The organism is Streptomyces lycii (assembly GCF_009735685.1).
Classification (GTDB): domain Bacteria; phylum Actinomycetota; class Actinomycetes; order Streptomycetales; family Streptomycetaceae; genus Streptomyces; species Streptomyces lycii.
This window is the reverse complement of the sequence record NZ_WHPN01000035.1, coordinates 1-57,671: the sequence shown is the minus strand read 5'-3', so window position 1 is coordinate 57,671 and position 57,671 is coordinate 1. Positions and strand designations below refer to the sequence as shown.

General features: G+C 72.9%; 47 protein-coding genes and 1 pseudogene (1 of these 48 running past the window's edge). 25 read left to right on the top strand and 23 right to left on the bottom strand.

Going from position 1 to position 57,671, the window contains the following annotated elements; all coding sequences use genetic code 11:
* Window positions 1-479, top strand: the 3' portion of a protein-coding gene (locus tag GCU69_RS01805) for a DUF4429 domain-containing protein (protein WP_098751718.1). The gene continues 409 nt to the left of window position 1, outside the view; the window shows 479 of its 888 coding nt (coding positions 410-888); its start codon lies off the left edge, out of view; the stop codon is at window positions 477-479.
* Between the two features lie 243 nt (window positions 480-722).
* On the opposite strand, the gene GCU69_RS01800 is transcribed toward GCU69_RS01805, so the two are convergent.
* The gene (locus GCU69_RS01800) at window positions 723-1,754 is read right to left on the bottom strand and encodes an aldo/keto reductase (protein ID WP_235978140.1); all 1,032 of its coding nucleotides are present in this window, start codon (window positions 1,752-1,754) and stop codon (window positions 723-725) included.
* A gap of 80 nt (window positions 1,755-1,834) precedes the next feature.
* Window positions 1,835-2,278, bottom strand: a pseudogene (locus GCU69_RS01795) (MerR family transcriptional regulator); the annotation flags it as partial.
* A 367-nt stretch (window positions 2,279-2,645) separates the two neighbouring features.
* Between GCU69_RS01795 and GCU69_RS01790 the strand changes: the two are divergent.
* The 4 genes from GCU69_RS01790 to GCU69_RS01775 all read left to right on the top strand — a co-directional run bounded on the left by GCU69_RS01790 (window position 2,646) and on the right by GCU69_RS01775 (window position 10,155).
* Window positions 2,646-8,066 carry a hypothetical protein gene (locus GCU69_RS01790; protein WP_156204937.1) on the top strand — a complete coding sequence of 1,807 codons (5,421 nt, stop codon included), beginning with the start codon at window positions 2,646-2,648 and terminating at the stop codon, window positions 8,064-8,066.
* Between the two features lie 61 nt (window positions 8,067-8,127).
* Window positions 8,128-8,946 (top strand): serine hydrolase domain-containing protein, encoded by an 819-nt coding sequence (locus GCU69_RS01785; RefSeq protein WP_098751724.1) that lies wholly within the window; start codon window positions 8,128-8,130, stop codon window positions 8,944-8,946.
* 206 nt (window positions 8,947-9,152) lie between these two features.
* Window positions 9,153-10,001, top strand: coding sequence for a helix-turn-helix domain-containing protein (locus tag GCU69_RS01780; protein ID WP_156204936.1), 849 nt, complete (start codon window positions 9,153-9,155; stop codon window positions 9,999-10,001).
* Window positions 9,961-10,155: a DUF397 domain-containing protein gene (locus tag GCU69_RS01775; protein WP_098751726.1), complete on the top strand. Its 195-nt coding sequence runs from the start codon at window positions 9,961-9,963 to the stop codon at window positions 10,153-10,155. The genes GCU69_RS01780 and GCU69_RS01775 overlap by 41 nt, the downstream gene beginning before the upstream one ends.
* A 118-nt stretch (window positions 10,156-10,273) precedes the next feature.
* Here GCU69_RS01775 and GCU69_RS01770 read toward each other — a convergent pair whose 3' ends face one another.
* A complete protein-coding gene (locus GCU69_RS01770) occupies window positions 10,274-10,978 on the bottom strand; it encodes a pirin family protein (RefSeq protein ID WP_098751736.1) in 705 nt (234 codons plus the stop codon).
* An 86-nt stretch (window positions 10,979-11,064) separates the two neighbouring features.
* Between GCU69_RS01770 and GCU69_RS01765 the strand changes: the two genes are divergently transcribed.
* The 5 genes from GCU69_RS01765 (at window position 11,065) to GCU69_RS01745 (ending at window position 16,030) form a co-directional block, all read left to right on the top strand.
* The gene (locus GCU69_RS01765; protein ID WP_098751727.1) at window positions 11,065-12,270 is read left to right on the top strand and encodes a PucR family transcriptional regulator; all 1,206 of its coding nucleotides are present in this window, start codon (window positions 11,065-11,067) and stop codon (window positions 12,268-12,270) included.
* Between the two features lie 89 nt (window positions 12,271-12,359).
* Window positions 12,360-13,322 carry an ACP S-malonyltransferase gene (locus GCU69_RS01760; protein ID WP_098751728.1) on the top strand — a complete coding sequence of 321 codons (963 nt, stop codon included), beginning with the start codon at window positions 12,360-12,362 and terminating at the stop codon, window positions 13,320-13,322.
* Window positions 13,319-14,353, top strand: coding sequence for a ketoacyl-ACP synthase III (locus GCU69_RS01755; RefSeq protein WP_098751729.1), 1,035 nt, complete (start codon window positions 13,319-13,321; stop codon window positions 14,351-14,353). The genes GCU69_RS01760 and GCU69_RS01755 overlap by 4 nt, the downstream gene beginning before the upstream one ends.
* A gap of 84 nt (window positions 14,354-14,437) precedes the next feature.
* The gene (locus GCU69_RS01750) at window positions 14,438-14,686 is read left to right on the top strand and encodes an acyl carrier protein (protein WP_098751730.1); all 249 of its coding nucleotides are present in this window, start codon (window positions 14,438-14,440) and stop codon (window positions 14,684-14,686) included.
* 69 nt (window positions 14,687-14,755) lie between these two features.
* On the top strand, window positions 14,756-16,030 hold the full coding sequence (locus GCU69_RS01745) for a beta-ketoacyl-[acyl-carrier-protein] synthase family protein (RefSeq protein WP_098751731.1): 1,275 nt from the start codon (window positions 14,756-14,758) through the stop codon (window positions 16,028-16,030).
* Between the two features lie 412 nt (window positions 16,031-16,442).
* Here the strand turns inward: GCU69_RS01745 and GCU69_RS01740 are convergent, their stop codons facing one another.
* Window positions 16,443-16,937 carry a DUF3145 domain-containing protein gene (locus GCU69_RS01740; RefSeq protein WP_098751732.1) on the bottom strand — a complete coding sequence of 165 codons (495 nt, stop codon included), beginning with the start codon at window positions 16,935-16,937 and terminating at the stop codon, window positions 16,443-16,445.
* Window positions 16,938-17,443: 506 nt separating this feature from the next.
* On the opposite strand from GCU69_RS01740, the gene GCU69_RS01735 reads away from it, so the two are divergent.
* The 9 genes from GCU69_RS01735 (at window position 17,444) to GCU69_RS01695 (ending at window position 29,351) form a co-directional block, all read left to right on the top strand.
* A complete protein-coding gene (locus GCU69_RS01735; RefSeq protein ID WP_098751733.1) occupies window positions 17,444-18,388 on the top strand; it encodes a GDSL-type esterase/lipase family protein in 945 nt (314 codons plus the stop codon).
* 438 nt (window positions 18,389-18,826) lie between these two features.
* Window positions 18,827-19,987 carry a mandelate racemase/muconate lactonizing enzyme family protein gene (locus tag GCU69_RS01730; RefSeq protein WP_098751734.1) on the top strand — a complete coding sequence of 387 codons (1,161 nt, stop codon included), beginning with the start codon at window positions 18,827-18,829 and terminating at the stop codon, window positions 19,985-19,987.
* A 28-nt stretch (window positions 19,988-20,015) separates the two neighbouring features.
* On the top strand, window positions 20,016-21,035 hold the full coding sequence (locus GCU69_RS01725) for a zinc-dependent alcohol dehydrogenase (RefSeq protein WP_156204935.1): 1,020 nt from the start codon (window positions 20,016-20,018) through the stop codon (window positions 21,033-21,035).
* 337 nt (window positions 21,036-21,372) lie between these two features.
* On the top strand, window positions 21,373-22,326 hold the full coding sequence (locus GCU69_RS01720) for a hypothetical protein (RefSeq protein ID WP_098751753.1): 954 nt from the start codon (window positions 21,373-21,375) through the stop codon (window positions 22,324-22,326).
* Between the two features lie 89 nt (window positions 22,327-22,415).
* Entirely contained in the window at window positions 22,416-23,540 is a 1,125-nt protein-coding gene (gene chvE / locus GCU69_RS01715; RefSeq protein WP_098751737.1) for a multiple monosaccharide ABC transporter substrate-binding protein, read from the top strand.
* 12 nt (window positions 23,541-23,552) lie between these two features.
* Window positions 23,553-25,181 (top strand): multiple monosaccharide ABC transporter ATP-binding protein, encoded by a 1,629-nt coding sequence (gene mmsA / locus GCU69_RS01710; RefSeq protein ID WP_156204934.1) that lies wholly within the window; start codon window positions 23,553-23,555, stop codon window positions 25,179-25,181.
* Complete coding sequence (gene mmsB / locus GCU69_RS01705) at window positions 25,178-26,416, top strand: multiple monosaccharide ABC transporter permease (protein ID WP_176604500.1); 1,239 nt, start codon at window positions 25,178-25,180, stop codon at window positions 26,414-26,416. Before mmsA ends, mmsB begins: the two co-directional genes overlap by 4 nt.
* A gap of 128 nt (window positions 26,417-26,544) precedes the next feature.
* Entirely contained in the window at window positions 26,545-27,711 is a 1,167-nt protein-coding gene (locus GCU69_RS01700) for an aldose epimerase family protein (RefSeq protein WP_098751739.1), read from the top strand.
* A 227-nt stretch (window positions 27,712-27,938) separates the two neighbouring features.
* Entirely contained in the window at window positions 27,939-29,351 is a 1,413-nt protein-coding gene (locus GCU69_RS01695; protein WP_235978139.1) for a C15 family peptidase, read from the top strand.
* A 170-nt stretch (window positions 29,352-29,521) separates the two neighbouring features.
* Here GCU69_RS01695 and GCU69_RS01690 read toward each other — a convergent pair whose 3' ends face one another.
* The 9 genes from GCU69_RS01690 to rfbB form a co-directional block, all read right to left on the bottom strand.
* On the bottom strand, window positions 29,522-31,036 hold the full coding sequence (locus GCU69_RS01690; RefSeq protein WP_156204933.1) for a condensation domain-containing protein: 1,515 nt from the start codon (window positions 31,034-31,036) through the stop codon (window positions 29,522-29,524).
* Window positions 31,033-32,310, bottom strand: a complete 1,278-nt coding sequence (locus GCU69_RS01685) for a hypothetical protein (protein WP_176604499.1) — start codon at window positions 32,308-32,310, stop codon at window positions 31,033-31,035. The genes GCU69_RS01690 and GCU69_RS01685 overlap by 4 nt, the downstream gene beginning before the upstream one ends.
* Complete coding sequence (locus GCU69_RS01680) at window positions 32,307-33,506, bottom strand: phosphotransferase family protein (protein WP_156204932.1); 1,200 nt, start codon at window positions 33,504-33,506, stop codon at window positions 32,307-32,309. The genes GCU69_RS01685 and GCU69_RS01680 overlap by 4 nt, the downstream gene beginning before the upstream one ends.
* Window positions 33,507-34,538 (bottom strand): Gfo/Idh/MocA family protein, encoded by a 1,032-nt coding sequence (locus tag GCU69_RS01675; protein ID WP_156204931.1) that lies wholly within the window; start codon window positions 34,536-34,538, stop codon window positions 33,507-33,509.
* Window positions 34,535-35,887: a hypothetical protein gene (locus tag GCU69_RS01670; protein ID WP_098751742.1), complete on the bottom strand. Its 1,353-nt coding sequence runs from the start codon at window positions 35,885-35,887 to the stop codon at window positions 34,535-34,537. The genes GCU69_RS01675 and GCU69_RS01670 overlap by 4 nt, the downstream gene beginning before the upstream one ends.
* Window positions 35,884-36,141, bottom strand: a complete 258-nt coding sequence (locus tag GCU69_RS01665) for an acyl carrier protein (RefSeq protein WP_098751743.1) — start codon at window positions 36,139-36,141, stop codon at window positions 35,884-35,886. The genes GCU69_RS01670 and GCU69_RS01665 overlap by 4 nt, the downstream gene beginning before the upstream one ends.
* Before the next feature lie 3 nt (window positions 36,142-36,144).
* Window positions 36,145-37,323, bottom strand: coding sequence for a radical SAM protein (locus GCU69_RS01660; RefSeq protein WP_098751744.1), 1,179 nt, complete (start codon window positions 37,321-37,323; stop codon window positions 36,145-36,147).
* A gap of 7 nt (window positions 37,324-37,330) precedes the next feature.
* Window positions 37,331-38,590 (bottom strand): MFS transporter, encoded by a 1,260-nt coding sequence (locus GCU69_RS01655; RefSeq protein WP_170315756.1) that lies wholly within the window; start codon window positions 38,588-38,590, stop codon window positions 37,331-37,333.
* Between the two features lie 834 nt (window positions 38,591-39,424).
* Window positions 39,425-40,501: a dTDP-glucose 4,6-dehydratase gene (gene rfbB, locus GCU69_RS01650; RefSeq protein ID WP_156204929.1), complete on the bottom strand. Its 1,077-nt coding sequence runs from the start codon at window positions 40,499-40,501 to the stop codon at window positions 39,425-39,427.
* Window positions 40,502-40,700: 199 nt separating this feature from the next.
* Between rfbB and rfbA the strand changes: the two genes are divergently transcribed.
* Complete coding sequence (gene rfbA, locus GCU69_RS01645; RefSeq protein ID WP_456243368.1) at window positions 40,701-41,816, top strand: glucose-1-phosphate thymidylyltransferase RfbA; 1,116 nt, start codon at window positions 40,701-40,703, stop codon at window positions 41,814-41,816.
* Window positions 41,817-42,154: 338 nt separating this feature from the next.
* Entirely contained in the window at window positions 42,155-43,006 is an 852-nt protein-coding gene (locus GCU69_RS01640; RefSeq protein WP_098751747.1) for a MerR family transcriptional regulator, read from the top strand.
* On the opposite strand, the gene GCU69_RS01635 is transcribed toward GCU69_RS01640, so the two are convergent.
* Entirely contained in the window at window positions 42,952-44,835 is a 1,884-nt protein-coding gene (locus GCU69_RS01635) for a phospholipid carrier-dependent glycosyltransferase (RefSeq protein WP_098751748.1), read from the bottom strand. The two genes, GCU69_RS01640 and GCU69_RS01635, sit on opposite strands and share 55 nt — an antisense overlap.
* Before the next feature lie 324 nt (window positions 44,836-45,159).
* Between GCU69_RS01635 and GCU69_RS01630 the strand changes: the two genes are divergently transcribed.
* Entirely contained in the window at window positions 45,160-46,113 is a 954-nt protein-coding gene (locus GCU69_RS01630; RefSeq protein ID WP_156204941.1) for an acyltransferase domain-containing protein, read from the top strand.
* 427 nt (window positions 46,114-46,540) lie between these two features.
* Here GCU69_RS01630 and GCU69_RS01625 read toward each other — a convergent pair whose 3' ends face one another.
* Window positions 46,541-46,963, bottom strand: coding sequence for an ATP-binding protein (locus GCU69_RS01625; RefSeq protein ID WP_098751749.1), 423 nt, complete (start codon window positions 46,961-46,963; stop codon window positions 46,541-46,543).
* Window positions 46,964-47,066: 103 nt separating this feature from the next.
* Between GCU69_RS01625 and GCU69_RS01620 the strand changes: the two genes are divergently transcribed.
* From GCU69_RS01620 to GCU69_RS01610, 3 genes are read left to right on the top strand one after another with little or no spacing between them, the layout of a single operon-like run.
* The gene (locus tag GCU69_RS01620; protein WP_328629976.1) at window positions 47,067-47,996 is read left to right on the top strand and encodes a helix-turn-helix domain-containing protein; all 930 of its coding nucleotides are present in this window, start codon (window positions 47,067-47,069) and stop codon (window positions 47,994-47,996) included.
* Window positions 47,997-48,004: 8 nt separating this feature from the next.
* On the top strand, window positions 48,005-48,211 hold the full coding sequence (locus GCU69_RS01615) for a DUF397 domain-containing protein (RefSeq protein WP_156204939.1): 207 nt from the start codon (window positions 48,005-48,007) through the stop codon (window positions 48,209-48,211).
* Window positions 48,208-48,591 carry a nuclear transport factor 2 family protein gene (locus tag GCU69_RS01610; RefSeq protein ID WP_156204928.1) on the top strand — a complete coding sequence of 128 codons (384 nt, stop codon included), beginning with the start codon at window positions 48,208-48,210 and terminating at the stop codon, window positions 48,589-48,591. Before GCU69_RS01615 ends, GCU69_RS01610 begins: the two co-directional genes overlap by 4 nt.
* 5 nt (window positions 48,592-48,596) lie before the next feature.
* On the opposite strand, the gene GCU69_RS01605 is transcribed toward GCU69_RS01610, so the two are convergent.
* From GCU69_RS01605 to GCU69_RS01570, 8 genes are all read right to left on the bottom strand, one after another.
* Window positions 48,597-49,199, bottom strand: a complete 603-nt coding sequence (locus tag GCU69_RS01605) for a LamG domain-containing protein (protein ID WP_235978138.1) — start codon at window positions 49,197-49,199, stop codon at window positions 48,597-48,599.
* Window positions 49,200-49,660: 461 nt separating this feature from the next.
* Window positions 49,661-51,166, bottom strand: a complete 1,506-nt coding sequence (gene arfA, locus GCU69_RS01600) for an arabinosylfuranosidase ArfA (protein ID WP_156204927.1) — start codon at window positions 51,164-51,166, stop codon at window positions 49,661-49,663.
* Window positions 51,167-51,554: 388 nt separating this feature from the next.
* Entirely contained in the window at window positions 51,555-52,571 is a 1,017-nt protein-coding gene (locus GCU69_RS01595) for an arabinan endo-1,5-alpha-L-arabinosidase (RefSeq protein ID WP_156204926.1), read from the bottom strand.
* A 46-nt stretch (window positions 52,572-52,617) separates the two neighbouring features.
* Window positions 52,618-53,526: a carbohydrate ABC transporter permease gene (locus GCU69_RS01590; protein WP_408055747.1), complete on the bottom strand. Its 909-nt coding sequence runs from the start codon at window positions 53,524-53,526 to the stop codon at window positions 52,618-52,620.
* A complete protein-coding gene (locus GCU69_RS01585) occupies window positions 53,523-54,497 on the bottom strand; it encodes a carbohydrate ABC transporter permease (protein ID WP_098751765.1) in 975 nt (324 codons plus the stop codon). Before GCU69_RS01585 ends, GCU69_RS01590 begins: the two co-directional genes overlap by 4 nt.
* A complete protein-coding gene (locus tag GCU69_RS01580; protein WP_098751766.1) occupies window positions 54,494-55,828 on the bottom strand; it encodes an extracellular solute-binding protein in 1,335 nt (444 codons plus the stop codon). Before GCU69_RS01580 ends, GCU69_RS01585 begins: the two co-directional genes overlap by 4 nt.
* 282 nt (window positions 55,829-56,110) lie before the next feature.
* Entirely contained in the window at window positions 56,111-57,109 is a 999-nt protein-coding gene (locus tag GCU69_RS01575; protein WP_156204925.1) for an EI24 domain-containing protein, read from the bottom strand.
* A gap of 66 nt (window positions 57,110-57,175) precedes the next feature.
* Window positions 57,176-57,604: an organic hydroperoxide resistance protein gene (locus tag GCU69_RS01570; RefSeq protein WP_098751768.1), complete on the bottom strand. Its 429-nt coding sequence runs from the start codon at window positions 57,602-57,604 to the stop codon at window positions 57,176-57,178.
* Window positions 57,605-57,671: the final 67 nt, after the last annotated feature.

Genomic DNA, 57,671 nt, shown 5'->3' with positions numbered 1-57,671 from the left:
GCAAGGCGGGCTTCGACGGTGAGACCGTCAGTTTCCGCTGGTTCTGGACGGGCGCCTCGTCCGCGAAGTGGAAAGCGGGCGACCAGCACTTCGCGGTCGGCGAACTGGCGGGCATCGAGTGGCGTTCCCCGGAGGTCTTCAACGGCCATCTGCGGCTGCTGCGCCGGGGCCCGGACGGCGGCGACCCGCCCGGGCCCGCCGACCAGGACCCGGCCTCGGTCGTCTTCGGCCTCGGCTACGGGCTGGTGCACGAGTCGCTGCCCTTCGCCGCCGCGGTCCTCCAGGCGGTCCAGGCCGCGGACCCGGCGCCGGGTCCCGCCGCGGCGGGCTGTCCGGCGCCGGTCCTCGCGGCCGACGTGCGCCCGGCCCCGGCCGACATCGCGGACCGGATCCGGCACCTGGGCGCGCTGCACGACGCGGGGCTGCTGACCGACGCCGAGTTCAGCCACAAGAAGGCCGAACTGCTCGCGGAGCTGTAGCCGTACCGGCTCCGGCCTCGCCGCGGCGGCTCCGCCCGCCCGGGCCACCGCGGCTCCGCCCGCCCGGTCTGCTCCCGCCGGGCCGCTCGCGCACGGTCTGCTCCCGCCGGGCCGCTCGCGCACGGACTGCTCGCGCACGGTCTGCTCCCGCCGGACTGCTCCTGCCGGGCCGCTCCCGGACGGACTGTTCCCGCCCGGACTGCTCCCGCCCGGACTGCCGCGGCTCCGCCCCGCCCTTCCGGGCTACTCCCGTCCGGCCGAGGTGAAGGACATGCTGGGGTAGCGGGTGCCCGCCACCCGGTCCGCGATCGGGTCGAGGCGCGCCAGTTCCTCGGCGGTGAGCGCGATCCGGCTCGCGGCGGTGTTCTCCTCCACCCGGCTCCGCTTCCGGGTGCCGGGGATCGGCACCACGCTCAGCCCGTGCCGCTCCGCCCGGGCGTGCACCCAGGCCAGCGCGATCTGGCCGGGGGTGGCGCCCCGGGCCTCGGCGACGGCCCGTACCGGCTCCAGCAGGGCCGCGTTGGCCGCGGCGTTCTCCCCGGAGAAGCGGGGCATCGTACGCCGGAAGTCGTCGCTGCTCAGCTCCTGGATCGCGTCGGTGAACGCGCCGGTCAGGAAGCCGCGGCCGAGCGGTGAGTACGGCACGAAGGCGACGCCCAGGCCGGCGGCGGCGGGCACCGCGGTGCGCTCGACGTCCCGGCTGAAGAGCGACCATTCCGACTGCACCGCGGCGATCGGGTGGACCGCGTGCGCGGCGCGCAGCTCGTCACCGGTGACCTCGCTCAGCCCGAGCCGGCGGACCTTGCCCTCGGTGACCAGTTCGGCCATGGCCCCGGCGGTCTCCTCGATCGGCACGTCCGGGTCGCGGCGGTGCATGTAGTAGAGGTCGATCGTCTCGACCCCGAGGCGGCGCAGGCTGCCCTCGACGCAGGAGCGGAGGTACCCGCGGTCGTTGCGGATGGTCCGACGGGCCGGGTCGTCCGGATCCAGCTGGATGCCGAACTTCGTCGCGAGCACGATCTCGTCGCGGTGCGCCCGCACGAAGGGGGCGATGAACTTCTCGTTCTCCCCGAACCCGTACATGTCCGCGGTGTCGTAGAGCGTCACGCCGAGTTCCAGGGCGCGTTCCAGGGTGGCGCGGGCCTCGGTCTCGTCCGTCGGCCCGTAGGCGAAGCTCATGCCCATGCAGCCGAGCCCCTGGACCCCGACCTCGGGGCCGCCGGTGCCGAGCGTGGTGCGTGTGATCTCCGTGCCGGTCATGCGCTGGTCTGGCATGTGCTGGTCTGGCATGTGCTGGTCTGACATGTGCTGTGGGACCTCTCCGGCGCGGTGTCCGCCGCGCCCGGGTGCACGGCCGCGGGGCGCGCGGCCTCCGAATAGAAATCGATCTTGAAGTCCAGTACGGACAGGGTCTCCTGGAGGTCGGAGATCTTTCTCCGTACGTCCTCCCGGTGCGCGGCGAGCAGTTCGCGGCGCTCGGCGAACGTCTCGTCGCCCGCGCGGATCATCTCGGCATAGCGGACCATGTCCGCGACCGGCATCCCGGTCAGCCGCAGCCTGCCGACGAAGCCGAGCCAGTCCAGGTCGCGGTTGTTGTAGCGGCGCTGGCCGGTGTGCGAGCGGTCGACGTCGGGCATCAGCCCGATCCGTTCGTACCAGCGCAGGGTGTGCGCCGAGAGGCCGGTCCAGGCGACGACCTCGCTGATGGTGTACCGGTCCTGTCCGGCGGGGCGTGGATGCGGGGCGGGCCCCGAGGCGCACAGATCCCGTCGTGCGGGCACGCTCTCCACCACGGTCATGTCGAAGAATCCCTTCCTGGATCCGAACCTCGCGGGGGTCAACGCTAGAGACTTCGAGTGCACTCCAAGCAAGCACAATTCCCCCATGTTTTCCGGTCATTCGTCCGGCATGTGCCAATCGATGGCCGGTTCGACTGCGCAAAGCGGCCGACGGGGGGCGCTCCCATGGCCTCCGGGTGAGCACCGGATGCCAAGACCGCCAACATCCATCTTGTCCGGAAAAGCCCCCCGCCGGCTGTCCTACGCTGCCCACGCGGAGCGGCCTCTCCCCACCTCACCGGCGTCCGTCCGCGCTGATGGGACTGGTTCGGCGACGGCGGCCGGCGCGGGACCGCGGTCACCGCCCCGCCCAGAGGGATGGCTCCACATGCACACGCCACAGCAGGAATCCGGACGCCCGGCCACCGCCACCACGCCGGGCGACCGGCGCGCGCCGGCGGCCCGGGACACCGGCGGCTCCGGCCTCTCCGACGCGGGCGCGTCCCTCGCCGGGCCCTCGCCCGCGGGCCCGGACGCGCGGCAGCTGCTCGCCCTCCAGCAGTCGGCCGGCAACGCCGCCGTGACGCGCCTGATGCTCCAGCGCGGTTCGCTCCCTCCCATCGCCGAGGAGCCGGCCCCGTCCGCCGCCCGCCGCCGGCCGTCCCGTCTGCCGGGCCCCTCGCTGGCGCCGGTCGCCGAGGAGGCCGAGACCCCGCGCCGCCTCTCCTCCTCCCGCCCGGCCCGCCCCGGCGGGCGCGCCCCCGGCCGGGAGACCCCGGCGAACGCGCCCGCGGCGCCGCCCCGGATCCTGCTGCTCCCCCCGTATCTGCGCGATCTCCGGGCCCCGGGGCTGGCCTCCGTCAGCGGCCTCGACGGATACGAGTCCGTGCTCGGCGATCTGCGGAAGGCCGTCAAGGGCTCCGAGGAGTCCGTCGCCGGGATACGCGACGAGCTGACCGGGCGCCCGGAGTCGTTCTTCGGCCGGGGCCGCTCCTTCCACATCCGCGGCCGGGGCGCCCCGAGCGCCTGGTACGACGTGACGCTCGCGGTCACCGCGGACCCCGCCGAGACGCCCCCGCGCTTCGTCGAGCCGCCCGCGGACGCCCCACGGCCCGGCCCCGGCACCGGTCCCGGCCCCGCACCGGCCCCCGGGCAGCCGCGGGAGCTGTCGGACCCCGACGACGCCGCCACCAAGCTGGACCTGCACCGCAACTCCGGCGGATCGGCGAGCCGCGGCCACGGCCGGTCCTCCCGCTACGGCGGCTCCGCCGCGGGCATGGGCCTGGTCCCCACGCCGGTGCCGGGCCTCACGGCGGGCGTCGCCTTCAACGTCGGCGCCCACCCCTTCCACACCGCCGACGAGTCCCGCACCCAGCGCACCGTCAACGAGCACCGGGTGCTGCGTTCCGACGAGGGAACCGTACGGGTGCCGCGCCGGGTGCGGTTCACCCTGCGGACCGAGCACTCCGCGCTGCACACCGTGCAGCGGTTCGACGGCACCGGTTCGCTCGACCTGCTCGTCCCGCGCGAGCACCTGGTGCCCGCCCTGCGGAGCGCGCTCGGGCCCATGGCGGAGCTGGACGGCCCGCAGGCACGCTCGGTGCGGCTCGCCGACTCCCTCGCCGCGGTCGCGGTCACCGAGCCCCCGGGGGAGCACGACCCGCACGACGGCGGGGACGGCCTGTTCGACACCGTGAAGTCCGTGCTGCACCCGTCGCTGACCGGCCCCGGCGCCCCGGGCCGCGCCCGCCTCTACGCCGCCACCTCCGCCGCGACCGTCGCCGAGGACCTGCCCCGGCTGCTGGGCGGCTGGGTCACCGGCGAGGACCTGGTCGCCAAGGACGGTTCCACCGAGGGCTCGTACCGGATGCGCGCCACGCTCAGCGGGCTCGCGCCGGGCTGGTCCGCCGGCAGGACCCAGCTGCGCACCCATCAGCAGGTCCAGCACAGCGAGGCGAACAGCCACGGACAGGGGCGCGGCGGCCAGGTGGGCGTGGGCCCGGCGGTGGGCGCGGGCGTCCTGGACGCCGGGCCGCGGGCACGTGCCGGGGTGCTGCCGCTCGCCGAGGCCCGGAAGATGCGGTTCGCCTCGGCCGACCAGTCCATCGGCATCCGGCAGGGCGCGGAGATCCGCGGTGACAAGGTGCTCTACCGCGGCCGGGTGGTGATCGCCGTGGAGGGGAGCGGACCGCTGTCCCCCGCGATGAAGGCCGGCCGGCAGTCGCGCTCGGCGGAACACACCATGGACGTCTGGGTGACGCTGCGCGCCGAGGAGGCCCGGCACCTCGGCCTGCCGCTGCCCCCCGGCACCGCCGAGAAGGACCTGTTCGTCAGGGAGCGCGACGAGAACGGCGCGGAGGCGGGCCGCCATCTGCCGTTCGGCGCGATGGGCGGCAGCGTGTCGCTCAGCGGGCTGGACACCGGGCCGCTGATCTCCGGCATCGAGCAGCTGTTCGCCACGCACCCGAAGCTGGCCGGCTGTCTCCCGGCCCACGGTGACGCCCCCGCCCCCACGCCGGAGCCGCCCCGCACGCCGGGCAAGCTCCGGAAGAAGCAGCCGGAGAAGAAGTTCAGCCGGGAGGAGCAGACCGCGCAGCGGGAGAACTACCGGCAGTTGCTCACCGTCCTGTCCGAGACCAATCTGCGGGCGAACAAGGAACAGCTGCTCTCCTCCGGCGTGCCGGTCCGGCTGCGCCGCAAGACCACCTGGACCTCGCACGACGCACTGGTCCGGGTGTCCGGCGAGATGGGCGAACTGACCTGGCTCGGCGACACCGGGGACTGGCTGACGCGGAGCACCGCCGGGGTCACCACCGGCCTCCAGAGCGGTCGTGCCGGCGCCCGCGGGGGCGGCGTGCGCGCCGTCGGGCAGGTGCGCCTGATCCCGGGCGCGCTCTCCGGCCAGGTCACGGGGGACGCCCTGTGGCAGGGCACCCGGCGCGCCCAGGGCGGGCCCACGACCCGTACCGACTCGCTCAGCAACGGCGACACCCGGTCGAGCGCCTTCGGCGGCCCGCTCCGGCTGTCCGTGCAGGTGACGCTGGTGGAGCGGGAGCGCACCGCCAAGCGGGCCCTCACCCCGGGCGCCCCCGGCCGGGACACGCCGGAGGTGGAGCGGATCGCGTCCTCCGCCGACGACGCCGCGGACAATCCGCTGCGGCTCGGCACACAGGACGTACGGCTGACCACCCCCAGCGCCTTCACCCTGGACGACGAGAACCACCAGCTGCTGGAGGCCCGTGCCGGCCGCCGCCGCGCCACCCCCCTCACCCCGGTCGCGGAGTCCGGCATCGGCGAGCTGACCTCCGGCTCCTGGCAGCCGCGCGGCCGCACGGTGCGGGACTGGCAGTTCGTGGAGACCGCCGGCAGCGGCGAGCCGGTCCGTGCCATGGCGTACGAACTGCTGGCCAAGGCGGCGGCGCGCAACGACGCCGTACGCCGCGACCGCGCGTTCGAGACGGACGGGCTGGCGCCCCGGCTCGCGATCGAGGAGCGGCTCTCCGCGCGCGCCGTGTCCGCCGCCCTGCGCCAGGGCGTCTCCTCCGGCTGGGTGGTGAAGAACCTGCGCCACCCCAGGCGGCTGGCCGCGCTGAGCGGTGCGGTCGGCACCCGGTTCGCGCTCACCCGGCCGCGGGTGGTGCACCGGGACAGCGGCGCGGGCACCGAGAACTACGTCCTCGGCGGCCACCAGGCGTCCGGCCAGCGCGGCAGGGGCCGCAGCGGCGGCTTCCGCGCCCAGGGCCTGAGCATGCAGGACAACCAGGTGCTGCACCCCGGCGACGACCCGAAGTGGCGGATCGGCGAGGCCGTGGGCGCGAGCTGGACACTGGCGGGCACCAGCAACGCGTCCGAGTCGCTGGCCGGCAGCATCGAGCGCAACGCGCACAGCCCGCGCGGCCGGGACCTGTACCTGGTGCAGTGCGACCTGGCGATGCGGATGTCCGCCGAGGTCACCGTCGGCGGCAGGCCGTACGTCGCCTCCGCCGAGCGGACCGTTCCGGCGGAGGTCTCCGTATGGCTCACGAAGGAGCAGTGCGAAGCCGCGGGCATCCCCCTGCGAACGCCCGCGGAACGGGCGGCGGAGCGGCGGGCGGCCCGGGAACAGGGCGAGGCCGACCGCGCGGCCGGCCGGACGCCGGCCAGTCTGCTGCCGCCCGGGGAACGGCCGCGCGAGGGGGCCGCGGACGGACCCGCGCCCGCCGCGCCCGCCGTCACCCCGGCGCAGGCGGGCGTGCCGGCGCAGCTGCGGCAGGGCACTCCCCCGGGCTTCGGGATGATCGAGCAGCTGCCCGACTTCAGACCGCTGATCCGGCAGCTGCGCACCGAGGGCGGCGCGAAGGCGCGCGCCCTGGCCCGGGAGCTGCTGCCGGAGCGGCAGTCGGACGACCCGTACGACAACGTCCAGCGGCTGCTGCGGGTGCTGGACCGGGACGGCGCGACCGGGCTGCTGGCCGGTGCCATGGACGGCGGGGTGACGGTCGAGCTGTTCCGCGGCCGGAGGACGCCGTACTGGGCGGAGTTCGCCGTGGAGGCCACCGGCCCCGGCTCGGTCGGCGACCGGGCCTCGGACGGCCGGGACATGGAGTACATCACCTCCGCCGTCAGCGGCCGCAGCGACAGCGAGGAGGAGTCCGGCATCCGTGGTGTCGACGCGATGGTCACGGGTGCCGGCAAGCCGGAACTCGGACAGCACCCGGTCAAGAGCACCGGTGCGGCCGCCGGGCTCGGCGCAGGCTCGAGCTCCTCGCGCAAGCGCGGCTCCTCGGGGCGCGGCCAGACCGGGGTCAAGACCGTCGCCGACGCCAAGGCGGAGTCCCGCGGGGTGACCGTCCCGGTCCGGGGCGCGCTGACGCTGCGCTCCTCCGAGGGCGTGATCGCCCGGACCGCCCTGGAGGGTGATCTGGTCCACCGGATCCTCGAACACGATCTGCGGGCCCTGGACCGGGTGACCCCGGTGCGGGACGGGGCGTTGGCCGGGAGGAACCTGAAGCGCACGGGCGGGGACGACCCGTCGCGTCTGGCGCGGTGGCGCTCGCTAGGAGTCACCCTCCCCGACGAGGCGCAGGTCAACGGCTTCCGCGGGGCGCCGGGCATCCGGGGCGCGGTCCGCGAGGCGGTGCGGGCCGCACACGGCGGTTCCCGGTTCCACGACACGGGGCAGGCCGCCGCGTACGCGCAGCAGGAGGCCGTGTCCACCGAGTGGCTCGCGTCGGCGCTGCCGCTGCTGGCGTCCGCCGGGGTGAAGCTGCCGCCCGCCCACGCCACCGGCGTCGCGGGCCAGGACCTGGAGACGTCCCTGCACGCGCAGCTGACCCACGGCAGGGTGCTGGACGCCGGTGACACCATGACGTTCGAGGCGATCGCGCCGAGTTCCCCGGACGGGGACCGGCCGACGGGGCAGGACCACCAGCACGGGCGGGAGCACGGCAAGAACGTGCGCGGAGCGGCGGGAGCGGGGCTGCTGAACGCGCAGGAGTTCCGGCTGAACGAGGCGCTGCTCCGCTCCGACAACGGCGGCGCCGTCACCGACAACGCCGCGGCCGGCTCCGGCTCCATGCCGGTGCGCAAGCCCAGGACGCAGTCGGTCCTGGTCCAGTTCGACCTGCGGGTACGGGTCGTCGCGCGGGTGCGCAACCGGGCGACGCGGCGGGTCGAGTCGGCCGTCCGCGACCATCTGGTGCCCACCCCGGTGATCGTGCGGATGCCCGCGCCCGCGGTCCGGCGGATGCTCGCGTCCGCCCGGGACGGGGCCAAGGTGGCGGACCCGCACGGCCGCCTCGGGGCACCGGCCGGCGGTGTCCAGAGGTGACCGGCGGACCTCGGCGGAGGCCGCGGGCGTCCACCGGACGACTGCGTTTAGGCTCGGTCGCATGCAGAGCCTGCGCACGATCGAGAACTGGCCGGTGCCCACCGCGGCGGCCGTCGTCGTCCGAGCCGACGGCGGTGTCGCCGGGTCGCACGGGCCGGACGGTCACCGTTTCCCCCTCGCCTCCGTCACCAAGCCGCTCGCCGCCTACGCCGCGCTCGTGGCGTACGAGGAGGGCGCCGTCGATCTGGACGAACCGGCCGGGCCGGAGGGCTCGACCGTCCGCCATCTGCTGGCCCACACCTCCGGGCTCGCGTTCGACGACGACCGGCCGCTGGCGCCGCCCGGCGACCGGCGGCTGTACTCCAACGCCGGTTTCGAGGCGCTGGGCGACCATCTGGCGAAGGTCACCGAGATCCCGTTCCCCGAGTATCTGCGCCAGGCGGTGCTGGAACCGCTCGGCATGACCGCCACCGACCTGCCCGGCTCCCCCGCCAAGGACGGCGTCTCCACGACCGCCGACCTGGCGCGGTTCGCCGCCGAGTTGCAGGCGCCGCGCCTGCTGGACCCGAGGACCGTGGCCGAGGCGACCCGGGTCGTCCACCCCGGCCTGTCCGGCGTGCTCCCGGGCTACGGCCACCAGAAGCCCAACGACTGGGGCCTCGGCTTCGAAATCCGCAACGGCAAGTCCCCGCACTGGACCGGCGGTTCGTCCTCGCCCGGGACGTTCGGCCACTTCGGGCAGTCGGGCACGTTCCTGTGGGTCGACCCGGAGGCGGGGGCGGCCTGTGTCGTGCTCACCGACCGGGACTTCGGGCCGTGGGCGGCCGAGGCCTGGCCGGCGTTCACCGACGCGGTGCTGGCCGAACTCCGGGAGGGCTGACGGCGCCGCCACCCTTCCCGCGTCCCGGGAGCCCGCGTCGGCGCACACCAAGAACCCGGCGCGGGCCCGGTCCGCGGCCCGGGGCCGGGGGCCTGCGCCTGCGGACCGCTTACGGGATTCCCACCACCGGAGTGCGACGTGGCGATTACGCTCGGCTACGTACCGATACGAACGCCGTGAGGCGTCGCAGGCCGGAGGTGTCCGCCGTGGCCCATGTCCAGTCGCTCGATCCCACCGCTTCCCCCTTGGCGTACTACGGCTGGGAGCTGCGCCGCCAGAGAGAGGCCAACGGCCTCAGTCAGGCCCAGCTCGGCGACATCATCTTCTGCACCGGTTCGCTCATCGGCCAGATCGAGACCACGAAGAAAATCCCGACGCGCGACTTCTCGGAGCGGGTGGACGCGGCGCTCGGCACGGACGGCGTCTTCTCCCGCCTGGTCGGCCTGGTCCTGCGCAGCCGGCTCCCGAACTGGTTCCAGCCGTACGCGGACATGGAGGCGCGCGCCGCGTACATCTCGACGTATCAGGCGCAGTTGGTGTACGGCCTGCTGCAGACCGAGGAGTACGCGCGGGCCGTGCTGGCCACCGGCATGCCGGACGACCTGGAGGGCTTGGTCGCGGCCCGGATGGAGCGCCAGCGCATCCTGGACCGGGAGCGGCCGCCGCTGGCCTGGGTGATCCTGGACGAGGCGGCGCTGCACCGGCCGATCGGCGGCCGGGAGACGATGCGGGGGCAGCTCGAACGGTTGCTGGAGTTCGCCGGTCACCGCTGGATGCGCGTTCAGGTGCTGCCGTTCATGGCTGGTGAACACGCAAGCCTGGCCGGCTCGTTCACCACCATGCGCTTCGACGACGACCCGGACGTCGTCTACACGGAGGACCTCATCTCCGGGCACATGACCGCCAACCCCGACACCATCAGGGAAGCCTCACGCCGCTACGCTCACCTCCAAGCCGCAGCCCTCTCCGTCGAGGACTCGGCGGCGCTGATCGCCCGCGTGATGGAGGAGCGTTATGGAGACCGGTCCCAGCCTGAAGAACGCGCGGTGGCGTAAGTCCAGCTACAGCGGCAACACCGGCGGCGAGTGCGTCGAGGTGGCCGACGACCGCCGTGACGCCGTCCTGGTCCGTGACAGCAAGAATCCGACCGGCCCCGTCCTGACCCTCGCCCCGGGCGCCTGGCGGGCGTTCGTCGACGACCTGCGCTGATCTCCCCGCACACCGGCCGGGCAGGAGCCACGGCTTCCCGACCCCGAACCCCGTGCCGCGCGGCGGCACGGGGACGGTCGGGAAGGCCGACCTCTCCGGCTTCAGTCCGAGGGGCGGGTCAAGGCAGCTCCCAGACCAGGAGTTCCGTCGGTCCCGCGTCGTCCGCGACCATCCCGCGGCCCGCGCACGGCGCGATCCGCGCCGCGTCCCCCGGTCCCAGCCACTCGCCGTCCGTCCGCTCCCCGTCCGTCCGTTCCCCGTCCAGCCGCACGGAGTCCAGCCGCACGGCGCCCCGCACCACGTGCACGTACACCCGCGGCGCGTCCGGCAGCGCGACCGGCGCTCCCGGGGCCGGGCGGCGCGGGTACAGCACGGCGCCCGCCCGTTCCACGGCGAGCGGCGTGCGGTCCGCGATGCCGCGCACCACCTCGTACTCCGGCTGCCCGCCGGGCCGCTCCGGCGACAGCCAGGTCTGTACGAAGACCAGCGGCGCTTCGCCGTCGTTGCGCTCCTCGTGCCGCACGCCGGAGCCCGCGCCGAGGCGCTGGACGTCACCGGGGCGCACGACCGTCTCGTTCCCCGCCGAGTCCCGGTGGGTCAGCTCTCCCTCGACGACCCAGGTCACGATCTCCGTGTCGCGGTGCGGGTGCTCCGCGAAGCCCGCCCCCGGCGCCAGCCGCTCCTCGTTGCAGGCGACGAGCGCGCCGAAGCGGAGATTGTCCGGGTCGTAGAACCTGCCGAAGGAGAACGCGTGCCGGGTGTCGATCCCGGCCTCCGCGTCGCCGCCCGGGAACCGTGCGTCCGCCCGCCAGACCTCGCTCATGCCCTCACCGTAGACGGCGGCACGCGGGCGGGCACGGGCGGCCTCGCGGGCACGGCACCGGCCCCGCGCCCCCGGACCGGCCACGGATGAGGCAGGCTTGTCCCGTGCCTCAATCCGATGCGTCTGATCACTCCCATGCCCACGCCGGCACCCTGCGCCGGCTGGAGAAGTCGTCCGGCAGCCTCGCGGCGAGCGCCATCGCCCGCATGGACGAGACGCTGCCGTGGTACCGGGCGATGCCCCCGGAGAACCGGTCCTGGATCGGACTGGTCGCCCAGGCCGGCATCGCGGCCTTCACCGAGTGGTTCCGGCACCCGGAGACCCCGCAGGCGATCAGCACGGACGTCTTCGGCACCGCGCCGCGCGAGCTGACCCGGGCGATCACGCTGCGGCAGACCGTCGAGATGGTCCGTACGACCATCGAGGTCATGGAGTCGGCGATCGACGAGGTCGCAGCCCCCGGTGACGAGTCGGCGCTGCGCGAGGCGCTGCTCGTCTACGCCCGTGAGATCGCCTTCGCCACCGCCCAGGTGTACGCGCAGGCCGCCGAGGCCCGGGGCGCCTGGGACGCCCGGCTGGAGTCGCTGGTCGTCAACGCGGTGCTGTCCGGGGAGGCCGACGAGGGCGCGCTGTCCCGGGCCGCCGCGCTGGGCTGGAGCTCGCCCGAGCATGTCGCGGTCGTACTCGGCACCGCGCCCGACGGCGACAGCGAACTGACCGTCGAGGCCATCCGCCGCGCCGCGCGGCACGCCAAGCTCCAGGTGCTCACCGGGGTGCTCGGCACCCGGCTGGTGGTGATCGCGGGCGGCAGCGACGACCCGCTGCGCTGCGCGAAGGACCTGATCGGCCCGTTCGCCGCGGGCCCGGTCGTGGCCGGCCCCGTCGTCGGCGACCTGCTGTCCGCGACCCGTTCCGCCGCCGCCGCGGCCGCCGGGCTGAGGGCGTGCGCGGCCTGGCCCGACGCGCCCCGTCCGGTGCTCGCGGACGATCTGCTGCCGGAGCGCGCGATGGCCGGCGACACCGCCGCCCGCGAGCAGCTGGTGGAGGAGATCTACAGACCGCTGGAGGAGGCCGGCTCGGCGCTCCTGGAAACCCTGAGCGTCTATCTGGAGCAGGCGAGCAGCCTCGAAGGCGCCGCCCGGATGCTTTTCGTTCACCCCAACACCGTGCGCTACCGGCTCCGACGTGTGACAGACGTCACCGGCTGGTCGCCCTCCGACGTGCGGTCGGCGTTCACGCTGCGCGTCGCGCTGATCCTGGGGCGACTTCGGGACGCGGATTCCCAGCCGTAGCTTTTTGTCGGACACCCACAATTACCCTGTCCGTTCTTGGTCCCTGTCCCCACCGGCGGCGGGGGCCGCCGACAAGAGAGAGTGTGAGAGTGCTCGTACTCGTCGCTCCCGGCCAAGGCGCTCAGACGCCCGGCTTCCTGACTCCCTGGCTCGACCTCCCCGGTGTCTCCGCACGCCTGGCGGAGTGGTCGGCCGTCTCCGGCCTGGACCTGGTCCACTACGGCACGGAGGCCGACGCCGACGCGATCCGCGACACCGCCGTGGCCCAGCCGCTGCTGGTGGCCGCGGGCCTGGTCTCCGCCCGCGCCCTCTTCGACGACCCGGCGGCCGACATCCCGCGGCTGGTCGGCGCCGCCGCCGGACACAGCGTCGGCGAGCTGACCGCCGCCGCGCTCACCGGTGTGCTGAGCGAGACGGACGCCATCGCGCTGGTGCGCAAGCGGGGCCTGGCGATGGCCGAGGCCGCGGCCGTCACCGAGACCGGCATGTCCGCCGTGCTCGGCGGCGACCACGAACAGGTCGTCGCGCATCTGACCAAGCTCGGCCTGGCCCCGGCGAACGTCAACGGCGCCGGCCAGATCGTCGCCGCGGGCACCGCGGAGCAGCTGGCGGCGCTCGCCGAGGACCGGCCCGAGAAGGCGCGCGTCATGCCGCTGAAGGTGGCCGGGGCGTTCCACACCCACCACATGGCTCCGGCGGTCGCCGCGATGGAGGACGCCGTCGGCGCCCTCACCGTCCACGACCCGCACACGCCGTACGTCTCGAACCGGGACGGGCAGACCGTCAAGTCCGGCCGGGACGTCGTCCGGCGGCTGGCCGGACAGGTCTCCAACCCGGTCCGCTGGGACCTGTGCATGGAGACCTTCAAGGCCCTGGGCGTCACCGCGCTGATCGAGGTCTCCCCCGCCGGCACCCTCACGGGCCTGGCCAAGCGGGCGCTGCCGGGGGTCAAGACGCTGGCGCTGAAGACACCGGACCACATCGAGGCCGCCCGCGAGCTCATCGCCGAGCACGCCGGCCCGTCCGCGGAACAGGAGCGCTCCTCACGATGACGTCGAAGATCAAGCCCGGCAAGGGCGCACCGTACGCGCGGATCACCGGCGTCGGCGGCTACCGCCCCACCCGGGTGGTGCCGAACGAGGAGATCCTCAAGCACATCGACTCGTCCGACGAGTGGATCCGCTCGCGCTCCGGCATCGCCACCCGGCACTGGGCGGGCCCGGAGGAGACCGTCGCGGTGATGGCGGTCGAGGCGGCGGGCAAGGCCATCGCCGACGCGGGGCTCGATCCGGAGCAGATCGGCGGCGTCATCGTCGCCACCGTCTCGCACTTCAAGCAGACCCCCGCCATCGCCACCGAGATCGCGCACAAGCTGGGCGCCGGCAAGCCCGCGGCGTTCGACATCAACGCGGGCTGCGCGGCCTTCGGCTACGGGCTCACCCTGGCCAAGGGCATGGTCACCGAGGGCAGCGCCGAGCACGTCCTCGTCATCGGCGTCGAGCGGCTGTCGGACCTGACCGACGTCACGGACCGCTCGACGGCGTTCCTGTTCGGCGACGGCGCGGGAGCGGTCGTCGTCGGCCCGTCCCAGGAGCCGGCGATGGGCCCGAGCGTCTGGGGCTCGGAGGGCGACAAGTCCGACGTCATCTCGCAGACCGTCCCGTGGGACGGCTACCGCGTCGGCGACGTGGGTCAGCTGCCGGTCGGCGCCGACGGGGAGCTGAAGTTCCCCGCGATCCGCCAGGAGGGCCAGGCGGTCTTCCGGTGGGCGGTGTTCGAGATGGCCAAGGTCGCCCAGCAGGCGCTGGACGCGGCCGGGGTCAGCCCGGCCGACCTGGACGTCTTCATCCCGCACCAGGCCAACATGCGGATCATCGACTCGATGGTGAAGACCCTCAAGCTGCCCGAGCACGTCACGGTCGCCCGGGACGTCGAGACCACCGGCAACACCTCGGCGGCCTCGATTCCGCTCGCGATGGAGCGGCTGCTCGCGACGGGGCAGGCGAAGAGCGGTGACACCGCGCTGGTCATCGGCTTCGGGGCGGGTCTCGCCTACGCAGCCACGGTCGTTACCCTCCCGTAGGCACATCACCGCGGTCCGGGCTTCCGGGCACGGAACAGCTTCATCCTGAAGATCAGTAACGAAACACACCGAAGGAGCGCCGTCATGGCCGCCACGCAGGAAGAGATCGTCGCCGGTCTCGCCGAGATCGTCAACGAGATCGCCGGTATCCCCGCCGAGGACGTCCAGCTGGACAAGTCCTTCACCGACGACCTGGACGTCGACTCGCTGTCCATGGTCGAGGTGGTCGTCGCCGCCGAGGAGCGCTTCGACGTGAAGATTCCGGACGACGACGTCAAGAACCTCAAGACCGTCGGCGACGCCGCGGACTACATCCTCAAGCACCAGGCCTGAGCGAAGCGTTCGTCGCCACCCCGGCGGTGGCGGTTGAGACACCCCTCTACTCGTGGAGACAGAATTCCGATGAACTCGACCAATGGCACCGTGGTCGTCACCGGTATCGGCGCAACCACACCGCTGGGTGGCGACAGCGCTTCGACCTGGGAAGGCCTGCTCGCCGGGCGCTCCGGGGCCAAGGCACTCGACGGCGAACTCTTCGCCGACCTCCCGGTCCGGATCGCGGCCCCCGCGGCTGTCGAGCCGGGCGACGTCCTGCCCCGGCCGCTGGCCCGCAAGCTGGACCGCTCGGCGCAGTTCGCGCTGATCGCGGCCCGGGAGGCGTGGGCCGACGCGGGCTTCGACGGCCCGGCCGGCGCGGACCCCGGTGACGGCGCGGCCGTGGCGCCCGAGCGGCTGGGCGCGGTCATCGCCTCCGGCATCGGCGGCGTCACCACCCTGCTCGGCCAGTACGACGTGCTCAAGGAGAAGGGCGCACGCCGCGTCTCCCCGCACACCGTGCCGATGCTCATGCCCAACAGCCCGTCGGCCAACGTCGGCCTGGAGGTGGGTGCCCGAGCCGGTGTCCACACCCCGGTCAGCGCCTGCGCCTCCGGCGCCGAGGCCATCGGGTACGCCGTCGAGATGATCCGCACCGGCCGCGCCGACGTGGTCGTCGCGGGCGGCACCGAGGCGGCCATCCACCCGCTGCCGGTGGCGGCGTTCGCCAACATGATGGCGATGTCCAAGAACAACGACGAGCCGGAGAAGGCGTCGCGGCCGTACGACACGGCGCGGGACGGCTTCGTCCTCGGCGAGGGCGCGGGCGTCGTCGTCCTGGAGTCCGCCGAGCACGCCGCCGCGCGCGGCGCCCAGGTGTACTGCGAGGTGCTCGGCCAGGGCCTGTCGGCCGACAGCCACCACATCGCGCAGCCGGAGCCGGCCGGCCTCGGCATCGCCGCGGCCCTGCGCGGGCTGCTGGAGACGACGGACCTCAAGGCGGGCGAGGTCGCGCACCTCAACGCGCACGCGACCTCCACTCCGCTCGGTGACGTCGCCGAGGTCAAGGCGCTGCGCTCGGTGCTCGGCGACGACCTCGACCATGTGGCGATCTCGGCCACCAAGTCGATGACCGGCCATCTGCTGGGCGGCGCGGGCGGTGTCGAGACCGTCGCCACCGTGCTGGCGCTGAAGAACCGGATCGCCCCGCCGACCATCAACATCGACGACCTGGACACCGAGGTGGACGCGGACGTGGTGCGGGGCGAGGCCCGTGCGCTGCCCGAGGGCACGATCGCGGCGCTGAACAACTCCTTCGGGTTCGGCGGCCACAACGTCGTCCTGGCGTTCCGGACGGCCTGAGCCGCGGCGCACCGCCACAGCGCACCGCGCCGGAGCCACGAACGAAGGGGCCCGGCGGCCGACCGGCCGCCGGGCCCCTTTCGCCGTTCGCCCGGCTCTCCGTTCGCCCGGCTCTTCCGCAGGCGTCTTCCGTACGCGTCGTCCCTACGCGTCGTCACAGGCGTCGTCCGTACGGGACTGACGGATCCCTGTGCCGGGACGCCGCGAGTTCGCCCGTACGGATGGCCCTTGCGGATCGCCGTGCGTGACGCACCGTCCGTGCGGACCGCCGTTGCGGACGCCGTGTGAACCGCCGTGTGAACCGCCGTGTGAACCGCCGTGCGGATCGTCCGACGTCGCTCCCGGGCGGTGCGCCGGGGCCCGGCCGCCCCGCCGCAGTCGCGGTCGGCGGTCGGCGGTCGGCGGTCGGCGGTCAGACGACCTGGTGCAGCCAGCGGACCGGGGCTCCCTCGCCGGCGTACCGGAAGGGTTCCAGCTCGTCGTCCCAGGGCTTGCCGAGCAGCTTGGCGATCTCGCTCTCGAGCACCGTCTCACCGCGGCCGGAGCGGGCGAGAGCGGCGCGCAGCCGGTCCTCGGGGATCAGGATGTCCCCGTGGATCCCGGTGACGGCGTGGAAGATGCCCAGGTCAGGAGTGGAGCTGTAGCGCTCGCCCTCGGCGGTGGGGCAGGGCTCCGCGGTCACCTCGAAGCGGAGCAGATGCCAGCCGCGCAGCGCCGACGCCAGCTTGGAGGCCGTCCCCGTCTCGCCCTGCCAGGAGAACTCCGCGCGCCAGGTCCCCGGTTCCGCGGGCTGTCTGATCCAGTCGAGGCTCACGCGCACGCCGAGGACCCCCGCGACGGCCCATTCGACGTGCGGGCACAGGGCACGGGGGGCGGAGTGCACGTACAGGACTCCACGTGTCGTCACCGGGACCTCCAGTGTGGGACGAGGTACGCCTTCCCCAGCGGCCTCGTGCCCGTACCGATCTCGTCCGGAACAGCACTTGACATTCTGCCCCAGAGATCACTTCCGCACCAGGCCTGGAGATCACCAGCAGTAAACACCATGGGGAGCATTTTCTATAAAAGGGACAGGATGTGACGCGCCATAACGTTCGGGAAGCGGAGGGGGTGCCCACCCCTGCCGCGCGGGGCGGCCGTGCGGCCCGCGCCCGGCCGGGTTCCGGCACCGACGGCCGTGGGGAAAAGCTACCGCGCGACGGGCGCACGGGGGTGACGTACCGTCGCTCCGGGACGGTTATCACGGAAGCTTCACTCTCGCAGGGGCCCTCCGGCGCCCTGTCAGGGGAACGCACCGGCGGGCACACACGTTCTTTCCGCGGGTTTGCGGTGAAATTCGGCGAACCCGGACCGGGACCGGCCCGGACGGCGGACCGGAATCCGGCCGCCCGGTGAAGGAGAGGTGGAGGACGCATGCGGGTCAGCCCCCGGCGCACCCCCGGTGAGATCGCCGCGCGCGCCGGCCGGGCCCGGCGGCGTCCCCGCACCCGCGGCGCCGTGGCCGTGCTGGCCGCGGCTGCCGCCCTGCTCACGGCGGTGACGGGGTGCGAGGACGGCGCGGGCTCCGACGACGCCGCGCGGGACCCCTCCCGCAGCCCCTCCCCCTCCCCGCTCTGGGACACGAGCCCGGACTCGCTCGCCGCCGTCGGGGACTCCATCACCCGCGGCTTCGACGCCTGCTCGGTGCTCGCCGACTGCCCGGAGGTCTCCTGGGCGACCGGCACCGGCGACGGGATGCGCAGCCTGGCCCGGCGGCTGCTGGACGACCCTGCGGGCAGCAGCTGGAACCACGCCCGCTCGGGCGCCACGATGGCGGACCTGCCCGCCCAGATGGCGCGGGCGGTCCGGCACCGGCCGGAACTGGTCACGGTGATGGTGGGCGGCAACGACGCCTGCCGGGACACGGTCGCGCTGATGACCCCGGCCGAGGAGTTCCGCGCCGGTTTCCGGACCGCGCTGAAGACGCTGCGCGAGGCGCTGCCGAAGACCCAGGTGTACGTGGCGAGCGTGCCGGATCTGCACCGGCTGTGGTCGGAGGGCCGGAAGAACCCCGTCGGCAAGCAGATCTGGAAGCTCGGCATCTGCCAGTCGATGCTGGGCGACCCGGACTCGTTCGACGCGGCGGACGTCGAGCGGCGGGAGGAGGTGCGGGAGCGGGTGATCGCGTACAACGACGCCCTGGCGGACGTCTGCGGCGCGGACCCGCTGTGCCGGTACGACGGCGGCGCGGTCTTCGACTACCACTTCACCGGCAAGCAGCTGAGCGCCTGGGACTGGTTCCATCCCAGCCGGAACGGCCAGCAGCGGCTGGCGGAGATCGCGCACCGGCAGATCACGGCGGCCGCCCCGCCGTCCTGAGACTCCGCCCGCCGCGGCACCCCGCGGACGGCGGCTGACAGCGGCTCAGCGGCTGACGGCGGCTGACAGCGGCCGCGTCACGGCCGGCAGCGGCCGACCGCCGCCGAACCGCCCACCGCTGCCGCACCGCCGACCACTGACCGCTGCCGCACCGCCGGCCACCGCCCGGCCGTGGCGGGCAGGCGCAGCCGCGCCCGCCGCCCGTGGCTCACGCGGGGCAGCGCCCGGTGCCTCCGGGGCGCTCGCCGCCCGCGGGAGGCCGTACGACCCGTGCGGGAGGTGCCCGGAGCCCCTCGCGCGGGTAGTGAACCCGTTGCCGGCGCGCATTGACCCCTGCAAAGTCATTGACACTGCTCGCGGCTCCTCATTACCGTCACGCCAGGATTTCGAACGAGTGACGAAATATCGAACGTCGCACACCGCGAAAGGGTCCTGGTCTTGCGCATCACCGGAATCACCACCCACGTCGTCGGCACCCCCTGGCGCAATCTGACGTATGTCCAGGTCCATACCGACGAAGGACTCACCGGCGTCGGCGAGACCCGCATGCTCGGCCGCACCGACGCGATGATCGGCTATCTGCGCGAGGCGGAGGCCAACCACCTCGTCGGCTCCGACCCGTTCGCCGTCGAGGACCTCGTACGCCGCATGAAGTACGGCGACTACGGGCGGGCGGGCGAGATCGTCATGTCCGCCATCGCCTGCGTGGAGATGGCCTGCTGGGACATCAAGGGCAAGGCGCTGGGCGTGCCGGTCTGGCAGCTGCTCGGCGGCCGCGTCACGGACAAGGTCAAGGCGTACGCCAATGGCTGGTACACCGTCGAGCGCACCCCCGAGGCGTTCCACGAGGCGGCCCGCAAGGTGACCGACCGCGGCTACCGCGCCCTGAAGCTCGACCCGTTCGGCACCGGCCACTTCGAGCTGGACCACGCCGAGACGCTGCACTCGCTCTCACTGGTCGAGGCCGTCCGGGACGCCATCGGGCCGGACGCGGAGCTGCTGGTCGAGATGCACGGACGGTTCAGCCCGGCGACGGCGATCCGGCTGGCGAAGGAGCTGGAGCGGTTCCACCCGTCCTGGCTGGAGGAGCCCGTGCCGCCGGAGAACCTCAAGGCGCTCGCGAAGGTCGCCGGGAAGACCGACCTGCCGATCGCGACCGGTGAACGCATCCACGACCGCATCGAGTTCCGCGAGCTGTTCGAGTCGCAGGCCGCCGACATCATCCAGCCGGACATCGGGCACATCGGCGGCATCGGCGAGACCCGCAAGCTGGCGGCCACCGCCGAGACCCACTACGTGCTGATCGCGCCGCACAACGTCGGCGGCTCGGTGCTCACCGCCGCCTCGCTCCAGCTCGCGGGCTGCACCCCGAACTTCAAGATCCTGGAGCACTTCAACGACTTCGCCGACGCCGAGATCAAGAAGGTCGTCAAGGGCGCCCCCGAGGTCGTCGACGGCTACTTCCGGCTGCCGGACGCGCCCGGGCTCGGTGTCGAGCTGGACACCGACGCGGCGGCCGAGTTCCCGCAGCAGCAGGCCCGGTTCGACCTGTGGGCCGAGGGCTGGGAGAAGCGCGACCCCACCGGGACGGGCAAGTGACACCGGGACCGGCGGCCGGGGGCCGCGGATGAGCGGGCGGCAGCGGCAGGTCGTCCTGGACCGGCCCGGCGCGTACCGGATCGCGGACACGGAGCCCGCCGAGCCGGGCCCCGGCGAGGTCCGGGTACGGGTCTTCGCCGCCGGGATCTGCGGCAGCGACCGGGAGCTGTACGACGGCACGCGGCACGCGGACTACGTCCGCTACCCCGTCGTCCCCGGTCACGAGTGGTCCGGGACGGTGGAGGCCGTCGGTGACGGCGTCGACCCGGCCCTGGCCGGACGCAGGACCGTCGGGGAGGGCTTCCGCAACTGCCAGGTGTGCGAGCGCTGCCGCCGCGGCGACACGTCGCTGTGCGGCGGCGGCTACGACGAGACGGGCTTCACCCGGCCCGGCGCGTTCGCCGACACGCTCGTGCTGCCCGCCCGGCTGCTGCACCCCCTCGGCCCGGACGCGGACCTGCGGGCCGCGGCGCTGCTGGAGCCCGCGGCCGTCGTCGCGTCCGCCGCGCTGACGGCCCGGGCGCTGCCGGGCGAGCGGGTGGCGGTGGTGGGGGCGGGCACGCTCGGCCTGCTGGCCGTGCAGTTCCTCGCCGCCTCCTCCCCGGCCGAACTGCTCGTCGTGGACCCGCGGCTGGGGCGCGCCGAGGAGGCGCTGGCGTTCGGCGCCACCGAGGTCCGCTCCCCCGACGCGCTCGGCGCGCTCACCGGCCGCTACGACCTGGTCGTGGAGACCGCGGGTGCCCCGCGCAGCGCGGTCGACTCGGTCGCCCTGGCCCGGCGCGGCGGCCGCGCCGTGCTCACCGGACTCCCCGAGCCGGGCTGCGCCGGGCTCGACCCGATCGGCCTGGCCATGAACCAGCTGACGGTGCACAGCGTCTTCGGCGCGCCGTCCGCGGCCTGGTCGTACGCCGTCCGGGCGTTCTCCTCGGGGCTGCTCGACCCGGCACCGCTCATCACCCACGAGTTCACCCTGGAGGAGTACGCCGACGCGATCGCACTCGTCGGCAGCGGTGATCCCGGGGTGGGGAAGGTGCTGCTGCGCCCCTGACCTCCCGCCGCTCTCCGTCCCGACCACTCCCCGGCCGCGCCGCCGCCCCCCGCCCCGCCGTCCGGCGGCTCCCCAGCCCCCGGAAGCGGACCGGACCGGCGTGTCCCCGCGCGCGGCCACCCCGGCCCTCCCGGCCGGCCCCGAGCGTCCCACCGAACCAAGGAGTCCCGTGTCAGACAGCTTCACCCGCCCCGGCCCGAGCGAACGGACCGGCGAGACAGCGCCGGACGGGCCCGCCGGGTCCGCCGGTGCGGCGGAACGGGCCCAAGGGTCCGGCCCGGCGGCGGACGCCGTCCCGGCGCGCGGGCCGCGCCGTCCCGGTTCCGCCGCGCTCGCCCTGCTCGGCGAGCCGGTGCCGGCCGACGACCCCGCCGACGCCTCGCCGCACACCTTCCCCGACGGCGGCTCCTGGCGTACCGAGGTGCCGTCCGTGGAGGGCCCGGAGGCCCTGGCGACGGTGCTGAAGGAGGCGTCCCGGCTGGACGTCCCGGTGCACCGGATCAGCCAGGGCAGCGGCATCTGGATGCTCACCGACGCCGAGATCACCGAGATGGTGGACACCTGCGCCGAACGGGACATCGAGCTGTGCCTGTTCACCGGCCCGCGCGGCACCTGGGACATCGGTGCCGCCACCCGTACCGACAGCCGGGGCGGCGGCCTGCGCGCCCGCGGGCACGACGCGCTCGCGGGCTGCGTCGAGGACGCCGTGCGCGCCACCGAGCTGGGTGTGCGCTGCCTGCTGGTGGCCGACGAGGGCGTGCTGTGGACGCTGCACCGGCTGCGTGAGCGGGGTGTGCTGCCGGCGGACACGACGTTCAAGGTGTCGGCGCTCGTCGGCCCGGTCAACCCGGCCTCGTACGCCGTCTGGGAGCGGCTCGGCGCCGACTCCGTCAACATCCCGTCCGATCTGACCTTCGACCACCTCACCGAGATACGGCGCGTCAGCCGAGCCCCGATGGACCTCTACATCGAGGCTCCGGACGATCTCGGCGGCTATGTCCGGATGTACGACGCCGCCGAGCTGATCCGCCGCGGGGCGCCGCTGTATCTGAAGTTCGGTCTGAGCAAAGCCCCGGCGATCTACCCCTATGGCGCTCAGCTCCGCGACGTCACACTGGACACCGCCCGGGAGCGGGTGCGCCGCGGCCGGCTGGTGCTGGACCTGCTCGCGCGCCACGGCGCGGACGGCGGCATGTCGCCGCTCGGCTCCCGGCTGCCCGGGCCGCTGCGGCGCTTTCCCGCCACCGAGGCCCCGGGGGAGCACGGCCCGCACGACGCGCAGAACCCGTAAGGGGTGTCCTCGGCACCCGCACCAGCGGCGCGAGCCGCCGGACCGGCACGACCACCGGTCCGCCCGCACCAGGGAAGGATTCGATCACCATGCGTACCCACAGAGCCGTGGGCGCGGCTCTCGCCGCCGCGCTGCTCGCGGCCTCGCTCACCGCCTGCGGCCAGAACGCCAACGGCGTCGGCCGGGACAGCCGCAAGGGGGAGGACGCGAAGGGCGGCACCATCGGCCTCGCGATGCCCACCAAGTCCTCCGAGCGCTGGATAGCCGACGGCCGGAACATGGCGAAGCAGTTCCAGTCCAAGGGCTACAAGACGGACCTCCAGTTCGGCAACGACGACGTCGACGAGCAGGTCGCCCAGATCGAGAACATGATCGCCAAGGGCCACAAGCTGATCGTCATCGCCGCGATCGACAGCGCGGCCCTGACGAACGTCCTCGACCGGGCCGCCGACGCCAACATCCCCGTCATCGCCTACGACCGGCTGCTGATGGGCACCGAGCACGTCGACTACTACGCGACCTTCGACAACTTCAAGGTGGGCGTGCAGCAGGGCACGTACATCGTCGACAAGCTGGGCCTGAAGGAGAAGGACGGCGGAAACCCGGAAAAGGGCCCGTTCAACATCGAGCTGTTCGCCGGCTCCCCGGACGACAACAACACCCGCTTCTTCTTCAACGGCGCGATGAGCGTCCTGAAGCCGTACATCGAGGACAAGAAGCTCGTCGTCCGCAGCGGCCAGACGAAGCTCAACCAGATCACCACGCTGCGCTGGGACGGCGGCACCGCGCAGAAGCGGATGGACGACCTGCTGTCGGCGTCGTACACCTCGGAGAAGGTGGACGCCGTCCTCTCGCCGTACGACGGCATCTCCATCGGCATCCTGTCCGCGCTCAAGAGCGTGGGCTACGGCAGCAAGAGCCAGCCGTACCCGGTCATCACCGGGCAGGACGCCGAGAAGGCCTCCGTGAAGTCCATCATGGCGGGCGAGCAGACGCAGACCGTCTACAAGGACACCCGCAAGCTCGCCAAGGCCACCGTGCAGATGGGCGACGCGATGCTGACGGGCGGCGAGCCGCAGGTCAACGACACCACGTCGTACGACAACGGCAAGAAGGTCGTACCGGCCTTCCTGCTTCAGCCGGTGAGCATCGACAAGTCCAACACCCAGCTGCTGATCGACGAGGGCTACTACAAGCCCTCGGAGCTGAAGTAGAGGGGCGGCGCGATGAGCAGCGGGACCGCTCCGGTGCTGGAGATGCGCTCCATCACCAAGACCTTCCCGGGCGTCAAGGCGCTCTCGGAGGTCGAACTCACCGTCCGCGAGGGCGAGATCCACGCGATCTGCGGGGAGAACGGCGCCGGCAAGTCGACCTTGATGAAGGTCCTCAGCGGCGTCCATCCGCACGGCAGCTACCAGGGTGACATCGTTTTCCGGGGTGAGCCGTGCGCCTTCAAGGATATCCGCGCCAGCGAGCGGCGCGGCATTGTGATCATTCACCAGGAACTCGCCCTGGTGCCGTATCTCTCGCTCGCCGAGAACATCTTCCTCGGCAACGAGCACGCCACCCGCGGCGTCATCCACTGGAACGACACCCTCGGGCACGCCGGGAAGCTGCTGCGCCGGGTCGGGCTGACCGACCCGCCGCTGACCCGGGTCGCGGACATCGGCGTGGGCAAGCAGCAGCTGGTGGAGATCGCGAAGGCGCTGTCGAAGGAGGTGAAGCTCCTCATCCTGGACGAGCCCACCGCCGCGCTGAACGACGAGGACAGCGCGAAACTCCTCGATCTGCTGCTGGAGTTCCGGGCGCAGGGCATCTCCTGCATCCTCATCTCGCACAAGCTGGGCGAGATCCGCAAGGTGGCCGACTCCGTCACCATCCTGCGGGACGGCCGCACCATCGAGACGCTCACGGTCCGCGAGACGCCCGACGCCGAGCCGGTGGTCTCCGAGGACCGGATCATCCGCGGCATGGTCGGCCGCGATCTGGACCACCGCTTCCCCGAACGCACCCCGTACGAGGGCGACGACGCGGGCGAGACCGCGTTCGCCGTCTCCGGCTGGACCGTGCACCACCCGATCGACCAGCAGCGCAAGGTCGTGGACAACGTGTCGGTCGAGGTGCGCCGCGGGGAGATCGTCGGCATCGCGGGGCTGATGGGCGCCGGGCGCACCGAGCTGGCGATGAGCGTCTTCGGCCGCTCCTACGGGCGGTACGCCGCGGGAAGCGTGTACGTCGACGGCCGGGAGGTGTCCACCCGCACCGTGCCCGCCGCGGTCCGGCACGGCATCGCGTACGTCACCGAGGACCGCAAGACCTACGGGCTCAACCTGGGCGACCACGTCAGCCGCAACATCTCGCTCGCCGCGCTGGACAAGGTCGCCCACCGCGGCGTGGTCAGCGAGCACGAGGAGACCCGGGTCGCCGAGCGGTTCCGCAAGAGCATGAACATCAAGGCGCCCACGGTGTTCGAGCCGGTCGGCCGGCTCAGCGGCGGCAACCAGCAGAAGGTCGTGCTCAGCAAGTGGATCTTCGCGGGTCCGGAGGTACTGATCCTCGACGAGCCGACCCGCGGCATCGACGTCGGCGCCAAGTACGAGATCTACACGGTGATCAACGACCTGGCGGCGCAGGGCAAGGCCGTGGTCTTCATCTCCTCGGAACTGCCCGAGCTGCTGGGGATGTGCGACCGGATCTACACGATGGCGGCCGGCCGGCTGACCGGCGAGGTGGCCCGGGCCGACGCCACCCAGGAAGTGCTGATGCGCCACATGACCATGGACAGATCGTTGACGGCGACGACGCCGGGCCGGACCGACGGGCCGGCGGACCAGGAGCGAGGACTGACGGGATGAGCGCGCCCACCACGAAGACGGACAGCGCGGCCGGTGCCGCGTCCTCCCCCGGCGGCCCGGACGGCCTGCTCGGGACCCTGGCCCGCGGCATGCGCGCCAACATGCGGCAGTACGGCATGCTGCTGGCGCTGGCGCTGATCGTCGTGCTGTTCCAGATATGGACCGACGGCATCCTGCTGAAGCCGCAGAACGTCACCAACCTGGTCCAGCAGAACAGCTACATCCTGATCCTCGCCATCGGGATGATGATCGTCATCATCGCCGGCCACATCGACCTGTCGGTCGGATCGCTGGCCGCGTTCATCGGCGCCGCCGCGGGCGTGATGATGATCAAACACGACATGCCCTGGGCACTGGCGCTGGCGCTCTGCCTGCTGATCGGCGCCGCCGCCGGGGCCTGGCAGGGCTTCTGGATCGCGTATATCGGCATTCCGTCCTTCATCGTGACGCTGGCCGGGATGCTGCTGTTCCGGGGCGCCACGCAGATCCTGCTGGAGGGCCAGACGCTGCGGCCCTTCCCCGACGGCTTCCAGTCGGTCGGCAACGGCTTCATCCCCGAGATGGGCCCGTACACCGACTACCACAACCCGACCCTGGTGATCGCGCTCGCCGTGATCCTCTTCGTGCTGTGGCGGGAGTGGCGGGACCGCAAGCGTCAGGAGGAGTACGAGCTCGACGTGATCCCGATGGGGCTCTTCGTCGCCAAGTGCACCGCCCTGGTCGCCGCGATCGTGGCCTTCGCCCTGACCCTGGCCAGCTACCACGGCGCCCCGATCGTGCTGCTGGTGCTGTGCGGTCTGCTGATCGCGCTCGGCTTCGTGATGCGCAACGCGGTCATCGGCCGCCATGTGTACGCCCTCGGCGGCAACCGGCCGGCGGCCAAGCTGTCCGGCGTCAAGGACAAGCGCGTCACCTTCCTGGTCTTCGTCAACATGGGCGTGCTCGCGGCGCTGGCCGGTGTCGTCTACGCCGCGCGGCTGACCGCGGCCACCCCCAACGCGGGTATCAACTTCGAGCTGGAGGCCATCGCCGCCGCCTTCATCGGCGGTGCTTCCGCCAGCGGCGGCGTCGGTACGGTGCTGGGCGCCATCATCGGCGGTCTGGTGCTCGGCGTCCTCAACAACGGCATGTCGCTGGTCGGCATCGGCACCGACTACCAGCAGGTCATCAAGGGTCTGGTGCTGCTGGCCGCGGTCGGCTTCGACGTCTGGAACAAGCGCCGTGTCGGTTCCTGACCCGGCCCCCGCGTCCGTCCCCGGCCCGGCTTCCGGGCCGGGGACGCATCGGGGCCCGTTCCTCCCGAAAGGCCCCCTCTCCTGACCGAAAGGCCCCCTTTTCCCTCCTGAAAGAATGGGCGAGGCATATGACAACTTCGAGACGCACCGTGATCGCGGCAGCGGCGGCGGGATTGGCAGCGAGCATGACGACAACGGGAACAGCCCGGGCGGCGGGCACAGGAGCGGAGCTCCGGCCGCCCTCCCGGGAACCCTTCGGACAGCTTCCGGACGGCACCCGGGTCGACCGGTGGACCCTCGCGGCAGGCGGGACGAGACTCGGCGTCCTGTCCTACGGCGGCATCGTCCAGTCGCTGGAGGTCCCGGACCGCCGCGGCCGGTACGCCAACATCTCGCTGGGCTTCGGAAACGTCGGCGACTACGTCACCCACAGCCCGTACTTCGGTGCCCTGATCGGCCGCTACGGCAACCGGATCGCCGAGGGCCGCTTCACCCTGGACGGCGAGACGTACCAGTTGCCCGTCAACGACGGCCCGAACAGCCTGCACGGCGGCGACAAGGGCTTCGACAAGCTGATCTGGGACGTGGAGCCGTGGGCCCGCGGCGGGGAGACCGGCCTCACGCTGTCCCTCACCAGCCCGGACGGCGACATGGGCTATCCCGGCACGCTGCGGGTCCGGGTCGACTACATCCTGACCCGGACCGGGGCCTTCCGGATCGTTTACGAGGCGACCACCACGGCGCCCACGGTCGTCAACCTCACCAACCACACCTATTTCAACCTCTCGGGCGAGGGCAGCGGCTCGGTGTACGACCACGAGCTCCAGCTCGACGCCTCCCGCTTCACCCCGGTCGGGGAGACCCTCATCCCGACCGGCGAACTGGCCCGGGTCGCGGGCACGCCGTTCGACTTCCGCCGCGCGAAGCCGATCGGCGAGGACATCCGCGAAGCCCACCAGCAGGTGCTGTACGGCCAGGGCTTCGACCACAACTTCGTGCTGGACAAGGGCATCACGCCCCGCCCGGAGAACGCGATGAAGGTCACCGACCCGGCCTCCGGCCGCACCCTGCGGATCGCCACCACGGAGCCCGGCGTCCAGCTCTACACCGGCAACTTCCTCGACGGCTCCTTCGCGGGCACCTCGGGACGGGTCTACCGGCAGGGCGACGCGTTCTGCCTGGAGACCCAGCACTTCCCGGACTCCCCGAACCAGCCGGACTTCCCGTCCACGGTGCTCCGCCCCGGCGAGCGGTACCGCTCGGAGACGGTGCACACCTTCGGCACCACCCGCTGAGTCCGCCGGGACGCCGGGGGCGGTGACGCCGCTCCCGGCGCGCGGGGCATCACCGCGCGCCCACCGGGGCAGTACGCCCCGACCTGCGCGGGCAGAGTGTCCCGGTCCTGCCCCCGCGGCCCTTGCCGCCGCCGCGGCGGCGTCCGTAGCGTGCCCGGCCAGAAGGATCCGTGTCTCCACCGCCCGACGGCCCGGCCGGCGGACGGCGGCCGACGAAAGGACCGGCCTTGCGGCAGATGCGCAACCGCAGGACTCGCCCCGCGACCACCACCACGCCCGCCACGACCACGCCCCCTTCGACCACGCCCCCTTCGGCCACATCCCCGGCCGGCCCGGCTCCCGCCCGCCGGACCCGCCCGCGGGGCGCGCTGCTCACCGCGGCCGTCCTCACCGGGGCCCTCGCGGTCCCGCTCGCGGGGGCCCCGGCGGCCGGAACCACGGCCGCCGCGGCCGCGGAGCCCACCTACGAGGAGCAGTTCCTCACCGACCCCGAGCCGCAGGAGATCCTGCGGCGCAGCGGCTTCGACACCGTCGCCTCCGACTTCACCGCGGCCCTCGGCGGCGTCGACAGCCCGGAGCAGGCGCGGAGCCTGACCGAGCGGAGCGGCGAGGAGCTGTGGCAGCGGGCCGTGGACCGGGCCCAGGGCCGCGGCCCGGACGGCGGTGACCTGAGCCGGAGCGACGACCGGCCGCTGTACTGGGCCCGGCTGGGGATGACCACGGCGCTGCGCACCTGGGAGCCGTCCGCCTTCGAGCTGACCGACACCGGGCGCGCGGACCTGCTGAACCGGCTGGAACGCACCTCCCGCGGCCACACCTCGATCGACCTGCCGCCGGACGGCGGAGGCGGCGGGACCGGCGAGGACACCGTCAAGCGCGTCCTGGTGACCGGCTTCGACCCCTTCCAGCTCAACTTCGACCGGCGCCAGGGCAACCCCTCGGGCGCCGCCGCGCTCGCCCTGGACGGCACGACGATCGACACCCCGTCGGGCCCTGCCCGCGTCGAGACCGCCGTCTTCCCGGTCCGCTGGGACGACTTCGCCGACGGCATGGTGGAGCAGGCGCTGCTGCCGCACTTCGAGCCCGGCCCCTCCCGGGTGGACCTGTTCACCACGATCAGCCAGGGCAGGCCCGAGCAGTTCGACGTCGAGCGCTACAACGGCGCCTGGCGCGGCGGCTACCAGGACAACAACGGCCTGGGCCCCACCGGTGTCATCCCCGTCCCGCCGGGCGTGCCGACGGTCGAACCGCAGCCGCAGTGGACGACGACCAGCCTGCCGTACGAGGCCATGACGACCGCCCCGACCGGTGACTTCACGGTCGTGGACAACACCGCGGTCAGGGAGATCCCCGCGGGCTCCACCGAGGAGGTGCCCAGCCCGGACGGCCCCACCCCGGGCTCCGAGGCCCGCCAGGGCAGCGGCGGCAACTACCTCTCCAACGAGATCGCCTACCGCGCCACGCTGCTGCGCGACGCGGTGGAGCTGGACGTCCCGGGCGGCCATCTGCACACCCCGGTGCTCGCCTTCGGCTCCGGCAACAACGGCGAGATCCAGGACCCGGAGTTCATCGCGAACCGGGAGGCCATCACGGCGCAGATCCGCGAACTCGTACGGGTGGCGGCGGGCACCACGTCCTGAGCGTGGCCGCCCTTCCCGAGCGTGGCCGCCCTTCCTGCGCGTGCCTGCCCTTCCCGCACGTGGCGGCACGTGCCGAGCGTGGCGGCACGTCCCGGGCCGCACGCCGGGCTCCGGCGGACAGGGGCCCACGGGCTGCGGGGGCCGCGGGGCTCCGGAAGGACGGGGGGTCGTCAGGCCCCGTCCTCCGGCGCCTCCGGGCCCTGCGGAGCCGGCGGACCCTCCGGCGCCTCCGGGCCCTGCCGAGCCCCCGGTACCCGCGAGCCCCCGGGTGCGTCCAGCCGGATGTCCGCCCGCGCCGCCCGCACCAGCAGCCGTTCGACGGCGAACAGGCAGTCGGCGATGGCCCTCCGGGGCAGGTACGAGACGTCGGCCGCGATGTCCACGACCGGCCGGTCCCCGCTCTGCGCGACGCGGGCGTGCAGCTTGATGTCGCTGTTGCGGGCGTGCAGGAGGCTCCACGTCACCTGCGAGTCCGGCCCGTCCGCCCCCTCCGGGGAAACACCGGCGGCGGCACCGGGCGCGGGTGGCTCCCGTCCCGGCGCGCCGTCCCGCCGCTTGGCTTCCGGGCTCCTCAGATCGTTGAACAGACAGGCCAGCTCCGGCGCGGCTCCCCGGCGTGCCTCGATCCCGGGCAGCGCCCCGGCCAGTTCCTCCGGGTCGTACCGGGCGTGCACACAGGCCCGCAGCAGATCCCGTTCGACCCTGCGCACCAGTTCGTAGAAGGTGCCCGTGGACGCGTCGACGGTGACGACCGTGTGCTGCGAGAGGTTGCCTACGTAACCGTCCACGGCCGGGTCGAAACGGTTGCTGACCGGCACCCGGTACATCATGGCCGTACGGCCGAAGGCCCGCAGCAGCACCCGGGAGACGGCGCTCAGATACAGGGCGCCCGACGACAGCCCCTCGGACCGCGCCAGCTCCCGCTCGGCGGCGGCGACCGACGCGGAGGAGAGCCTGCCGCACCACACCGGCCCGCCTCCCCGCGCCGGACCGTACGGGAACGGGCTTTCCGGGGCGCCGAGGAGCACCGAGCGCCAGTACGCGACCGAGCGCGCCGAAGTCCTCCGGCTCCTGGCCGAGGTCTCCGCCAGGGCCTGGCCGGAGGGCTGGTGCGGGTTCGCGGGGAGGCAGCCGTCCCGCGCGGCCGGGTCCGCGGCCAGCAGCGCCTTCGCCTCGCCGGACAGCACCCGTTCGCTGTGCCCGTCCAGCACCACATGGGAGCAGACCAGCACCAGATACCGGCCGAGACCCTCCCGGGTCACCACGGCGGCCCGCAGGGCGAAGTCCCGGTCCAGCAGCGGCTCGTCCGCCATGAACGTGTCCACCAGTGACTCGGCCGTCTCGCGCTCGCGGTCCGCGGCGGCCGGCTCCCGGACGTGCACGGGCAGCGAGCCCTCGGCATGGACCACCTGGGACAGCCGGCCGCCGGGGTGCCGCACGAACGTGGTGCGCAGCGACTCGTGCCGTCCGACCAGTCGGCGGACGACCTCCAGCACGTCGTCGAGCGTTCTGTCCGCGGGGACGGGGATGATCTGGGAGAGCTGGTAGAAGCCGGCCGGCCGGTGGGTGGCGATCGTCCGCCACATCTCCCGCTGGCCCCAGGTGGCCTCGTACGTCCCGCCCGGCAGACCGGTGAAGTACAGGCGGACCGTGCTGTGCCGGATCCCGGGCCGACCTGTCGTCATGACGCTTCCACCTCCGGCTCCTTCGTCCGGTCCGGCGCCGACTTCCGGTCCGGCTCCGTCTCCCGGTCCGGCGCCGTCTCCCGGTCCGGCTCCGTCTCCCGGTCCGGCGCCGTGTTCCGGCCCGGCTCCCTCTCCCGGTCCGGCCCCGGCCCCGTCTTCGTCTCCGGCCTCGTCTTCGTCTCCGGCCCCGTCCCCGCGTCCGCCCGCCGCTCCCCCGGATCCGGCTCCGCGAGCAGCCGGGAGTAGTCGCGGGGCCGGGCGGACGCCTGTAGCAGGGTCCGGTGCAGCTCCGCCAGGACGTCGGGGTCGCATCCGGTGGCCCGCCAGTCCTGGAGGCCGATGGCGAAGCCGAGCCGCGTCCACAACCGGGCGTTGTGTTCCTCGTGTTCGCCGAACGGATCGAGCAGGACGAGCGGGGTCGCCGACCACAGCGAGTCCAGCAGCGTGCCGCCGCCGGGCTTGCTCACCATGGCCGTCGCGGTCCGGGCCAGGTCGAAGGAGCCGTGGTGGCCCGTGCCGCGGGTGTAGCGCACGGGTTCGCCCGGCAGCGCCCGGCCGAACGGCGGATAGCCGTTGTCCTGCCAGGGGTGCCATGCCGGGTCGAGCATGAAGTAGCGGATCCCCTCGTCCGCGGTGACGTCGGCCTGTTCGTAGGCGAGCACGTCCAGCTCCCACCCGCGGTCCCGCAACTCCGGGACGTGGCCGCGGTAGGTGCCCATGCCCCAGCCGCCGCCGTGCACCAGCAGACGCCGGTCCCGGTCCGCCCACGGCACGGCCGGCTCTCGCGTCACCGGAATGCTGTACGGCACGCGGCCCCCGGCGTGGTCGGCCAGCCGGATGTGGCGCGGGTTCAGCGCGGAACGGCCGAGCCCGCGGAACGACGGCGAGAACACCGAGTCGACGTGGCAGAGGTCGACCGGGGGCGGGTCCTCGCAGCCCGCGAGGTACTTCTCCAGGATCGGCAGCCAGAAGCCGGAGAGGACGACGAACCGTGTGACGCCGCGGGCCCGCCAGACGTCCGTCAGCGCGTCGACCGCCCGGCCCGTCACGGCGGACGACGGGTCGGTGAGCAGCCGCCGGCCGGCCGAGGCGAGCCGGAAATCCCGGTGGAACGCCCATTTCATGGCGCTCGTGGTGGCACGGACCCGCTCCGGGAGCAGCCGCTCCAGCACCCGCACCTCGGCTTCGGCGCCCTGCTCGCGCAGCCGGTCGGCCAGCAGCAGCCCGGGCACGTGCACCCCGAGGGCGACTCCGGAGGTGAGTATCTCGATCACGGCGCGCTCCCCGGCCGGACCGTGTCCAGCGCTTCCAGCTGGGCGCGGAGTTGGCGCCCGGCCTGCGCGGCGACCCAGGCGTGCTCGGGGCCGCCGTAGCCGCGGGGCACCGCCTCGGTCAGCATGATGAGGTAGAGATAGCAGCGGTACAGGGCGAGCCGCCGCCGGGTTGCGGAGTCGAAGAGCACCTGCCCGCCGCCTGCGCGGTATCCGGCCAGGAAGGCGGGATCGCGCTCGATGTCGCCGAACAGCGCGGGCGAGACCAGGTCGGCCAGCGGATCGCCCCAGAAGGCCCGTTCGCCGTCGATGAGGCCGCTGATCCGCGGGCGCGGCGGGGCGGGGTCGATCAGGATGTTGCCGTCCCACAGGTCGAAGTGGACGAGCGCCGGGGTGCGTACGGCTGCCAGCACGTCCGCCGAGTCCCGCACTGCCGCCCGGACCCGCTCGGCGGAGACGGGCAGCTCAGCGCCGTAGCGGTCGGCGTCGGTCAGCACCGCCTCCACCATGGCGGTGAACGCGGTCGGCCAGTCGGGCGCCGGCTCGCCCTGCGGATAGCCGAACCCGGGGCCGGTGATCCGGTGCAGCCGGGCGACGAGGCCGCCCAGCTCGGTGCGCAGCCGCTCGCGGTCGGGACCGCCGATCCGCTCGCGCAGGGTGTGCCAGTCGGCTCCGGGCAGCTCGGACAGCAGCAGCAGGTCGCTGCCGGTGGTCTCGCGGCCGAAGTCGGCGTGCAGCACCTTCGGAACGGGAAGGTGCGCGGCGGCCGCCTCCCGGTGGAACAGCGCCTCGGTGCGCATGATCCCCTGCTCGTAGGCGAGTGCGGGCGCGTCCGGATCGGGGGCCACCTTGAGCACCGCTCCGGACGGCACCGCACCGGACGGCACCGCACCGGACGGCACCGCACCGGACGGCACCGGGCCCGGCGGCATCTCACCGGACGGCACCCCGCCCGGCTGCACCTCGCCCGGCTGCACCCCGCTCGGCCGCAACTGGTCCGACGGGGTCCCGTTCGCCGCCGACGCCGCCGCGGACGCCGCCGCGGCCGTGCCGCCGTCCAGTTCGACGCGGTAGACGGTGTTGAAGGTGGCCTCCGGCAGCTCGGTCCACGACCTCACCAGGCCCGGGGCGATGCCCGCCGAGGCGAGCACGCGGTCAAGCTGTTCCCGGTCGAGCCGCCGCCGGTAGATGTTGTCCACTCACTCCTGCCTTTCCGTCGCACACATCGCCCGGCGGTGGATCGAGGCCATCAGCGCCACCCGCTCGCCCGCCCGGTCCAGTTCCCCGGCACCGGCACCGCCGCCCTCACCGGTGTCGTCACCGCCGCCGCCGTCGCCGCCCGCCCCGCCCCGCAGCAGCGCGCGGACACGGTCGAGCTGGCTGTCGTAATACGCCACCGGCGGGAACGACAGCACCTTCTTGGTCCCGTCGTCGTGCTCGACGACCAGGTTCAGCGGCAGGGCGCCGGCCGCGGGGAGCAGGAAGTTCCGCAGCCGCACCCGCGCCGCCTCGAAGACGAACTCGTGCTGGGCCAGGTGCCGTTCACCGACCTCGCAGCGGAGTTCGGCGCTCCGCCCGTCGGCCCAGTCCAGACGGGCCTCGAACTCCCGGTCCGCGCCGTACGGGCCGGTGAGCAGCGCGCGGCCGCTGCCGGTGGCGCCGGCCAGTCCCGCGGTCGCCTGCACGGCCTGGAGCCAGTAGGCGGCGCTGTCGAGGAAGACGCCGCCGCCGAGTTCGGGCCGGTCCCGGTAGCTGCCGGGGGCGGGGACCCCGAAGCGGATCCGGGTGCGGACGGAACGGAGCCGTCCGTGGCGCCCGTCGCGGATCATGGCGCGGACGGCCGGCTGCCACGCGTGGCCCGCCGTGGGCACGGCCTCGGTCACCAGCACTCCGCCCGCGAGCGCGGCCCGCCGGATGCCGTCCAGCTCGTCGGGGCCCAGGCAGAGCGGTTTCTCCACGATGACGTGGCGCCCCGACCGGGCCGCGCGCACCGCCCACGGGTGGTGTGCCGAGTTGTGGAGCGAGACGTACACGGTGTCGATGCCGGGGTCCTCCAGCAGCGCCCCGTAGTCGGCGTGCACCCGGGGGATGCCGTTGCGTTCGGCGAACTCGGCCGCGCGCCCGGCGTCGCGGGCGGCCACGGCGCGGACCCGTACGTCGTCGTGGCGCCCGGCGGGCCCTACGATCGCGCGTTCGGCGATCGCGGTCGCGCCGATCAGGCCGATCCTCATGCCGCGTGCTCCTCCCCCCGCGGCCTCATGCCCGCGGCGGACACGGCCGCGAGCACCTGCCGCTCCAGCCGGTCCGCGTCGTCCGGCCGGCTGAAGAGCGCACAGTGCACCCGGCCGCCCGGTGCGGCCAGGGTGCTTCCGGCGAGCACGGCGGCTCCGGGGTGCGGGCCTCCGCCGTAGCGGCAGCCGGCCCGGCGCAGTTCCGCGCACAGCGTCCCGATGTCCGCGCCCTCGGGAACGGCGAGATCCAGCTGCCGCAGCCGGCAGCGGAGACCGTGCTCCCGGGCCTGCTCGTCCAGGCGCAGGCTGAGCAGGCCCAGCGAGTGGCGTGCGTTGATCTCCAGTACGGGGATCAGCGTCCCGTCGTCGAGCAGCATCGAGTCCACTCCGGCCGGTCCCCAGTAGCCCGCGTCGGCGAGCGCGTCGGCGACCTCGGCGAGCACGTCGAAGTAGCCCGCCCGCATGAGCACGGCGGTCAGCCCGGGGTCCGCCGGCTGGGAGCCCATGTGGCGGAACCCGCGGTTCGACATCGTCTGCACGCCCAGCACGGTGGCACGGCCGCCGGGCGCGACGGCCAGGTGCCCGGAGAAGTCGCAGCGCTTGGGATAGACGGGCTGCACCAGCAGTTCGACCCGCCGGCCCTTCGCCTCCTGGCGGCCGACCGCGCGCCGGACGGCCGCCAGCACACCGGGCGTGGTGAGTTCCAGGGCGCCCCGGCCGGACACCCCGTACGGATCCTTCACGACCGCGGGGAAGCCGCATTCCAGCACGGCCGCCTCCAGTTCACCGGCCGAGCGGACCACGCGTGCGGCACCGGGCAGGCCGCGTTTCCGTACGAGGCCGTCGGACCAGGTCTTGGAGTTGACCTCGGCGACCACGGAGACCGGAGGCAGCCGGTCCGGCCCGCCGAGCCGGGCGGCGAGCGCGGCGGTGTCGGGCAGCACGGCGTAGGGCTGCCACTCCTCGCAGGCCGCGATCCGCTCGCGCGCCGCCGGGTCGGCCGCGATCATCGCGTCCACCGTCACGGGCGGGCCGTCCGCCGTGCTGAGCGCCGGGCCGTCCGCAGTGCCGGGGTCCGGGCGGTCCGCAGTGCCGGGCGCCGGTGACACGGCGTACGGCTCGAAGGTGATGCCGCAGGCCGCCAGGCCGTCGCGCACCACGTCCGCCACGGGATGGCGGGTGACCAGCACGTCCCCCGGCCGGCAGAAACCGGCGAGGAGTTCGTCCATGGCGTCCACCGCGGACCGGCCGCCCGGCATGGTGACGGCGGGCAGCACGGCCAGGTCGTGGGGCCGCCACCAGCGCTCGGCGTCGAAGGTCCCCCAGTGGGCGGTCCTGCCGGACGTCATCGCTCCGCCGTGCTCAGCCCGGCGACGTGTTCGGCGAAGCGGCGGATCGAGCGCAGATCGGAGAGCTGGAGGCTGTCGTAGTCGAGTTCGACATCGAAGGTGTCCTCGATGCGCAGCAGGAAGGAGATCGTCTGGAGCGAGTCCAGCCCGTACTCCTCGACGAGGTCGGTGTCCGGCCCCACGTCGTCCAGCTCTCCCTCCTTCTGCAGCACGTCCGCGAGCACCGACTTGATCCTGGATTCGATCTCGTTCACCGGTCACACCCCGTTGAGGTAGAGGAGGATGCACTTGGAGCAGACGGGCATCATTCCGCCCTCTGCCAGGGTCTTTCGGACTTCGCGGAAGGCCTCGCTCTGCCACAGCTCGGCCACCGGGGTCTCGTAGAGGCTGCCGACGACGAACTCCGGGAAGAACTTGCACGAGCTGACCTTGCCGTCGGCGTGGACCTCCATCCGGTTGGACACCGCGAGGCACCGGCTGCGCCGCTGCGCGGGCTGGGAGGTGCCGAGGATGAAGTCCTCGACCTCGTCGGCCTCCAGCTGCGGCTGGTACCGCACCCGGACCCCCCAGCGCCGCTCGGCGAGCCGGCGCATGGACTCGCGCAGCACCGGAAGCTGCTCGGGAGGCAGCCGGTAGGTGTACGAGTGCCAGGTCGGCCGGTCCGTTCCGGTGTCCGGCCGGAGCCAGGAGAAGGACTTGGCGTACAGCTCGTCCATGGCGGCGGCCACTTCGGGGCTGATGTACCAGGGGAACTGGAAGTACACGGTGTTGACGCCGAGTTCCTCGGCCCACTCCATGAACTCGTACATCTTGCCGACGGTGACGTGCGAGACCATGCAGGAGAGCGATATCTCGCCGCCGAATCGATTCTGCCGTTTCAGCTCCAGCATGGTTTCGATGTTCTCGACGGTGCGCCGGAACGTTCCCTTCCCGCGCAGTGCCTCGTGGTCGTCACCGAGGCCGTCCAGGCTGATCAGGAGGTTGAGGTTCTCCCCGATGCGCAGCAGGTCGTCCAGCTTGCGCTTGAACAGCAGTCCGTTCGTGCACATGTTGACGGTGCGCGGATAGCGTTCGAGCAGGTCGGCGACCTCGCCGAACTTGGTGTACATCAGCGGTTCGCCGCCCCAGAGGAAGAGCTTCGAGCGGGTTCCCGCGGTCGCGGCCAGCACGTCCTCGACAATGGAGAGGTCGAGTTCCATGCGCTGTCGCGCCGGTTCGAAGTCCCGGAAGAATCCCTGCTCGTTCCACTGGTAGCAGTGTGTGCAGCGGAGGTTGCACCGGTAGGTGAGCTGAAGGCTCACCTCCTGCGGCATCGGAGCGGCGTAACCCGGGTCGGCCAGCTGGTTCCTGCGGGCCTTCGACCGGATGGCCACCGTGTGTTTGATGTCGGCGAATTCCTTGGCGTTCAGTTTCCTGGTGGTTGAAGGATGCATCATGCCTCCGTTACCGACGCACGGAAAGCGCCGTCACTTGTCGGTCGTCGAGTAGTGCTTCTTTTCTGAGCATCAGGACACCGGACGCCGCGACGAGTCCGCCGGCGGCCAGGACCATTCCCAGTCCGGCCGGGGTCCCCAGCCGGGCGGCGAGCGCGTCCCCCGTGAACCCTGCCGCCACGGCCCCGAGCGGAATCGCCGAGAAGCTGAGGGTCCTGGTGACCGCGTGCACCGTGCTCTGGCGGCCGGGCGGGGCCAGCGTCTGCCGGAGACCGGCGTCCAGGACGCCCCAGACCGGCAGCCACACCGCGGAGAGCAGCCGGATCAGCAGCAGCACCACCAGCGGCTCGGCCACCGCGCACAGCGGCACGGCGAGCCACAGCGCCCCCTCCAGCCCGGTGAGCAGCAGCGACCGCCGCATCCCGAGCCGGCCGATGATCCTGGTCGCCAGCACCGCCCCGGCCAGGGCACCGACCGAGCCGGCCGCCATCAGCAGACCGCCCTGCGTGCTGGACAGGCCCAGTCCGCGGTAGGCGAACAGCAGCAGCACCGCGTCCACCGCACCCGTGCCGAACCCGCGCAGCGCGGACCGGCAGACCAGGGGGCGCAGCAGCGGATGCCGCCATACGAAGACCACCCCTTGCCGCATCCCGCCGAGCAGCGCCCCGGGCGGGTCCCGGCGGTGCCCCGGCCGTTCCTCCGCGACCCGGATCGGCAGCCGTGCCGCGGCCGACAGCAGGAAGGGGACGGCGGCGAGCGCCGCGGCCCAGCCCGGGCCGGCCAGGCCGAAGAGCACACCGGCGAGCGCGGGACCGGCGAGCTTGGTCATGCTGTCGGCGCCGGACAGCCGGGAGTTGGCGCTCAGCAGCCGGCCGCGGCCGACCAGCGACGGCACCAGGGACTGGCCGCTGATGTCGACGAACACCGTGGCCGCTCCGGCCACCGCGACCACGATCAGCAGCTGGGTGACGGAGACCTGTCCGGCCGTCACGGTGACGGCCACCCCGGCGAAGGCGGCGAACCGGACCAGCTCCCCCGCGATCATCGCGCGCTTGAGGCGCACCCGGGCGAGGACGGCCCCGGCGACCATGCCCAGAACCGGATAGGCGAGCCAGCCGGTGGCGGACAGCACGCCGAGCTGGGTGCTGGAGGCACCGAGCACCAGGATCGCCACGCTCTGCGCGGTGAACGCGGTGAAACGGTCGCCGAACCCGCTCAGGGTCTGCCCGCAGAGGAACCAGCCGAAGCCGGAGGACGGGGACGTCTCCACCGGCCCGGCACTCACTCCGGTGGCCCCCGCCCCGGGCCTCAGCACCGGACCGCACGCGGCCACTCGGCGGGCGGCTCGCCGGAGCGGGAACGGAATTCCGGGGACCGCCGGTGTCCGTACCGGAGAACACGGTCCGGCGACAACCCGGATACGCGGAATAAGCGCCGGGCGCGGTGCCCCGCTAAGTCCGCGGGCCCATCCGCGGCAGCGCGGCCGTGCCAGCCAGACATTCGTGACCCCTCCGCCTGAAGAGACTGCCAGCCGTCAACCGCACTCTCCGGGCGGAGCTGCGGACAAGCGATCGCCGGCCGCGGGAAGAGTTTCCCGGCAGCCGTGGTACAAGCGAGCATCACCGTGCGGCACCATACGGAACCGCCCCGTCACGCCGGAAAGTTATGCAATCGCGACCGCTTTCGTCAAGACGTGATCGATCAGCGCCGCTTCTTTCCTCGGGCGCCTGACAGAACTGTTCTCCAGCGTTTAACTACCGCCTCACATGGGTAAAATTCGGCCCCTTTACACGGCGTTTCCGGCCCTCTTGTGGCGTGGAGTCGGCTGTGTGAAAGTGTGGCGCGGCGTTCCGCGGCGGCCGAGTTCCACCGTGGTTCTCCGGGCAGTTGTGCGCGTGTGTCGTCGGCATTTCCCGCAGCGGTGGGTGAACTGCCGGTTCCGTGCGGGGAACCACCGTATGAACGAAACGAAGGAGACCGGGTGAGCTCCTCCGCCGGGGACGCCGGCCGGCCGGCCGCGCCGGACCGCGCACCGCGGCTACGCCCCGCCGGTCCCTCCGGTGGCGCCCTCGGCGGCCGGTGCGGCGGCCGGTCCTGTGGCCGGTCAGGTGGCCGGTTTCGCGGCCGGTCCTGTGGCGCCCTCGGCAGCCGGTGCGGCAGCCGGTGCGGTGGCGCCCCCCGCGGCAGACGCGGTGGCCCGTTCCGCAGCGCGTCGCCGCAGCGGCTCCCACCACGCCCGGTGTTCCCGGTACCAGTCGACGGTGTCGGCGAGCCCGCGCTCGAACCCGACCCGCGGCGCGTAGCCCAGCTCCGTCGCGGCCTTGCCGCAGTCCAGCGAATACCGCAGGTCGTGGCCCTTGCGGTCGGGCACGTGCTCGACCCGGTCCCAGCCGGTGCCGGTGGCGGCCAGCAGCAGACCGGTCAGCTGCTCGTTGGTCAGCTCGGTGCCGCCGCCGATGTGGTAGACCTCGCCGGCCCGGCCGTGGCGCAGGACGAGTTCGAGGCCCCGGCAGTGGTCCGAGACGTGCAGCCAGTCACGGACATGGCGCCCGTCGCCGTACAGCGGCACCTTGACGCCCTCGAGCAGCCGGGTGATGAACAGCGGAACGACCTTCTCCGGGAACTGGTGCGGACCGTAGTTGTTGGAGCAGCGGGTCACCACGACGTCCAGGCCGTGGGTGCGGTGGTAGGAGAGGGCGAGCAGATCGGAACCCGCCTTGCTGGCCGCGTACGGCGAGTTGGGCGCGAGCGGACTGGTCTCCGTCCAGGACCCTGCCGGGATCGAACCGTAGACCTCGTCCGTCGACACGTGCAGAAAGCGGCCGAGCCCCTGCTCCCGGGCCGCGTCCAGCAGCACCTGGGTGCCCAGGACATTGGTCGACACGAATGGTGCGGCCCCGTCGATGGACCGGTCCACGTGCGTTTCGGCGGCGAAGTGCACCACGGCGTCGTGGCCGGGCATGATCTCCCGCACCAGTCCCGCGTCGCGGATGTCGCCGTGGACGAAGGAATAGCGGGGATGCCCGGCGACCTCGGCGAGATTTTCCGGTACCCCGGCGTAGGTGAGCTTGTCGAGCACCGTGATCCGGGTGTCCCCGGTCCCGGCGCCCGTACCCGAGAGCAGCGACCGCACGAATGCGGAACCGATGAAGCCGGCACCGCCGGTGACAAGCATGCGCATGGCCGCAAACCTACATGCGGTGTTCGGCCCGCGGAAGAGACCACCCGATTCACGGAAGAGACCACCCGATTCGCGGAGCAGACCGCCCGGTTCGCGGAGGAGACCGCCCGATTCGCGGAGGAGACCGCCCGATTTCCCGCTTCCGCGACGGCGGACGCGCCCGGGGCACCGAATTCCGGAAAGGAGAAGGCGGACAGCCATGCGCGGAATCATTCTGGCCGGTGGCACCGGTTCGCGATTATGGCCGGTCACCCGAGCCGTTTCCAAACAGCTCATGCCGGTCTTCGACAAGCCGATGGTCTACTATCCGCTGTCGACCCTGATGATGGCCGGTATCCGGGACATCCTGCTCATCACCACGCAGGAGGACCAACCGCAGTTCGAAAGGCTGCTCGGTGACGGTTCACATCTCGGGATCCGGCTGACCTACCGGGCGCAGGGCCGGCCCGAGGGAATCGCCCATGCCTTCGTCCTCGGCGCCGACTTCATCGGCGACGGACCGGTCGCCCTGGTCCTGGGGGACAACATCTTCCACGGCGGGGGCCTCGGCATCCGGCTGCGCGAGCACACCGCCCCGGCGGGGGGCCGCATCTTCGCCTATCCGGTGGCCGATCCGACCGCGTACGGAGTTGTGGAACTCGACGCCGACGGCTCGGCCGTCTCCATCGAGGAGAAACCGGCCCGGCCGAAGTCCCGGTACGCCGTCGCGGGCCTCTATTTCTACGACAACCGCGTGGTGGACATCGCAGCCCGTCTCGCCCCCAGCGAGCGCGGCGAATTGGAGATCACGGCGGTCAACCAGGAATACCTGCGCCGCGGTGAGCTGGCGGTGACCGTGCTCAACCGCGGCACCGCGTGGCTCGACACCGGCACCTTCACCGCCATGGTGCAGGCCTCGGAATACGTACGGGTGATAGAGGAGCGGCAGGGCTTCAAGGTCGGCTGTGTCGAGGAAATCGCCTGGCGCTGCGGTTACATCGACGACGGCCAATTGCGGCAACTGGGCCGTCCCCTGCTCAGCAGCGGCTACGGCCGCTATCTGCTCGACCTGCTGGACGACGGCACCGCGCACGGCGAACCGCTCGAACTCGGGCCACCGGCGGCGGAAACGGGTACGGGGCCGGGGACGGGTACGGGCACGGGGCCCCCCGCGACGGAGACGGAGCCGGAGCCGGAATCCGCCCCGGGGACGGAGCCGGGAACCGCGGCGACAGAGGCAGGGACGGAGCCGGGAACGGCGGCGGCCCGGACCGCGGACGGCGCGGGCGCCCCGCCCCCGCCGGGTCGGAGCCCGCAGGTGGCGGTGCGATCGTAGGGCGCGGCTCGGTGTCACCGTGCGAGCGGCGGGCCCCGGGGCGCGGGGTCTCCGGGGACGCGTAATCTCCGGGGACGCGGGGTCTCCCGGGGCGCGGGGTCTCCCGGGGCGCAGGGTCTCCCGGGGCGCAGGGTCTCCCGGGGCGCGGGGTCTCCCGGGGCAGCCCGGTCCGGGCCGGTCGGAACGGTCCGGACCGGTTCCGTCCCGGAACGCAGGATGGGCGCGAGCGCCGGACCCGGTGTCCCGGCACTCGAACCCGGTGTCCCGGCCCCGCGTCCGGCCGCGCGCCCGCCGCCCTTGACCATGACACCGTGTGAGGCAGTGGAGTCGGAAGCACCATGTTCACCATCGGAGACTTCGCCCGGCACGGTCACGTATCCGTCCGCATGCTGCGCCACTACGACGCCGTGGGGCTGCTGCGCCCGGCCCGTGTCGACCCGGTCAGCGGCTACCGCCTCTACACGGCGGGCCAGCTCAGCCGGCTCAACCGCGTCATCGCGCTCAAGGATCTGGGGTTCACGCTCCAGCAGGTGCGGTCGATCCTCGACGAGGAGATCGGCGCCGGGGAACTGCGCGGCATGCTGCGCCTGCGCCGGGCGGAGCTGGAGGCGGCGATGGCCGCGACGGCCGCCCGGCTGACGCAGGTCGAGGCGAGGCTCCGGACGATCGAGAGTGAGGGACACATGAGCACCGACGACATCGTCGTGAAGAGCATCCCGGCCGTCCGCGTCGCGGAGCTGTCCGGCACCGCCGCGAACTTCGGCCCGGAAGCCATCGGCCCGGTCGTCGGCCCGCTGTTCGAGGAACTGTGCCGCAGGTTGAGCGCGGCGGGTGTGGCTCCCGCGGGTCCCGGCATCGCGTACTACGACGACCACCCGGACGGTGAGAGGATCCGCGTCCACGCCGCCATGCCGGTACGGGCGGAACCGGACGGGGTCCCCGGCACCGAGATCGTGGACCTGCCCGCCGTCCGCCGGGCCGCGACGGTCGTGCACCACGGGCCGATGGACCACGTCCTGTCCACCGCCCAGGCCCTGGCCCGCTGGATCGAGGACCACGGACACCGCTCCGCCGGCTATGCCCGCGAGCTGTATCTGGAGTGCCCGGAGAACCGCGAGCTGTGGGTGACGGAGCTTCAGGAGCCACTGCGAGCGCCCTCGGCCGAGGACGCGGCGGACGGGAACGCGTAAGGGAACGGGGACGGGGACGGGGACGGGGCAGACGGTACGGATGGCGGGGACGGTTCCGCCCGGCGGTAGAGGGTGATCGAGTGGCCGACCTCCCCGACCGGCCTGCTGTCGGCGAGGAGTGCGGCCAGCCGCCCCCGGGCCTTCGCGGCCGCGGAGTTCGAGACGGCGATCAGTCCGCGCACCTCGCTCAGGGGCACCTCGCGCGGATCGGAGGCCCGGATGCCGTAGTGCCGCGGTACGCCGCTGCCCTTGTAGACGAGCCAGATCCGCCGCTCGTGCGCGTGCCGCTCCCGGAGCCGGTCGGCGAGCCGTCCGAGGTCCTGCCCCCAGTCGACGTTCGAGTCGTGCAGATGGTGATGGGTCTTCGCGGGACCGCCGAACGCCTCGTTGGAGTACGGCAGGTAGTACGGGTACGCGCGCAGCGAGCTGACGGCGACGCACAGCAGCAGCGCCGCCGTCACGGCGCGTGCCGCCCGGCGCCCCCCGCGCCGGACGGTGACCACGCCCCCGGCGGCGACCGCGAGGAACATCGGCAGGAAGACGGCGTACCGCACGCCGAGGTCGCGGTCGCCGGTCATGGCGGCGGCCAGCAGCACGACGGCGGGGACGAGGACGTACGGCGCCGCGCGCCGCAGCCGGCCGTGGCGCAGCGTCGCCACCGCACCCGCCGCCCACAGGGCGAGCGTCCCGAGCGGCGTCTTCACCAGCAGCGCGGCCGGGAGGTAGTACCAGAGCGATCCCTGGTAGAGCCGGCCGAACAGGAAGCCGCGCCACGGCCTCTCCTCGAAGCCGAACTGGATGAGCATGCCGTCCCGGTAGGGCGCCGGGAACGGCAGGAGACCGACGGCGAGACCGCGCAGCCCGCGCACCGGCGGAACACCGGGCGGCGGCGCCCAGCGCAACCGGGGATCGACGGCGAGGTAGCAGAGCCACACCACGGCGACGGCGGCGAGGCCCACGACGGCGACCGCCACCAGGCCGCGGCGCGTCCCGGCGCGGACTCCGGCAGCGGGCCGGGGCCCGGTGCCCGCCCCGGCGCGGGACGGGTGCCCTGCCGCCCGCCACACCGAGAGCACCGCCGCCACCAGCAGCACCGGGACCGCGGCCAGGGTGCTCATCTTGGTGGCCAGCGCCGCGCCGAGCGCCGCACCGGCGAGCGGCAGGAAGAGCCGTGGCCGGAGGCGGGACCGCCACAGCAGCCAGGCCGAGGTCAGCAGGAACCCGGCCGCCGGTACGTCGAGCGTGGCGAGCGACCCGTGCGCGATGACGTCGGGCGAGAACGCGTACAGGGCGAGCGCCACCAGCCCGCCCGCCGGACCGGCCAGCTCCCGGGCGAAGGCGAGCACGACCAGCCCGAACAGCAGTGTCGACACGATCACCGGCAGCCGTGCCGCCCGCATCAGCCGCTCCGGGTCGTTCCCGGACCCGTACAGCAGTTCCCGGCCCAGCTCGGTCTGGTCGCCGTCGAAGCCGGGGTCGAGCCGGGGCTCGGCGAAGACGGTCCCGGCCGCGATGAGCAGCTTGCCGAGCGGCGGGTGTTCCGGGTTGTACCGCAGGCTGTGCTGCTGCGTCTGGACGACGGCCGTGGCCACGTACACGGGCTCGTCGATGGTCGGCGTCTGCCGCACGGCCGCCGTGACCATGGCGACCGCCATCTGCCCGAGGAGTACGACGACAGCGAGCCCGTACAGCCACCGCCGGTGCCGCCGCCACCGGCCGTCCGCACCCGGAGGCGGTGTGGCGCCCGCCGCCTCCGGGCGCGGGACGGGCGCGCCCCGCCGCTCGCCGTCACCGGCGCGTTCGAGGAGCGGCTGCTGTCCGTGCGTCATCGCGCCCACCCTCCCAGCGAACAGCCCGCCGGGAAGTACGGACCGCTCCGCGACACGCGTTCACCCCACGCGGGCCGGAATTTCCGTGGGCCGGGCGGCCCAGGGGCGGCCCACGGGCGGCGCGGTGGCCGGGGCGCCCTGCCCCGCAGCCGCGGACGCCGCCCGGCGTGAAGCTGAAAACCCCCTGGCCACCGGTGCCTTTCGCGGCGTGTCCGCCGTAGGCTCTGCCTGATGGGAGACGTACGGGAACTGCTGCGGGCCGACGAGCGCTTCGTGCGGTGGGAGAAGGCGGCACAGGAGCGGGGCGGGCCACAGGCCGCGGTGGTGCTGCCGCCGGACGACGAGCTTCCGGAAGTGCTGCTCGACCTGGCCGTGCCGCACGAGGACATCAACACGCTGGTCGCCGTGCGGCCCGTCGTGACCGAGGAGCCCGGCTTCCGTTGGCTGGTGGAGCGGTCCGTGGCGAACCTCGTGCGGGACATGGGGGTCGTGCGCAAGGGCTCGGACATGCCGCCCGTGGCCGACGGGCTGCTGCCCGAGGAGGGGCGGCTCGCGGCGGCCGGGCGCTGCCTTCCGGTGTACGTGTTCCTCGCGGCGCTGCCGTACGTACGGGCCCACCACCGGGAGCGCGGCATCCCGGAGACCGTCTCCCGGCGCACCCTCGCCGACCTGGGGCGGCACCTGGCCGTGCACCGGCGTCGCACCGGCCGCACCGGGCTGCTGCACCCGTGGTGGCCGACGCTGCACTTCCGGGGCGAGCTGTACCAGCTCGGGCGGCTCCAGTTCCAGCGGGCGCGGCTGGACGAGCGGACCGGCGCGGCGGTCGCGGCGGCCGGGCTGCCGCTCGGATCCGGCGGCCGGCCGCTCGGCCCCGGCGGGCCCGCGCTGAACGTGCACATCCCCGACTTCTCCGGGCCGATGACGCCCGGCGCCTGCGACGCGTCGGTCGACCGGGCCCGGGTGTTCTTCCCGCGCCACTTCCCGGAGGAGCCGTACACCGTCGCGATGTGCAACTCGTGGCTGCTGGACCGGCAGTTGCGGGAGTACCTGCCGGAGTCGTCGAACATCGTGCGCTTCCAGGACCGGTTCCACGACGCCCCGCCGCTGCCGGACGCGCCGGTGGAGCCGGACGACACCGAGCCGGTGGCCTTCGTCTTCGGCGACCCGGCCCTGGACATCGCCGGACTCCCCCGGCGCACGGCCGTGGAGCGCGCGGTGACCGACCACCTCCGCGCCGGCGGGCACTGGTACGGCGGCTACGGCTGGTTCACGCTGTAGCACCGCGCGGCTGGGGGTCCGGCGCGGCGCGGGGTCCGGCGCGGCGGAAGGAAACCGGCTCGTGCTCAGTGCCCGAGCACGGTGTCGACGTCCAGCTTCACGGGCTCCCCGACCGACTCCGGCAGCACGAAGGACTCCCCGGGCCGGTGTACGGCTCGCACGCGGTGATTTCTCCCCCGATGATCTCGACGCGGTAGCGGTCAGCTCATCGGCGAGCCGGTCGGCGACCTCCATGAGCGTCGGCTCGTCACAGGGGTGCTCCGGAGCTGCTGCGGACATCGCAACCCTCCTGACGGCCGGGTGCCGAGGTCGTCACCGTCGGCCGGGATCGCCGGTTGCGTCCCGGGCGCCGCCGTTTGCCCGAAGGCATGGCCGCATGCGGTGGCGGCACCACCTCCGGCGCCACGGCGTGGGTGGCGCCGTCCCCTCACACCCGGCCGGTGCCCAGCTCGCACCACACGCCCTTGCCCTCCCGGCCGGTGAACCCGAGCGGCGCTCCGCGCACGTGCCCCCAGGCATCGGCGAGCGCGTCGACCAGGGCCAGGCCGCGCCCGCCCTCGTCCTCGTCGCGGGCGCCGCGCGGGCGGGGCGGTACGGGGTTGCCGTCGTAGACGCTGATCCTCACGAGGGCGGGTTCGACGGCGAGCCGGAGCAGCGAGCCGAGTGCCGCGGCCCCGTGGCTCCGCGCGTGCACGTAGGAGTTGGTGACCAGTTCCGAGGTGCACAGGGCCGCGCTGTCGGTGAGGTGCGGGAGGTCCAGCGACCGCAGCACGCTCACGACGAAGTCACGGGCGACCTTCGGCACGGTGGCCTGCGGCGGGCAGCAGAGGGTGTAGGCGTGGGGCTCCATGTCGCGCTTCTCCCATGGGATTCGGGGCACACGGCTCGCTACTGCTACCCCGTGCACTGGCAGGGTCACAGACAGTAGAGGACATACATGATCCGGCGCACCTATGGACCACGACCCGTACCGCCGTCACAGATCGTGGGAAAGTGACACCGGACAGCAGCCACAGGAGAAGGAAGCCATGCCACCGAGAAGCAGCCCCACGGCACGCCAGATCCGGTTGGGCACGCAACTGCGCAAGATGCGGGAAGCGGCCGGGGTCTCCTCGCGAGAAGCCGGGGCGCTACTCGGCGGCGGGCAGCCTCAGATCAGTCACATCGAGGCGGGCCGGTTCGGCATCAGCGAGGAGCGTCTGCGCCGACTGGCCGCCTTCTACTCGGCCGACGACACCGCGTTGATCGACGCCTTGGCCGCCATCACCCACGAACAACGCGGCCAGGGCTGGTGGGAGTCGTACCGCGGCATTCTTCCGGCGCCACTCCTGGACCTGTCCGAGCTGGAGCACCACGCGACACGGCTCCGGACAATCCAGATCACTCACATCCCCGGCCTCTTGCAGACCGACGCGTACGCACGCACCATCTTCGGCTCGACCATGCCTCCGCTTCCGGAAACCGAATTGGAGGCCCGGGTGTCACACCGCATGGAGCGGCAGAAAATCTTTGCGCGAGACGAAGTCCCGCCGTACGAGGCGGTCGTTCACGAAGCCGCGCTGCGCATGCGTTTCGGGGGCCGGAAAGTGGCTCGGGAGCAACTGGAAACCTTGCTGGGGCTGAGCGAGGAGCCCCACATCGGGCTCCGCGTCATCCCCTTCGAGTCCGAAGCACACATCGGCTCCGGCCACGCCATGCTCTACGCGCACGGACCCGTACCCCAGCTCGACACGGTGCAGGTCGACGCCGCGCACGGGATCGGGTTCCTGGACACCGAACCGCACCTGCGGAAGTACCGGAGCCTCTACGACACCATGCGGGCGTCGGCGCTGAGCGAGAGCCGGTCGCGAGCCTTCATCCAGACCATCGTCCGAGAGATGTGAAGGACACCATGAGAGAGCAGACCGTCTGGCAGAAGTCGTCCTTTTCCCAGGAGGAGGGCGAGTGTATGGAAATCGCCACGCTCGGACCGGCCGTGGCCCTGCGCGAGAGCGACGACCCCGGCACCGTCCTGACCACCACGCCCGCCGCGCTCGACGGACTCATACGCGCCGTCAAGGCGGACGTGTTCACCGGACGGCCGGAGGCGGGGCGATGAGCGGGGCCGAGGTACAGCAGGCCGTCGACGCCGAGCGGCGGCTTCTCGATCCCGGGGTGCGGGCGTCGGTGGCGCGTGTCGCCGAGGCGCTGCACCCGGAGTTCACGGAGTTCGGCGCGTCCGGCCGCCGGTGGGACCGGGATTCGGTGCTGAGCCTGATGGGGCCTCCGGCGCCCGGCGCCCCGCCGCGGGCGCCGGTCACGGCCACGGACTTCGCCGGTACGCTCCTCGCGCCCGGACTGGTGCATCTGACGTACGTCTCGGAGAGCGACGGCGTCCGGGCCTTCCGCAGCTCCCTGTGGTGCCGGGCGGAGGACGGCCGCTGGCTGATCCGTTTCCACCAGGCGACGCCCACCACCGGGAGCCCGGGCGAGCTTTGAGGCGGTTACGCCCGGCTGCGGCCGATGTAGATGTTCCGGGCCCGGTAGTACGTGCCGCCGCCCGGTCCGGAGCTGTCCGACGAGCCCTCCATCTGGAGGTCGCAGACGACCCGGAGCGGCTTGCCGACGAAGTTCGCCCGGTGGGCGGCCTTCCAGGTGCCGTCCAGGTAGTAGTGGATCTCCACGTCCGTGTCGCTGACCTTGGTGATCCGGGTGCGGTACTCGTGCCAGCTGCCGGGTGAGGAGACGCTCACGATGGTGCTGGAGACGTCGGAGCTGGTGCGGAAGGTGTTGAACCAGTTCCGGTTGTCGCCCTTGTATTCGAGGATGTCGCTCTCCGGGGGCCGGCTGTTGGCCCCGGTCAGCCAGAAGGCCGGCCAGGTCCCGGGCGAGCCGGGGGCCTGGAATTCGCCCTTCACCTCGTAGTTGGGGAACTCGTCGGTCACCCGGACCTGGTGCTTGGCGTGCACGGCGCCCGAGTGGTACCGGATCGGCAGGTGCGGGTCGGCGGTGCTGGTGCCCTCGTCCCAGTTGCTACGGGTCGCCTGGGGGGTGAGCACGTTGCCGGAGAGATGGATGTGGTTGTGGTCGGTGGCGCTGCCGTACATCCGGGCGGTGCCGTTGTGGTCGGAACCCCAGGGGTAGAGGTGTTCCAGTCGGCCTCCAGGGCGCCGTAGCCGGCGAAGGAGCCCGGGCCGAGCACGTCCTCCCAGGCCGCGGTCCGGGCGGTTCCCCCGGAGGCAGCCCGGGCCCGGGGCGTGGCTGCGAGGACGGTGGCGGAGGCGGCCGGTGCGGCGGCGCCGGCGAGTAGGGAACGGCGGCCGTACGCCGCGTGGGGGCGGTTGTTGTCGCTGGTCACGGTGGTCTCCAGGCGGGGGGTGGGCGGCCGTGGGGCGGTGGGGCCACGATCCGCGCGGACCGCCGGGCTGGAGCGCCGTCCAGAACATGTCAACACCGCACCGGGGCCGTCCCGCCACCCGGGCGCGGACCGTGGCCGGGGCCCGCGCCCGGGCCGGGCGGCGCCGCCCGGGCGGGGCATTGCACGGACGGCGCCGGTCGGTGGTCCCGCTCAGGCGAGCCGGATGACGTTCCAGGACATGGGTTCCAGGGTGGCGCGCAGGGCACCGCCGTCCAGCGTGGTGCCCTCGCCCGCGTGCGGGGTGACCCGCTCCGGGTCGGCGAGGGTGTTGCGGGCCTCCGGGTCGGAGTCGGCGAGGACGCTGTGCTCGGCGATCCGGGTGACGGCCAGGCCGCGCAGGTCGGCCTCCAGCGGCAGCGGCTCGGTCTGGCTGCGGTTGACGGCGAAGACGGTGATCGCGCCCGTCGACTCGTCGGCGACCGCGGTGGCGTGCAGCAGCGGCACCTCGCCGTACCGCTCGGTCTCGTGGGTCGGGCCGCCGACGTTGAGCTGGAGGACCTTGCCGCGGCCGTACTTCGAGGCCTGCGCGAACGGGAAGAAGGTGGTCTGCTTCCACGCCGGGCCGCCGGGCTCCGTCATGATCGGGGCGATGACGTTGACGAGCTGGGCGAGGCAGGCCACGGTGACGCGGTCGGCGTGCCGCAGCAGGGCGATCAGCAGCGAGCCGAACACGACGGCGTCGGTGACGGTGTAGTTGTCCTCGAGCAGCCGCGGCGCCTCCTGCCAGTTGCCGGGCTCCTGCTCCGCGAGCTGCGACTGGTACCAGACGTTCCACTCGTCGAACGACAGCTGGATCTTCTTCTTCGACTTCAGCCGCGCCCCGATGTGGTCGCAGGTGGCGACCACGTTCTCGATGAAGGACTCCATGTCGACGGCCGAGGCGAGGAAGGAGTCCCGGTCGCCGTCCTTCTCCTCGTAGTAGGCGTGCAGCGAGATGTGGTCGACCAGGTCGTACGTCTCGGCGAGGACCGTCGCCTCCCACTCGGCGAAGGTGGGCATGGCCTGGCTGGAGCTGCCGCAGGCGACGAGTTCGGCCTCCGGGTCGATCTGACGCATGGCGCGGGCGGTCTCCGCGGCCAGCCGGCCGTACTCGGCGGCGGTCTTGTGGCCGGTCTGCCAGGGACCGTCCATCTCGTTGCCCAGGCACCACAGCTTGATGCCGTACGGCTCCTTGCCGCCGTGCGCGATGCGGCGGTCGGACAGCTCGGTCCCGCCGGGGTGGTTGGCGTACTCCTGGAGTTCGAGTGCCTCGGCGATGCCGCGGGTGCCGAGGTTGACGGCCATCATGGGCTCGCCGCCGATCTTGGCGACGAAGTCGATGTACTCGGCGAGCCCGAAACGGTTGGTCTCGATGGACTGCCAGGCCAGATCGAGACGGCGCGGGCGCTCCTCGGCGGGTCCGGTACCGTCCTCCCACTTGTAGCCCGAGACGAAATTGCCGCCGGGGTAGCGGATGGCGGTGACACCGAGTTCGCGGACCAGGTCGAGCACGTCGGTGCGCAGGCCCGCCTCGTCGGCGGCGGGGTGGCCGGGCTCGTGGATGCCGGTGTAGACGCAGCGTCCGAGGTGTTCGACGAAGGAGCCGAAGAGACGCGGGTTGACGTCGCCGACGGCGAAGGCCGGGTCGAGCGTGAAACGGGCGGTGCGGTCGGACATGGGTGCCTTTCGGGTCTGGTGCCGGGGTTCGGGACCGGGTCGGTCGGTGTCGGGCCGGTGGCCGGGGACTGGTGATCGGGGACTGGTGGCCGGGGACTGATGATCGGGGACTGGTGACCGGGGACTGGTGACCGGGGACTGGTGACCGGGGACTGGTGACCGGGGACTGGTGATCGGGGTCGGATGGGTCGGTGCCGGGTCGGTCCCGAGGATCGCGGACCGGACCGGGTCGGTGCCAGATGGCGCCGGGCCGGTGCCGACGGGTGCGGAGGTCCGGTGCCGCCGGGTACGGCTCGGGCCGGGTGCCGGGACGCCGCCGGCTCCGGGGCCGGGCAGCCCCGGAGGCGGTACGGGGGCGTGGGGGCCCGCCGGTACCGCCTCCGGGGGTTCAACGGGCGGTGGGCCAGCCGCCGCCCCAGCTCAGCAGGTTGATGCCGAGCTTCGGGGTGCCGTCGTCCGCGCCGTCGTAGTAGTGGTGGACGAGCACGTGGCCGTCGCTGTCCTTCAGGACGGACTGGCCGCCGGGTCCGATGAACCGGCCGTGGGTCGCCAGGACGGTCGTGCCGCCGCCGTCCGGCATCGGGACGCCGTCGCGGTCGGTGTACGGGCCGGTGGGGCTGGTGGAGCGGCCCACCTTGATCTTGTAGGTGCTGTCGGTGCCCGCGCAGCAGCGGTCGTGCGAGACGAACAGGTAGTAGTAGTTGCCGCGCTTGACGATCTGCGGGGCCTCGACGGCGTACGGCTCGTCGGGGCGGGTGGCGAGGCTGTGCACGGTCCGGTCGCGGTGCAGGCTGCCGGTGGCCGGGTCGAGCCGGACCATCTTGATCCCGGTCCAGTACGAGCCGAAGCTCAGCCACCACGTCCCGTCCCTGTCGACGAAGAGACTGGGGTCGATGGCGTTGTGGTCGTCGCCGGTGCCGGTGCGGTAGACGATGCCGCGGTCGCTCCAGCTGCCGGGCAGGCCGGTGGGGCTCTTGGCCAGTCCGATCGCGGAGTGGTTGGAGCCGAAACTGGAGACCGCGTAGTACATCCAGTAGACGCCCTTGTGGTACGAGATGTCCGGCGCCCAGGGATCGCGTTCCGCGGAGTAGTCGGACCACCAGTCCGGCAGGTCGGTGAAGGCCGAGCCGGCCCGGGTGAAGTGGGTGCGGTCGGTGGAGACGCGGGCCTCCAGACCGCCGTGGGTGGAGTAGAGGACGTACCGGCCGTCCTCCGTCCTGACCATGCTCGGGTCGTGCACGACCACGTCGCCGGTGACCCGGCCGGGGTCCGGATACGCGGCGGACGCGCTGGACGGCGGGGCCAGCGCCAGCAGCAGGGCCGCGGGGAGGGCCGGCAGCGCGGCGCGGCGGCGCAGCCGGTGACGCGGACCGGTGCCGGGCCCGGTGCGGGTGGAGCGGCTCATCGGGGGTGGACGCCTTTCGTCGGGGGCACGGACCGGGCGGGCGGGGTCACTGGCCGGCCAGGCCGGTGTGGGCGACGCCGCGGACGATCTGGCGCTGGAAGAGCGCGAAGACGACGAGCAGCGGCAGCCCGGCGATGACGAGGGAGGCCATCACCTGGGCGTAGCGCACCCCGTAGGTGGACTGGACGTTGACGAGGCCGACGGGCAGCGTCATGTTCGCCGGGTCCGTGGTCACCAGGAACGGCCAGAGGAAGTTGTTCCAGGTGGAGATGAACGTGAAGATCGCCACGGCGGCGAGCACCGGCCGCGACAGCGGCAGCACGATCTGCAGGAACACCCGCCAGCGCCCCGCGCCGTCGCAGAAGGCGGCCTCCTCCAGCTCGCGCGGCACGCCGTCGAAGAACTTCACCAGGATGAACACCATGGCGGGCACCGCGACCTGGGGCAGGATCACACCCCAGTAGGTGTCGACGAGCCGCAGCTGCACCATCTCGGCGAACAGCGGGGCGATCAGCACCTGCGGCGGCACCATGATCCCGGCGAGCACGAGCCCGTAGAGCACCTTGCGGCCGCGGAACTCGGTGCGGGCGAAGCCGTACGCCGCCATGGCGCTGAAGGCCACCGTCAGCAGGGTCGTCATCCCCGCGACGAAGAAGGTGTTGAACATCCAGCGGGTGAGGTCGCCGGACTCCCAGACCGAGGAGTACGCGTCGAAGGTGATCGTGGAGCCGATCCACTCCAGCGGGGTCTTCGTCGTCTCGCTCTCCGGCTTGAGCGAGGTGGCGACGGCCCAGGCGAGCGGCAGCAGCCAGGCGACGACGAGGACGAGGGCCGCGACGAGCATCGCGATCCGGCCGCCGGTCCAGCGCGGCCTGCGGCCGCTCCCCGGCTTGGCGGCGGCCTCGGCGGCGCCGTCCGGTGTCGCGGCCGGGGGCGCGGTAGCGGTGGCGCTCACTGGGCTTTCTCCTCACTCGCGCGCCGGGACAGCCGCAGCTGGACCAGGGAGACGACGACGATCAGGGCGAAGAAGATGTAGGAGACGGCGGACGCGTAGCCGATCCGGTAGCCGGTGAAGCCCGACTGGTAGACGTACTGGAGGATCGGACGGGTCGAGTCGTCGGGGCCGCCGCCGGTCATGATGTAGATCTGGTCGAAGATCTTCAGCGAGGCGAGCAGTTGGAGGACGACCACGACTCCGGTGGTGCGGCGCAGCATCGGCAGGGTGATGTGCCACAGCCGGTGCCAGGGCCCGGCGCCGTCGATCTCGGCGGCCTCGTAGAGGTGCTGCGGGATGGCCTGGAGACCGGCCAGGTAGAGCAGGAAGTTGAAGCCGACGGTCCACCACACGGTGGTGAGGACGACGGACAGCATCGCGTAGCGCTCGTCGGTGAGCCAGCCGATGCCCGGTTCCAGACCGACCGCGGCCAGCATCTGGTCGGCGAGACCGAAGCCCGACGGGTAGATCATCCACATCCACAGCATGCCGACGACACCGGACGGCAGCAGGAACGGCGCGAACCAGGAGAGCCGCCACAGCCACTCGGCGACCCGCAGATGGTGCGCGAGCAGCGCCATGACGAGGCCGGTGAGGACGAGCGGGACGGTGGACAGCACGGTGAACCAGACCGTGTTCCACAGCGAGGACCAGACGTTCGGGTCGGTCAGTGCCTCGGCGTAGTTGTCGAGGCCGATGAACTGCGCCTCGGTGCCGGCGATGTTGTCGTCGCCGAGGCTCAGCTTCACGCCGTAGAGCAGCGGCCAGATCAGGAACAGGGCGTAGATCAGCAGGAAGGGCGCGGTGAAGAGCAGGCCGTGCTCGGTCCACTTGTGGCGTACGGTCCTGATGCCGTCGCCGGACTGCGTCCTCGCCTCGGCGGCCGGGGCGGCGGGTGGTGTGGCGGCTGTCGTCGTCGCAGGGGGTGTCATGCCACACCTCCGAAGGGGTCAGGGGTGTCGAGGAGCCGCTGCAGCCGGTCCTTGGCCTCGGCGAGGGCGCCGCGCGGGGTGCGGGAGCCGGTGAGGACTCCGGAGAAGACGGCGCCCAGTTCGAGCCACATGCTGGAGGCGGAGCCGGCGAACCAGGCGGGCGGGTCCAGGGCGACGTCGTCGACGACGGAGCGGTACTCCGACTGCGGTTTCAGCTCCAGGTACGCGGGCTTCTCCAGGGTGGGCAGATAGGCGGGGACGTGGCCGCCCTTCGCCCACTCGACGGTGTGCTGGAGCATCCAGGCGACGAAACGGTGAGCGGCCTCGTTGGACGCGCCGCCGCGGCCCGCCTGGTGCGGCAGGACGAAGGAGTGGCAGTCGGCCTGGGTGCTCGCGCTGCCGAACAGGGCCGGTATCCGGGTCATCGAGAACGGCAGCTCGGTGGTGAGGAAGGAGCTGACCTCCCACTCGCCGTTCAGCAGGAACGCCGTCTTGCCGAGGTTGAAGGTGCTGACGCCGCCGTTGTAGTCGAGATTGCGGACGGCCAGGCCGTCGTCCATGAGGGATTTCAGCCAGTCCAGGACCCGCAGCGCCTTGGTGTCGTCGATGGTGATGCGGGTGGCGTCGGGGCTGAGGATCGTGCCGCCGGTCTGCGAGTAGAAGGTGGAGAACAGCCGCCAGGGGCCGATCGTGTCGGCGCCGGTGGACTCGAAGGCGATGGGGGGCTGACCGGTGGTCTTCTTCACCGCCCGCAGCACGTCGGTGAACTCCTGGGCGGACCCGGCCGGCTTGAGCTTCTTGCCGTTCTCCAGGAGCCCTGCCTTCGCGCAGATCTCGGTGTTGAAGTACAGCACCATCGGGTGGGTGTCGAGCGGGACGGCGTACTGCTCGCCGTCCACGGCCCCGCGCCGCCAGATCTCCTCCGGGAAGTGCTCCGGCCGTACGCCCGCGTCGGCCAGCAGGTCGACGTCGAACGGGTCGAGCAGCCGCCCGGGCGCGAACCCGGGCAGCCGGGCCAGGTGCAGGGCCGCGACCTCGGGGGCCCGGCCGCCGGCGCCCGCCATGCCGAGCTTGGTGTAGTACGGGGCGCCCCACTGGAGGGTGACGGCGTCCAGCGCGATGTCCGGGTGGGCGGCGCTGTAGGCGTCCAGCATCGACTGCATGTTGACGCCGTCACCGCCTCCGAAGAGGTGCCAGTAGCGCAGCCGGGTGCGCCCGGCGCCTGCGGCAGGGGCGGCACAGCCGGAGGCGGCGGTGCCGAGGGTACCCGCGGCCGCGAGGGCGCCGAGTCCGGCGAGCACGCTTCTGCGGCTCGGAGAAGGTTGCTGCATGGCGGCTCATCCCTACAGGTCCTGTCGACTCACAGGACGCGTGTGCTCGATCAGAGTGGTTCCACGTTCGACATTTCGAATGCTGCTCGTAACTTCGAACGGCAAGATAGATTCGAACGAATGCCGCGTCAACGCTTCGCACACGCTTCGAGCAAGAACGCCGAAAGAAAACGCCGAAGCGAACGCGACGACGTGGGCCGCACCCCGGAGTTACGGGGTGCGGCCCACGTCGTCGCGCCGTTCGGCGAGGCCCCGAAGCGGGCGGGTGAGGACCGTGCGGGGTCAGCCGCGGGGCTTCGGCGGAGGCCAAGTCCCGGGCCGCGGCGGCTGCCCCTGCGGGGGCTGCGCGTACGGAGGCTGCGGGGGCTGCGGGGACTGCGCGTGCGGAGGCGCATGCGGGCCTCGGGGTGCCCCGTGCGGCGGCTGCCACGTTGCCTGCGGGTGCCGCGGCCCCGTCTGCGGCGCCCCGGGGCCCGGCGCCGGGCCGGGATTCGAGGCCGGGTCGGGATTCGAGTTGGCGCCAGGATACGAAGCCGGGCCGGGGCCGGGCGGCAGGACGTCGCGGGCCAGCAGGGTCGCGCCGGCGACCGCACCCGGCATCAGGAAGACGGCGACGAAGGGAACCAGAAAGGCGAGGGCCAACGGCACACCGAAGCCGAGGCTGAGCGACATCCGGCCGCGCAGCAGCCGCAGCCGCTCCTTGAGCGGCACGCCGCGGCGCTGTAGCGCGACGGCGGTCAGCTCGGCCGCGAGGAAGAACCCCGAGACGCAGAAGCCGACGGCCGGGACGAGGGTCTGGCCGATGAACGGGATGAAGCCGAGCACGAAGAGCGCGATGCCGAACAGGGCGACCCAGAACAGCACCCGCAGGCTGTCCCGTGCCGAGATGAGCAGCTCCCGCCACAGCGGAAGATCGGGCGCGGCGGGGGCACCGCCCTCCGACTCGTCGACCCTCTCGGCCAGCGACTCGTAGAACGGCTGGCCGATCAGCAGGGTGACGGCGGTGAAGCTGACCACGGCGAAGAGCAGGCCGCCGACGAACAGCAGGACGGCGAGGAAGCTCCGGAAGAGGCCCTGCCAGGGCGACTCCCAGCCGTCGGCGAACGGGGTCGCCCAGGCGGTGATGTCGCCCGCCCAGAAGCCGAGGGCGACCAGCGCCGCGGCGTACAGCACGAGGGCGATCAGCGCGGGCAGCAGCCCGAGACCGAGCCCCTTCCCGTGCCGGCCGACCCAGCGCTGACCCTTGATCAGATAACCGAAGCCGGTCCCGAGATCACGCATGCGCTCACCCTAGCGGCCCGCCCCGGACCACCGGGCCCGGGGCGGACGCGCGGGCAGGCGGCGGGGTCAGGCGACGGAGAGGCCCACCTTGATGTTGCCGCGCGTGGCGTTGGAATACGGGCACACCTCGTGCGCCGCCTCGGCCAGCTGCTTCGCGGTCGCCTCGTCGGTGCCGGGTATGGACACGGCCAGCTCCACCTCCAGGCCGAAGCCGCCCGAGCCATTGCCGCCGATGCCGACCCTGGCGGTCACCCGGGAGCCGGTGATGTCCACCTTCTGCCGGCGGGCGACGACGCCCAGGGCGCTCTGGAAGCAGGCGCTGAAGCCGGCCGCGAACAGCTGCTCGGGGTTGGTCCCGGAGCCGCTGCCGCCCAGCTCCTTCGGCGGGTTGACGACGACGTCCAGCCGGCCGTCGTCGGTGGCGACCCGGCCGTCCCGGCCGCCCTCGGCGGTGGCCACCGCGGTGTACTTGACGTCTATGGGCTGAATCGGCATGAGAAAGTCCTTTTCGGAAAGGGGGAGTTCGTCGCGCGGCACCGGGGGCGGGCGGTAGGCCGCCGGC

Coding starts and splice junctions, on each gene's coding strand:
- GCU69_RS01800 (WP_235978140.1), bottom strand. CDS start 1,754: ATGCCAGACCAGCGCATGACCGGCACGGAGATCACACGCACCACGCTC.
- GCU69_RS01790 (WP_156204937.1), top strand. CDS start 2,646: ATGCACACGCCACAGCAGGAATCCGGACGCCCGGCCACCGCCACCACG.
- GCU69_RS01785 (WP_098751724.1), top strand. CDS start 8,128: ATGCAGAGCCTGCGCACGATCGAGAACTGGCCGGTGCCCACCGCGGCG.
- GCU69_RS01775 (WP_098751726.1), top strand. CDS start 9,961: ATGGAGACCGGTCCCAGCCTGAAGAACGCGCGGTGGCGTAAGTCCAGC.
- GCU69_RS01770 (WP_098751736.1), bottom strand. CDS start 10,978: ATGAGCGAGGTCTGGCGGGCGGACGCACGGTTCCCGGGCGGCGACGCG.
- GCU69_RS01765 (WP_098751727.1), top strand. CDS start 11,065: ATGAGGCAGGCTTGTCCCGTGCCTCAATCCGATGCGTCTGATCACTCC.
- GCU69_RS01755 (WP_098751729.1), top strand. CDS start 13,319: ATGACGTCGAAGATCAAGCCCGGCAAGGGCGCACCGTACGCGCGGATC.
- GCU69_RS01750 (WP_098751730.1), top strand. CDS start 14,438: ATGGCCGCCACGCAGGAAGAGATCGTCGCCGGTCTCGCCGAGATCGTC.
- GCU69_RS01745 (WP_098751731.1), top strand. CDS start 14,756: ATGAACTCGACCAATGGCACCGTGGTCGTCACCGGTATCGGCGCAACC.
- GCU69_RS01735 (WP_098751733.1), top strand. CDS start 17,444: ATGCGGGTCAGCCCCCGGCGCACCCCCGGTGAGATCGCCGCGCGCGCC.
- GCU69_RS01725 (WP_156204935.1), top strand. CDS start 20,016: ATGAGCGGGCGGCAGCGGCAGGTCGTCCTGGACCGGCCCGGCGCGTAC.
- chvE (WP_098751737.1), top strand. CDS start 22,416: ATGCGTACCCACAGAGCCGTGGGCGCGGCTCTCGCCGCCGCGCTGCTC.
- mmsA (WP_156204934.1), top strand. CDS start 23,553: ATGAGCAGCGGGACCGCTCCGGTGCTGGAGATGCGCTCCATCACCAAG.
- mmsB (WP_176604500.1), top strand. CDS start 25,178: ATGAGCGCGCCCACCACGAAGACGGACAGCGCGGCCGGTGCCGCGTCC.
- GCU69_RS01700 (WP_098751739.1), top strand. CDS start 26,545: ATGACAACTTCGAGACGCACCGTGATCGCGGCAGCGGCGGCGGGATTG.
- GCU69_RS01690 (WP_156204933.1), bottom strand. CDS start 31,036: ATGACGACAGGTCGGCCCGGGATCCGGCACAGCACGGTCCGCCTGTAC.
- GCU69_RS01675 (WP_156204931.1), bottom strand. CDS start 34,538: ATGAGGATCGGCCTGATCGGCGCGACCGCGATCGCCGAACGCGCGATC.
- GCU69_RS01670 (WP_098751742.1), bottom strand. CDS start 35,887: ATGACGTCCGGCAGGACCGCCCACTGGGGGACCTTCGACGCCGAGCGC.
- GCU69_RS01660 (WP_098751744.1), bottom strand. CDS start 37,323: ATGATGCATCCTTCAACCACCAGGAAACTGAACGCCAAGGAATTCGCC.
- rfbB (WP_156204929.1), bottom strand. CDS start 40,501: ATGCGCATGCTTGTCACCGGCGGTGCCGGCTTCATCGGTTCCGCATTC.
- rfbA (WP_456243368.1), top strand. CDS start 40,701: ATGCGCGGAATCATTCTGGCCGGTGGCACCGGTTCGCGATTATGGCCG.
- GCU69_RS01640 (WP_098751747.1), top strand. CDS start 42,155: ATGTTCACCATCGGAGACTTCGCCCGGCACGGTCACGTATCCGTCCGC.
- GCU69_RS01635 (WP_098751748.1), bottom strand. CDS start 44,835: ATGACGCACGGACAGCAGCCGCTCCTCGAACGCGCCGGTGACGGCGAG.
- GCU69_RS01625 (WP_098751749.1), bottom strand. CDS start 46,963: ATGGAGCCCCACGCCTACACCCTCTGCTGCCCGCCGCAGGCCACCGTG.
- GCU69_RS01620 (WP_328629976.1), top strand. CDS start 47,067: ATGGACCACGACCCGTACCGCCGTCACAGATCGTGGGAAAGTGACACC.
- GCU69_RS01615 (WP_156204939.1), top strand. CDS start 48,005: ATGAGAGAGCAGACCGTCTGGCAGAAGTCGTCCTTTTCCCAGGAGGAG.
- GCU69_RS01610 (WP_156204928.1), top strand. CDS start 48,208: ATGAGCGGGGCCGAGGTACAGCAGGCCGTCGACGCCGAGCGGCGGCTT.
- GCU69_RS01605 (WP_235978138.1), bottom strand. CDS start 49,199: ATGTACGGCAGCGCCACCGACCACAACCACATCCATCTCTCCGGCAAC.
- arfA (WP_156204927.1), bottom strand. CDS start 51,166: ATGTCCGACCGCACCGCCCGTTTCACGCTCGACCCGGCCTTCGCCGTC.
- GCU69_RS01595 (WP_156204926.1), bottom strand. CDS start 52,571: ATGAGCCGCTCCACCCGCACCGGGCCCGGCACCGGTCCGCGTCACCGG.
- GCU69_RS01585 (WP_098751765.1), bottom strand. CDS start 54,497: ATGACACCCCCTGCGACGACGACAGCCGCCACACCACCCGCCGCCCCG.
- GCU69_RS01580 (WP_098751766.1), bottom strand. CDS start 55,828: ATGCAGCAACCTTCTCCGAGCCGCAGAAGCGTGCTCGCCGGACTCGGC.
- GCU69_RS01575 (WP_156204925.1), bottom strand. CDS start 57,109: ATGCGTGATCTCGGGACCGGCTTCGGTTATCTGATCAAGGGTCAGCGC.
- GCU69_RS01570 (WP_098751768.1), bottom strand. CDS start 57,604: ATGCCGATTCAGCCCATAGACGTCAAGTACACCGCGGTGGCCACCGCC.